A 55,462-nucleotide genomic window follows, 5' to 3' on the forward strand; every position below is an offset into this window, starting at 1 on the left:
CGGCAGCACGATGCTCACCGCAGGACGGGCACGGCTCGGCCGACCCGCACGGCACCCACCCAGGGGCGCGGGGAACTGCGCGACCAGCCCCCACCCGCCCGCAGCAGCGACCGGCAGCACGATGCTCACCGCAGGACGGGCACGGCTCGGCCGACCCGCACGGCACCCACCCAGGGGCGCGGGGAACTGCGCGACCAGCCCCCACCCACCCGCAGCCGCCCCACGACAGCCACCGGCAACCGGCAGCACGGTGTTCACTTCTCGCTGTCCAGCATGGCCATCTGTGGCGCCGCGTACCGGTCGCCCGCCGCCGCGTCCGCCGGTACGGCCTCCTCGATGGCGGCGAGGTCGGCGGGCTCCAGGGTCACGTCCAGCGCGCCCAGGGCCTCCCCGAGCCGCTCGCGGGTCCTCGCGCCGACCAGCGGCACGATGTCGTCGCCCCGGGAGGCGACCCAGGCGATGGCGATCTGGGCGACGGTGACGCCCTTCTCCCCGGCGATCCTGCGCAGGGACTCGACCAGCGCGAGGTTGTGCTGGAGGTTCTCCCCCTGGAAACGGGGCGAGTGCGCCCGGAAGTCGGTCGCGGCGAGGGGCCGGTCGGCCGTGAGGTGCCCGGAGATCAGTCCGCGCGAGAGCACTCCGTACGCGGTGACGGAGATGCCCAGCTCACGCAGGGTGGGCAGGATCTCCCGCTCGGGGCCCCGGGATATGAGCGCGTACTCGATCTGGAGGTCGGCGATCGGGGCGGTGGCGGCGGCCCGGCGGATGGTGTCGGCGCCGACCTCGCTGAGCCCGATGTGCCGGACCCAGCCCTTCTCGACCAGTTCGGAGATCGCGCCGACCGTCTCCTCGATCGGCACCCGGGGGTCGAGCCGGGAGGGACGGTAGACGTCGATGTGGTCGACGCCGAGGCGCTGGAGGGAGTACGCGGCGAAGTTCTTCACGGCGGCGGGCCGGCCGTCGAAGCCGGACCAGCCGCCGTCCGGGTCGCGCAGGGCGCCGAACTTCACGCTGAGCAGCGCCTTCTCGCGCAGGGCGGCCGGGGCGGTGCGCAGCGCCTCGCTGATCAGGAGTTCGTTGTGGCCCATGCCGTAGAAGTCGCCGGTGTCCAGCAGGGTGACGCCGGCCTCCAGGGCGGCGTGGATGGTGGCGATCGACTCGGCCCGGTCGGTCTCGCCGTACATGCCGGACATGCCCATGCAGCCGAGACCGAGTGCGGAGACCTGGGGGCCGGTGGTGCCGAGGGTTCGGGTTCGCATCGTCATGACACCCACCCTGCCATGACAACTGACAGATTTCAATATCTGTCAGTTGTCACCAGCTACCCGTCACCCGTCCGTCGTGGCCAGCTTCGCCCCCAGCAGGACGAAGGACCCCGCGAAGCTCCGCCGCAGCCAGGCCATCACCCGGGGCCGTGAGATCACATGGCTGCGTACCGAGGCCGCGAGCACCCCGTACCCGGCGAAGACCACGAAGGTCGCCAGCATGAAGACCCCGCTCAGCGCCAGCATGCGCGGCAGGGCGTGCGGCTCGGCCGGGTTCACGAACTGGGGCAGGAACGCGAGGAAGAAGATCGTCAGCTTCGGGTTGAGGAGGTTGATCAGCACACCCCGGGCGATCACATGGCCCGGTGACCGGGGCGCGTCGCCCTGGTCGACGTCGATCACCGTCCTGTCCCGCACGGTCGCCCAGGCCATGTACAGCAGGTAGGCGACCCCGGCGTACTTGACCGCCTGGAACGCCAGGGCGCTGGCGTTCAGCAGCGCGGCCAGCCCGGTGACGGTGGCCAGGACGTGCGGCACGATCCCGAGCGTGCAGGCGAACGCGGCGACCACGCTCGCGCGCCGGCCGCGGGAGAGTCCGGCGGCGAGCGTGTAGACGACTCCGGTGCCGGGGGTGGCGACCACGACGAGGGTGGTGAGGAGGAAGGCGAGGCTCATGGGCCCCAGCCTGGACAGCGAACGGCCCCCGACACAGGGCCAAAGCCGGGCCTGTATCGGGGGCCAATGACAGCCGGGAGAGCTAGCAGCCGATGAGCCGGCTCGCCAGGTAGCCCTCGATCTGGTCGAGGGAGACGCGCTCCTGCTTCATGGAGTCGCGCTCGCGGACCGTCACCGCGTTGTCGTCGAGGGTGTCGAAGTCGACCGTCACGCAGTACGGCGTGCCGATCTCGTCCTGGCGCCGGTAACGGCGGCCGATCGCGCCGGCGTCGTCGAACTCGATGTTCCAGTTCTGGCGCAGGGTCTGGGCGAGGCCCTTGGCCTTCGGGGACAGCTCGGCGTTGCGGGACAGCGGCAGGACCGCGACCTTCACCGGGGCGAGACGGTGGTCGAGGCGCAGCACCGTGCGCTTCTCCAGCTTGCCCTTGGCGTTGGGGGCCTCGTCCTCGACGTAGGCGTCGAGCAGGAACGCCAGCATCGCGCGGCCGACACCGGCCGCGGGCTCGATGACGTACGGCGTCCAGCGCTCGCCGGCCTCCTGGTCGTAGTAGAAGAGGTCCTGGCCGGAGGCCTTGGAGTGGGCGTTGAGGTCGTAGTCGGTGCGGTTGGCCACGCCCTCCAGCTCACCCCACTCGTTGCCGCCGAACTGGAAGCGGTACTCGATGTCGGCGGTGCGCTTGGAGTAGTGGGAGAGCTTCTCGGCCGGGTGGTCGTACCAGCGCATGTTCTCCTCGCGGAGACCGAGGCCGGTGTACCAGTTCCAGCGCTGCTCCATCCAGTACTCCTGCCACTTCTCGTCCTCGCCCGGCTTGACGAAGAACTCCATCTCCATCTGCTCGAACTCGCGGGTGCGGAAGATGAAGTTGCCAGGCGTGATCTCGTTGCGGAAGGACTTGCCCATCTGCGCGATGCCGAACGGCGGCTTCTTGCGCGAAGCGACCTGCACCTGGGCGAAGTTGGTGAAGATTCCCTGCGCGGTCTCGGGACGCAGGTACGCCACCGAGCCGGAGTCCTGGGTCGGGCCGAGGTGGGTGGAGAGCAGACCCGAGAACTGCTTGGGCTCGGTGAACTGGCCCTTGTTGCCGCAGTTGGGGCAGTTCACGTCGGCGAGGCCGTTCTCCGGGGCGTGCCCCTTCTTGGCCTCGTACGCCTCCTCCAGGTGGTCGGCGCGGAAGCGCCTGTGGCAGGAGGTGCACTCGGTGAGCGGGTCCGTGAAGGTGGCCACGTGACCGGACGCGACCCAGACCTCGGGGGCGAGGATCACGGACGAGTCGATACCGACCACGTCCTCACGGGACGTCACCATGTAACGCCACCACTGACGCTTCAGGTTCTCCTTGAGCTCGACACCCAGCGGTCCGTAGTCCCAGGCGGCGCGCTGACCGCCGTAGATCTCACTACTGGGGAAAACGAAGCCCCGGCGCTTGCTCAGGCTGACGATGGTGTCGATCTTGTCGGCGGCCACGGTGCTCTCTTCATGACGAATGGACGGCAGCGAATGCCTCAGGTTACCGGCGTGGCCACCCCCGGTATCAAATCGGTTCGCGACCGGGACTTTGTTGACAACGGTTTCCATATTTGATGAAAATGACTGTCATGAACGTACGACGACGCTCCATACCCGCGGTGGCCACCGCCGCGGCCGCCGCTCTCGGCCTGGCCACCCTCTCCGCCTGCTCCTCCGACAGCGCCGCCGCGGGCGACACCGGCAAGTTCGACGTCGTCGCGTCCTTCTACCCGATGGCCTTCCTCGCCGAGCAGATCGGCGGCGACCACGTGAGCGTCACCAGCCTGACCGAGCCCGGCCAGGAGCCGCACGACCTGGAGATCAGCGCCCAGCAGACCGCGCGGCTCCAGGAGTCCGACGCGGTGCTCTACCTGAAGAACCTCCAGCCCTCCGTCGACGACGCGGTGGCCCAGGCCGGGGTCGGGACCACGATCGACGCGGCCACCCTGACCTCCCTGGAGGAGCACGGCAACGAGGTCGGCGGCCACGCGGCCGAGCACGACGACGAACACGGCGAGGAAGCGGGCGGCAAGGACCCCCACATCTGGCTCGACCCGGTGAAGTACGCCGAGGTCGCCAAGGGCGTCGGCGCCGCCTTCGAGAAGGCCGACCCGGACCACGCGGCCGCCTACAGGACCAACACCGCGGCCCTCGTGAAGAAGCTCGACGCCCTGAACACGCAGTTCGCGGAAGGGCTGAAGAACACCGACAGCAAGGTCTTCATCACCACCCACGCCGCCTTCGGCTACCTCGCCGAGCGCTACGGCCTGACCGAGGAGGCCATCAACGGCCTCGACCCCGAGTCGGAGCCGAGTGCCAACCGCGTCAAGGACCTTGAGAAGATGGCGAAGGCCGACGGCGTCACCACCGTGTTCTACGAGACGCTCGTCAGCGACAGGACCGCGAAGACCATCGCCTCCGACGCCGGGCTGAAGACGGACGTCCTCGACCCGATCGAGGGCATCACCGAGAAGTCGCGCGGCAAGGACTACTTCGCCGTCCAGGAAGCGAACCTCAAGGCGCTGCAGACGGCCCTGGGAGCGAAATGACATCGGAGGACGGCATGACCGAGCCCGTCGTATCCCTGCGCGGGGTCCGCGCCGACCTGGGTTCGCGGCCCGTCCTGCGCGGCATCGACCTCACCGTGCACCGCGGTGAGGTCGTCGCGCTGCTCGGCGCCAACGGCTCCGGCAAGTCCACCGCGATCCGCACGATCATCGGCCAGGTCCCCGTGGCCGCGGGGGAGGTCGAGCTCTTCGGCACTGCGCGCGGGCGCTTCCGGGACTGGGCGCGGGTCGGGTACGTCCCGCAGCGCACCACCGCCGCGGGGGGCGTCCCGGCGACCGTCACCGAGATCGTCTCCTCGGGACGGCTGTCCCGGGCCCGCTTCGGCGTGCTGCGCAAGGCGGACCACGCGGCCGTGCGCCGGGCTCTGGAGCTGGTCGGCATGGCGGACCGGGCGAAGGACTCGGTGAACGCCCTGTCCGGCGGCCAGCACCAGCGGGTGCTGATCGCCCGCGCCCTCGCCGCCGAACCCGAACTGCTGATCATGGACGAGCCGATGGCCGGCGTGGACCTGGCGAGCCAGGAGGTGCTGGCCCGGACGCTGCGGGACCAGGTCGCCGAGGGCACCACGGTCCTGCTCGTGCTGCACGAACTCGGGCCCCTGGAGCCGTTGATCGACCGGGCGGTCGTCCTGCGCGACGGCTGTGTGCAGCACGACGGTCCACCGCCGCGCGCGGTCGGCCAGCACGCCCTGCCCGGCCACGACCACGTCCACCCCCACGACCACGACCACGAGCCGATCCGTACGGGACTGCTGAGCTGATGGACTTCCTCGACTACGCCTTCATGCAGCGGGCCCTGCTCGCCGCCGTCCTGGTCGGCATCACGGCCCCCGCCGTCGGCATCTACCTCGTCCAGCGCCGCCAGGCCCTCATGGGCGACGGTATCGGCCATGTCGCGATGACCGGTGTCGGCCTCGGCTTCCTGCTCTCCTGGTCGCCGGTGTGGATGGCCACCCTGGTCTCGGTGCTCGGCGCGGTCCTCATGGAGCTGATCCGCTGGTACGGCAGGACCCGGGGCGACATCGCCCTCGCGATGCTCTTCTACGGCGGCATGGCCGGCGGCGTGATGTTCATCAACCTCGCGCCCGGCGGCTCCAACGCCAACCTGACGTCGTACCTGTTCGGTTCGCTGTCCACGGTCTCCGCGTCGGACGTGACGGCGATCTGTGTGCTGGCCGCGTTCGTGGTGCTCGTCACCCTGGGGCTGCGCCGGCAGCTCTTCGCGGTCAGCCAGGACGAGGAGTTCGCGCGGGTCACCGGTCTTCCGGTGCGCGCGCTCAACCTGCTGACGGCGGTCACGGCCGCGGTGACGGTGACCGTCGCCATGCGGGTGGTCGGACTGCTGCTGGTGAGCGCGCTGATGGTGGTGCCGGTGGCGGCGGCGCAGCAGCTCAGCCGGAGCTTCGCGGCCACCTTCGCGATCGCGGTGGCGATCGGTGTGACGGTGACCCTCGGCGGCACCGTGACCTCGTACTACCAGGACGTGCCGCCCGGCGCGACGATCGTGCTGCTGACCATCGGGGCCTTCGTCCTGCTGACCGGGCTCGCCACTCCGCTGGCCAGGCGACGGGCCCGGGCGGCGGCCGCCGCGCAGCCCGCCCCGGATCCCGCGGAGTGTGTGATTCCGGCCAGTCGGGGGGCGGACGGCCCGGTCGGCGTCTGACCGGGCACAGGCCGGGCTGGCACAATGGCCCGGCAGGCGCCGAACGAAGGAGGAACCCGTGACGACCGCAGGACCGCCAGTGAAGGGCCGCGCCACCCGGCAGCGGGCCGCCGTGGCGGCGGCCCTCGACGAGGTCGACGAGTTCCGCAGCGCACAGGAACTGCACGACATGCTCAAGCACAAGGGCGACGCCGTCGGTCTGACCACGGTCTACCGCACGCTCCAGAACCTCGCCGACGCGGGCGAGGTGGACGTCCTGCGCACCTCCGACGGCGAGTCCGTCTACCGGCGCTGCTCCACCGGTGACCACCATCACCACCTCGTCTGCCGGGTCTGCGGCAAGGCCGTGGAGGTCGAGGGCCCGGCCGTCGAGAAGTGGGCCGACGCGATCGCCGCCGAGCACGGCTACGTCAACGTGGCGCACACCGTGGAGATCTTCGGCACCTGCGCGGACTGCGCGGCCGCCCAGGTCTGATCCACAAGCAACTCACAGCGGAGCCGAGGGATAACCCTTGGCTCCCACTCCTCTGCATGACATGACCCGGTCAACCGTGCCACGCTCCGTCCAGCTCTCACGCAGGTCCCGCACGGCACCCCACCCCGTCGTCGCAGTAGGAGTACGAGTGAGACCCTCCTCCCGAAGATCAGCCGTCGCCGCGTCCCTGGTGGCCGCCGCGTCCCTCCTCGCCGTAGGCGTCCAGACGGTGCCGGCCGCCGCCGGCCCCGCCGCCCCCCACCCCGGCCCGCTGCGCACCGGAGGGCTGGAGACCCAGCTCTCCCCGGCCCAGCGCACCGCACTGATCAAGAGCGCCTCCGGCAGGGCCGGGGCGACCGCCGACTCCCTGGGCCTCGGGGCCAAGGAGAAACTGGTCGTCAAGGACGTCGTCAAGGACAACGACGGCACCCTGCACACCCGCTACGAGCGCACCTACGACGGCCTGCCCGTCCTCGGCGGCGACCTGGTCGTGCACACGCCCCCGGCCTCCCTCGCCGCCGGGACCGTGAGCACCACCTTCAACAACAACCGCCGTACCGTCTCGGTCAGGTCGACGACCGCCACCTTCGGCAAGGCGGCCGCCGAGTCCAAGGCGCTGAAGGCGGCCAAGGCGCTCAAGGCGGAGGACCCCGCGACGCAGAGCGCCCGCAAGGTGATCTGGGCCGGTTCGGGTACGCCGAAGCTCGCCTGGGAGACGGTGGTCTCCGGCTTCCAGGACGACGGCACGCCCAGCAAGCTGCACGTCGTGACCGACGCCGGCACCGGCGCCGAGCTCTCCCGCTTCGAGGGCGTCGAGACCGGCACCGGCAACAGCCAGTACAGCGGCACGGTCACCCTGGGGACCACACTCTCCGGGTCGACCTACCAGCTCTACGACACCGGCCGCGGCGGCCACAAGACGTACAGCCTCAACAACGGCACCTCGGGCACCGGCACCCTGATGACCGACTCCGACGACGTGTGGGGCACCGGCTCCGGCTCCAACACCCAGACCGCCGGGGTGGACGCCCACTACGGCGCCCAGGAGACCTGGGACTTCTACAAGAACACCTTCGGCCGCAGCGGCATCAAGAACGACGGGGTCGCCGCCTACAGCCGCGTCCACTACAGCTCGGGGTACGTCAACGCCTTCTGGGACGACGACTGCTTCTGCATGACCTACGGCGACGGCTCGGGCAGCACCCACGCGCTGACCTCGCTGGACGTGGCCGGGCACGAGATGAGCCACGGCGTGACGTCCAACACGGCCGGGCTCAATTACACCGGTGAGTCGGGCGGCCTCAACGAGGCCACCTCCGACATCTTCGGCACCGGCGTGGAGTTCTACGCGGGCAACTCCTCCGACGTCGGCGACTACCTCATCGGCGAGAAGATCGACATCAACGGCGACGGCACGCCGCTGCGTTACATGGACAAGCCGAGCAAGGACGGCGGCTCGGCGGACAGTTGGTACTCGGGCGTCGGCAACCTCGACGTGCACTACTCGTCCGGGCCCGCGAACCACATGTTCTACCTGCTCTCCGAGGGCAGCGGCACCAAGACCATCAACGGCGTCACCTACACCAGCACGACCTCCGACGGGGTCGCCGTCGCCGGGATCGGCCGGGCCGCCGCCCTGCAGATCTGGTACAAGGCGCTGACCACGTACATGACGTCCAGCACCAACTACGCCGGGGCCCGCACCGCCGCCCTGAACGCGGCGGCCGCCCTGTACGGCACCAACTCCACGCAGTACGCCGGGGTCGGCAACGCCTTCGCGGGCATCAACGTCGGCAGCCACATCACCGTGCCGTCGACCGGCGTGACGGTGACCAACCCGGGCAGCCAGTCCAGCACGGTCGGCACGGCCGTGAGTCTCCAGATCGGTGCGAGCAGCACCAACGGCGGCTCACTGACCTACACGGCCTCCGGACTGCCCGCCGGCCTGTCGATCAGCGGCTCCACGGGGCTGGTCTCCGGCACCCCGACCACGGCCGGCAGCTACAGCACCACGGTCACGGCGACCGACAGCACGGGAGCCACCGGCACCGCGTCCTTCACCTGGACGGTGAGCTCGTCGGGCGGCGGTGGCTGCACCTCCGCGCAGCTCCTCGGCAACCAGGGCTTCGAGTCGGGCAACACGACCTGGACCGCCAGCAGCGGTGTGATCACCAACGACAGCGACCAGGCCGCCCGCACCGGCTCCTACAAGGCGTGGCTGGACGGCTACGGCTCCACCCACACCGACACGCTCTCCCAGTCGGTGACGATCCCCAGCGCCTGCACGGGGACGAAGCTCACCTTCTACCTGCACGTCGACACCGCGGAGACCACCACCAGCACGCAGTACGACAAGCTGACGGTGACCGCCGGATCGACGACCCTGGCCACGTACTCGAACCTGAACGCGGCCTCCGGGTACGTCCAGAAGTCCCTCAGCCTGTCGGCCTACGCGGGCCAGACGGTCGCCCTGAAGTTCACGGGCGTCGAGGACTCCTCGCTCCAGACCAGCTTCGTCGTCGACGACACCGCGGTGACGACCGGCTGATCCCCTGAGCGACACGGGGCGGGTCGGAGGTCAGTGCTCCGGCTCGCCCTTCATCGCTTCCTCCATGGCGAGCAGCTCCTCGTTCGGCACGGCCCCGCCGAAGCGGCGGTCCCGGGAGGCGAACTCCACGCACGCCCGCCACAGGTCGCGGCGGTCGAAGTCCGGCCACAGCACGTCCTGGAAGACCATCTCTGCGTACGCGCTCTGCCAGAGCAGGTAGTTGGAGGTGCGCTGCTCGCCGCTGGGCCGCAGGAAGAGGTCCACGTCGGGCATGTCCGGGTAGTACAGGTACTTCGCGAGGGTCTTCTCGGTGACCTTGGACGGGTCGAGGCGGCCGGCCTTCACGTCCTCGGCGAGGGCCTGCGCGGCATCGGCGATCTCGGCGCGGCCGCCGTAGTTCATGCAGAAGTACAGCGTGAGCTTGTCGTTGCCCTTGGTCTGCTCCTGGGCGACCTGGAGCTCCTTGGCGACGGACTTCCACAGCTTGGGCATCCGGCCCACCCAGCGCACCCGGATGCCGAGCTCGTCGAGCTGGTCGCGGGTCTTGCGGATGAAGTCGCGGTTGAAGTTCATCAGGAAGCGGACCTCGTCGGGCGAGCGCTTCCAGTTCTCGGTGGAGAAGGCGTAGAGCGAGATGTTCTTCACGCCGGCCTCGATCGCGCCCTGCAACACGTCGAGGACCCGCTCGGCGCCGACCTTGTGCCCCTCGGTGCGGGGCAGGCCGCGCTCCTTTGCCCACCGGCCGTTCCCGTCCATGACGATCGCCACATGCTCGGGGATCAGCTCACCGGGGAGCTTCGGCGCGCGGGCACCCGACGGGTGCGGCTCCGGCGCCCTGTACTCGCGCCGCCGGCGCCCCAGGATCCCGTTTACGACCATGGTGCTTCTCGTCTCCTCAGTGGTGCTCTACGACTGTGGTGCTCTACGACTTTTCCACGTACCGAAGTGAGCGCAGCCCGCGCTCCATGTGCCAGTGCAGGTAGGCGGACACCAGCCCGCTGCCCTCCCGGACGTACCGCGGCTCGCTCGCGTCCGCGGTCTCCCAGTCTCCCGTAAGCAGCGCGGCGAGGAGTTCCAGGGTCTGCGGCGACGGTACGACGCTGCCGGGCACCCGGCAGTCCACGCAGACCGAGCCGCCCGCGGCCACCGAGAAGAAGCGGTTCGGGCCGGTCATGCCGCAGCGCGCGCAGTCGCTGAAGCTCGGGGCGTAGCCGTTGACCGCGAGGGAGCGGAGCAGGAACGCGTCGAGGACGAGGTGGGGCGCGTGCTCGCCCCGGGCGAGGGTGCGCAGGGCCCCCACGAGCAGCAGGTACTGCTGGACGGCCGGCTCGCCCTCGTGATCGGTGAACCGCTCGGCGGTCTCCAGCATGGCCGTCCCGGCGGTGTACCGGGCGTAGTCGGAGACGATCCCGCCACCGTACGGCGCGATCGTCTCGCTCTGCGTGCACAGCGGCAGCCCGCGCCCGACCAGCTCGCTCCCCCGCGCGAAGAACTGCACGTCCACGTGGGAGAACGGCTCCAGCCGCGCCCCGAACTTCGACTTCGTCCGCCGCACGCCCCTGGCCACGGCCCGCACCCGGCCGTGCCCGCGCGTGAGCAGCGTGATGATCCGGTCCGCCTCGCCCAGCTTCTGCGTCCGCAGCACGACCCCGTCGTCCCGGAAGAGACTCATCGCACACCCCCGCGCCGGGTGCGCGGCGCGGTGCCCTCTTCGCGGAACAGACTCATGAGTCCATTCTCGCCTACCCGGGACCGTGCTCGCCGGTGTCCCCGGTTACGGCCGGCCCTCCTCGGCGGACCCGAACCCGCCGGTGATCTTCGGCTCCTCCGCCGGGGTGTCCTCCCGGACGGCCTCCGGTGCCGCGTCCCACTCCCGGCCGCCGCCGTGGGGTCTGAGTTGGACGTACGGCCCCTCGTGCCCCATCACCACGCCGGACCTCCCGGTACGGGTGTCCACGACGTACGAGCCCACGGGCAATTTCCTCACCGATTCCCTCCAGACGCCGATTCCCGTGAACTCCCCGCCTTTTTCCGGTTTCACTCTTCCCGTCTCCGCGGTGGCCTTCTTTCCCTACACTCGGCAGGAGTCTGTGCACTACAAGTGCAAAGCTGAACAAGGGGGTTGGCCATGGCCAATGGTTCACGGCAGGCGGCATGGGAGTTCTTCGGAACGGAACTGCGGCGACACCGGGAGGAGGTGGGGATGACCCAGGCCGAGCTGGGATCACGCGTCTTCGTCTCCGGCGCTTATATCGGGCAGTTCGAGCAGGCTTTTCGAAAGCCGCAACTGGATATCTCCCAGCGGATCGACGAAGTTCTACAAACCGACGGTATTTTCGAGCGCCTGTGCAGGAAGCTCATCGACGACAAGCGGTATGCGGATTACTTCGCGCAGGTGGTGGAGTTCGAACGCACGGCGACGAGGATCTGCGAGTTCGCGCCGACGGTGGTGCCGGGCCTGCTGCAAACGGCCGCTTATGCCGGAGCCGTGACGATCGCCGCGAATCCGTTCGTCACGGACGAGTACGTCGAGGAGAAGGTCGCCGCCCGCCTGGAACGGGCACGGATCCTCAAGGACGCGACCAGGCCCGAGTATTGGGTGGTCCTGCACGAGAGCGTGCTGCGCATCCCGGTCGGTGGGCCGCAGTCCATGGCCGAGCAACTGGACTACATCGCCCGGCTGATGCAGGACCGCAAGGTGTGGCTGACGGTGGTGCCGTTCGCGGCCGGGGCCTACGCCTCGATCGCCGGGATGCTACAGCTCATGGAGTTCGACGACGCACCTCCACTCGCCTATACAGAGACGGCGTTTTCGGGAACGCTCATCGACGATCCGGCCGTGGTGAAACGGGCGCAGCGCGCATACGATCTGCTCAGGGTCGCCGCGCTGTCGCCGGAGGCGTCCCTGGCCCTGGTCGAGTCGGCGGCGGAGGACTTCAGACGATGCGCGAGTACGACCTGAGCAACGCCCGCTGGCGCAAGAGCAGCTACAGCAACGGCGAGGGCGGTAGCTGCGTCGAGGTCACCGACGGAGTCCCCGGCGCCCTGCCGGTCCGCGACTCCAAACTCGGCACCGACAGCCCCGTCCTCGTCTTCCCCACCGACACCTGGACCCAGTTCCTCGGGCTGCTCAAGTAGTGACCGAGCGGCCGGTACGGGCGGCCCGCCCCGGCGATCTGACCGCGCTGCGCTCCCTGCTGGCCGATGTCTGTGAACCGCGGGACATCCCGTCACCGGCGCTCCTCGCCGAGGCCGTGGACCGGGACCTCGTGCGCGTGGCCGTGTCCGACGGGGAGTTGGTGGGGTGTGTCGCCGCGGAGACACCGTCCCCGGGGCACGCGCGGCTGACCGTCGTCGCCGTACGGGAGGAGTCGCGTCGGCAGGGAGTGGCCGCACGGCTCCTCGACGAGCTGCTGCACGCGCTGCTCCACCGGCCGGACGAGCCGCCGCTGGTCTCCGCGATGGCACGGACCGACCAACTGGCGCTCACGAGACTGCTGTTGGGGTGCGGGTTCATAGGGACCCGGGTGATGCGGCTGCCCGGCCGGCCCGTCCACTACCAGTACAAGTCCCGCGTGGAGTACATCGATCCGGAGGCCCGGCATCTCGTGCCCGTCTCCGCGCGCGAGCAGCTCGCCGAGTCGCTCGCGCCCGCCGACCACGCGGTGACGGCACTGGTGACCCTGGGCGGTGAACCCGCCTTCGAGATCGCCCGGTTCGAGCGCGACGACCCCGCCGCCCTGCAGTCCGGGGAGGCCGCTGCCGGTATCGCCTTCTCCGGTTCGATCCTCGCCGCCGTCACCTTCCTGCTGGGCTTCGCGTTCTCCTCGACCCGGTTCCCCGACGACGTACGGCTGCTGCTCATCGGGGCGACCTTCGCGACCGTGCTGTCGCTGATCGTCTACGCGAGCGCGTCCGGCGAGCTGGCCCGCATCCGCTCCAACTCCTTCGGCCGGATCATGAAATGGGGGAACGTCCTCTCCGAGTACGGCGGGGTCCTGCCCTTCGTGATCTCGCTGCCCGTCACCTACGCGCAGGCCAGCGGTGATCCCTGGACCACCATGGTCCTGGCCGTGGTCCTCAGTGCCGCGATCGGCTGGTACGAGCGCTCGGAGTTCTCCATCGCGCACCGGTTCCGCCGCAGCCGTACCGAACTGGCCCTCAAGGTGTTCACCGCCGCGTCCCCGACCGTCGGCGCGGCGCTGGTGGCGGCGGACGCGACGAGCTGGCCGTGGACCATCGCCCTGATGACGGTGCTGGTGGCGCGGACCTGGCTGTATCTGTTCCGTCGGGGCGCGGAGGCGGACATCGCCGAGCGCCGGCAGTGGCGGATCAGGGCGTAGTGCCCAGGGCGGCCCGGACCCGGTCCACGACCTCCCGGGCGCAGCCCCAGGACAGGGTCACACCCGCTCCGCCGTGGCCGTAGTTGTGCACGAGGAGGCGGTCGCCGTGTCTCTCGTCGGTGAGCCGGACGCCGGTGCGGACCGGGCGCAGGCCCACCCGCTGCCCGATCACCCGGGCGCCGGCGAGCTTCGGTTCGACCGCCGTGCAACGCCGTACGATCTCCCGGGCCGCGTCCTCGTCGGGCCGCAGGTCCCAGGCGCCGGGCTCGGCGGTGCCGCCCAGGACCACCGCGTCGGCGTGGGGGTAGATGTAGGTGAGATCCTCGGCGCCGGGGGTGTCGTCGCAGAAGAAGGTGTCGATGCCCGGGTTCTCGACCACGACGAGCCGGCCCCGCACCGCGTCCACCGCCGGGTCGTCGGCGAGGAACCGGGCTTGCGCGCCGGTGCAGTTGACGACCACCGGGGCCTCGCGGAGGGCCTCGCCGAGGGTGTGGTGGCGGCGCCTGCGAACGATTCCGCCGGCCCGCTCCAGCCGTCGTTGCAGATGGTCGAGGTAGCGGGGCATGTCGACGAGCGGGGCCCGGTAGCGCCAGCCGGTGACATAGCCGTCCCGGAGGTCGTCGGGCGGGCACGGGAGCGCGCCGACCACCGTGCCCCAGGACGGCATGTCGCAGGGGATCGTGGACTCGTGGGTGCCCTCCCGCAGCCGGACGCCGGTGTCCGGGTCCGTGCTCAGCGCGGTCAGCTCCGCCAGGGTCCGGCGGCTCCAGCGGTCGACCAGGTCACGCGGCTCGACGAGGTACGGGTCCCACATCGCGCCAGCGGCGGCCGAGGTCGAGGCACCGGGCAGCCGGTCGGTGTCCACCCGGACGTCCAGGCCCGCCTCCGCGAGACACACCGCCGTGGTGAGGCCCGAGACCCCGGCGCCGATCACCACCACACTGGCCGCCACCACTGCCTCGCCTCCGTCATCGGGGCCTTCGAGACTAACCGAACCGGCACAAACACCCCCACCGACACTTCGGCCATTCACGGGGGCACCCCGAGACGGGGAACCCCCGACCCCTGAGGGGGTAAACCCCCCTGTTGATCGGGCAGTTGACCGGATGGGGCGACGGCGGCCGATCCGCGAGGCTCCTCGCATGAAGCAGACGACCAAGAGCCTCGCCCTGATCGCCGCCGCCTCCGGTGCCGTCCTCGGTGTCCTGACCCCGCTGTCCGCCTCCGCCGACTCCGGCACCCCGGCACTGAAGTGGACCAGGTGCGAGGGCAGCGGCCTCGATCCGCGCCAGCAGTGCACGACCGTCTCGGTGCCCATGGACTACGCGGACCCGGGCGGCCCGAGCATCGAGATCGCCGTCTCCCGCATCCCCGGCGAGAACCCGCGCGCCCGGCGCGGTGCCCTGCTGCTGATCCCCGGCGGACCCGGCGGCGACAGCATGAACGACCCGTCCGGGAAAGGGCAGAGACTGCCGAAGAAGGTGCGGGACGCCTACGACCTGATCGGCTTCGCACCGCGCGGGATGGCCCCGTCGACGGCCGTCGACTGCGGCCTCGAACACCGGGACCTGGCCCGCACGACCCTGCTGCCCTGGCCGTCCCCGGACGGCTCCGTCGACGCGACCATGGCCGCCGGCAAGCGCATCTCCGAGGCCTGCGAACGCAACGGCGGCGAACTGATCCGGCACATCAGCACCCTCAACGAGGCCCGTGACCTCGACCGCGTGCGGGCCGCGCTCGGCGAGCGCAAGGTGTCCGCGTGGGGCGTGTCCTACGGCACCTATGTCGCCGACGCCTACCTCCAGTTGTTCCCCCGGCGCACCGACCGTGTCGTCCTGGACAGCAACGACCACGCGGACCCCGTCCTCGGGGAGCGCGCCTGGCTCAACGCCTTCGAGCAGGGCGTTGAGGACAACTTCCCGGAGTTCGCCGCATGGGCCTCCGCACCCGGCAACCCGGACCGCCTGGCCGACACCGCCGCCGAGGTGCGCCCGCTGTTCCTCCGCCTCGCCGCCCGCCTCGACCGCGAGCCGATCCCCTGGCCGGGCAACAACCCCGAGGAGCTGAACGGCAACGTCCTGCGCCAGGCGATGCTCGACTCCTTCTACGACCCGGAGGGCTACCCGGACCTCGCCAGGCTGATCCTCGCCGCCCGGAAGGGCACGGTGCCGGCCGCCCCGGCGGGCCCGCCCGAGGCCGTCCTGCAGAACTACACCGCGGTCGGCGCCGCCACCATCTGCAACGACGTCGACTGGCCGGACGACCCGGAGGCGTACCGCGCGGCCGTGGCCGAGAGCCGCTCCCGGTACCCGCTGACCGGGGGCATGCCGAGGAACGCGATGCCGTGCGCCGCCTGGCCGTGGGAGCCGAGGGAGGCGCCGGTGCACATCACCGACCGCGGCCCGTCCAACATCCTCATGGTGCAGAACGCGCGGGACGTGGCCACCCCGCTCAGCGGCGCCCTCAAGCTGCGCGAGGCGCTCGGCCGACGGGCCGTCATGGTCGTCAACGACTCCACCGGCCATGACGCCTACCTGGACAACGGCACCGCGTGCGGCGACGCGGCCGTGTCCCGCTTCCTGGCCACCGGCCAGCGGCCCGCCGAGGACCTCTCCTGCCCGCGTGACGCAACCAAGGGATGAGCCCTCGGCGTCGATCATCCAAGAGACCGGTAACCGTCACCGAGCAAAGGAGAGCACGATCTCAGGCTCCGGAAAACTGTCCCGACGCACCCTGCTGGCCGGTACGACCGCCGCCGCCACGCTCCTGACCGGCACCGGCGCTCACGCGGCCGACGGCGTCACCGCCCGGCTCCGCGCGCTGGAGGAGCGCTACGGCGCCCGGCTCGGCGTCTTCGCCCACCGCCCCTCGACCGGACGGTCCGTGCGGTACCGCGCCGACGAGCGCTTCCCGATGTGCTCGGTGTTCAAGACCCTCGCCGCCGCGGCCGTCCTGCGCGACCTGGACCGGCACGGCGAGGTGCTGGACCGCCGCATCCACTACACCGAGGACGACCTGGTGATCCCGGGCTCCGACCAGACCGCGGCACATCTGGCGGAGGGCATGACGATCGCCGGGCTCGCCGAGGTGGCCATCACCTACAGCGACAACACGGCCGGCAACCTCCTCCTGCGCGAGATCGGCGGCCCCACCGCGATCACCCGCTTCGCCCGCTCCCTCGGCGACCGGGTGACCCGCCTGGACCGCTGGGAGCCCGAGCTGAACACCGCCGAGCCGTGGCGGCGCACGGACACGACAAGCCCGTACGCCGTCGGCCGCACCTACGGCAGGCTGGTCCTCGGCGACGCGCTGAACCGGCGGGACCGGGAGCTGCTCACGCACTGGCTGCTGCACAACACGACCAGCGTGAACCGCTTCCACGCGGGCCTGCCGAAGACGTGGACGATCGCCGACAAGACCGGCAGCGGCTCCTACGGCACCGCCAACGACGTGGGTGTCGTCTGGACCGGGGACGGCGACCCGATCGTCCTGTCGGTGCTGTCGACCATGCCCGCGCAGGACGCCGTACGGGACGACGCCCTGGTCGCCGACGCGGCCGCGGTGGTCGCCGGCGTCCTCGGCTGACCGGTCAGAACCGGCGGACGTACCGCCGCTGCCAGGGGGTCTCCACCGCTCGCCGGTGGTAGTGCGTGCGCACGTACGCGACCGCCTCCCGCGGCGGTACGCCGTCCAGGACCGCCAGGCAGGCCAGGGCCGTCCCGGTGCGGCCCCGGCCGCCCCCGCAGGCGATCTCGACCCGTTCCGCGGCCGCGCGTTCCCAGGCGTCCACCAGGACGTCACGGGCCTCCCCGTGGTCCGCGGGCAGCCGGAAGTCCGGCCAGCGGACCCAGCGGGAGGCCCAGGGAACCTCCGGCGGGCCGTCCCCGAGCAGATAGATGCCGTACGCCGGTGGCGGCGCGGCCGGATCCAGCGGGTACCGCAGACCGCGGCCCCGCACCAGACGCCCGGACGGCAGCCGCACAATGCCTTGCCCGTGTTCGTCCCACCCCTCCATGCCCCCATTCGAACCCGTCATCGACGAGCGGGCAACCGAATCCGCTCCCCCGGTGGTCTGGTGGGCGAGGGAGGGTGCCAGATGCAGGCCGAACTAGAGGACCGGTTCCAGGAATTCGTCAGAGCCAGGTGGTCGCACCTCGTGCGGACCGCCTACCTGCTCACCGGCGACGCCCATCACGCCGAGGACCTGACGCAGACCGCGCTGGCGAAGGCGTACCGCTCCTGGCGGCGTGTGTCGGGCAGCGACAACCCGGAGGCGTACATCCGGCGGATGCTGGTCACCTGCAACAGCGACCGCTTCCGCAAGCGGCGCGTGAAGGAGTCGCTGACCGACGCGCCGCCCGAGCGCGCGGGCCGCGACGAGGCCGTGGCCCGGGTCGACGAACGCGGTGTGCTGATGGCCGCGCTGGCCCAACTCCCGCCCAGGCAGCGGGCCGTGGTCGTGATGCGCTACTGGGAGGACCTGTCGGAGGCGGAGGCCGCCGAGGTGCTCGGCTGCTCGCAGGGCACGGTCAAGAGCCAGGCGTCCAAGGGACTGGCGAAGTTGCGTACGTATCCGGGGCTCGCGCAGGTCATGGACCGCGCCCCGCAGGGAGGCACGAGATGAGTGAGGAAGCGGAGCGGGACTTCGAGGAGCAACTGCGGGAGCTGCTCGCCGAGGACGCGTACACGATCCGGCCCGCGCCGGTGCCGTACCCGCAGATCCGCCGCCAGGGCGTCGCCGAGCGGCGCCGGCGGGTGGCGGTCGCGGGAGCGGTCCTGGTGACCCTGGCCGCGGTGCCGGTGGGGGCGTTCGCGGTGGGCGGCGGCGGGACGGGGACGGCCGACACGGCCACGACCCCCACGGCTTCGGCGAGCGCCCGGCCGACCACCGCCCCCTCCCCCACGCCCACCGGGCCCGCGGGGCCGGCCACGGCGGGGCAGCTCCGGGACGGGATCACGCTGGAGCAGGCGGCGGACGGGCTCGACAAGTGCCTCGCCTACGACCGGGACCGCGTGACCCACGGCGGCCTGCCCTCCGCCGACCTCGGCGCGGCCGACGAGTACCGGATCATCCTGGCGCTGGAGAGCACCGGTGACTCCAACTCGCCCGGCGACGGCATGTTCGTGGTCGCCGTGAAGGAGAAGCCGAGGCAGACCCGGCTGATCTGCAACGTGAAGAACGGCGAGGCGTCGGGGCTGAACACCAGTGTGGGCAGCGACCGGCAGCCGGACTCCCCGCCCGTGCTGGCCGACGTCAACGCCAACAAGCTCTACCAGCAGTCGTTCCTGGACAAGGGCAAGTGGCGGCTGCCGTTCGGCTGGGGCTTCATCGGCACGGTCGAACCGGGCGTGGCCGAGGTGACCGTCTCCTACGGCGGCGCCGCCACCGAGGCGGTCCTCGACCACGGCTGGTTCGTCGCCTCCGGCACCCTGAACGCCCAGGTCACCAGGAGCCCGCACGTCAAGGGCTACGACCGGGGCGGCCGACTGGTCTACGACTCCGACGAGGACAAGACGTACCAGCGGGACCTGCCGTAGCGGGACACCGGGATCGGGGGCGCCGTACAGGGGTCGGCGCCCCCGCACCCCGTACGGGAGGACCGGCGCGCGCTACGGGGTGCCCGGGGTCACCATGCCCGACTCGTAGGCCACGATGACCAGTTGGGCCCGGTCCCGGGCCCCCAGCTTTCCCATGATCCGGCTGACGTGGGTCTTGGCGGTGAGCGGGCTCAGGCCCAGCGCCTCCGCGATCTCGGTGTTGTTCAGGCCCCGCGCGACCAGCGCCAGCACCTCGCGCTCCCGGTCGGACAGGCATTCGGGGCCGCCGCCCGTTACCGGTACCGAGGGACTGCGCAGGAACCGCTCGATCAGCCGTCCGGTCGGCCCCGGGGACAGCAGCGCCTCGCCGGCCGCCACCGTGCGGATGGCGTCCAGGAGTTCGGCCGGCCGGGTGTCCTTCACCAGGAAGCCGGAGGCGCCCGCGCGCAGTGCCTCCACGATGTTCTCGTCGGTGTCGTAGGTGGTCAGCACCAGGACCCGCACTCCGGCGAGGTCCTCGTCGGCGGCGATGAGCCTGGTCGCCTCGATGCCGTCGAGGTCGGGCATGCGGATGTCCATCACCACCAGGTCGGGCCGCACCGCGCGGGCCACGGCCACGGCCTCCCGCCCGCCCGCCGCCTCTCCCACGACCTCCATGTCCCGCGCCGACTCGACGAGCATGGCGAACGCGGCCCGCACCAGGGTCTGGTCGTCGGCGAGCAGCACACGGATGGTCATACGGTTCCCTCCCCCACGGCGAGCGGCAGCGCCGCCGTCACCTCGAACCCGCCGTCCGGGCGTGGTCCGGCGTCGAGTGTGCCACCGACGCTGCGGGCCCGCTCCCGCATGCCGACCAGCCCGAAGCCGGGGGTACCGCCGGGGAGGGGGCCGGTGCCGTCGTCGGTCACCGAGACCCGCAGGGCGCCCGGTTCGTCGTACAGCCTCAGGCGGACGGCGGGTGCGGGGCCCGCGTGCCGGACCGCGTTGGTGAGCGCCTCCTGGACGATCCGGTAGGCGGCGGCACCCACGGCGGGCGGCGGGTCGGTGCGCACGCGCAGGTCCTGCTCGACGCGGGCGCCCGCGAGCCGCGCGGCCGCGACGAGGTCGGGCAGTCCGTCGAGGCCGGGCAGCGGGCCGCGGGTGTCCTGGGGGCCGTGTTCGCGCAGCACCTCCAGCGTCGTACGGAGTTCGCCGCGCGCGGTGCGGCAGGTCTCGGCGATGTCGTCGAGGGCCCCCGCGACCGCTCCCCGGTCCAGCCGCTCGGGGTCGGCGGCCAGGACGTGCGCGGCGACCGAGGTCTGCACGCCGATGAGGGTGATGCTGTGGGCGAGCAGGTCGTGCAGGTCGCGGGCGATGCGCAGGCGCTCCTCGGCGACCCGGCGGCGGGCCTCCTCCTCGCGGGTCCGTTCGGCGCGGACCGCGCGCTCGACGATGGAGGAGACGTACTGGCGGTAGTAGCGGACGTCGATGCCGCAGAACAGGACGGCGATGATCCAGCCGGAGGTCTGCAGCAGTTCGAGGGCCCGGTGGGCGTTGACGGTGAGCATCACGGTCAGCGAGACACTCAGCACGGCGGCACCCGTCAGGACCGTCCGCAGGGGACGGCCGGTGACGGCGACCGTGTAGAGGGCGACGTAGGTGACGAGGGTGGGGGCCGCGTGGTTGTTGTCGAGGGCGTGGTACGGCGCGATCAGCACCACCATCGCGGCCAGCACGAGCAGTGGGCGGCGGCGGCGCCACACGAGCGGCACGTGGGCGGCGAGCAGCAGCGTCCAGCCGAGGGCGTCCGGGCGGCGGCCGTCGTCGACGAACAGGCCGCCGCAGACGGCGGCCGCCGCCAGCACGACGGCGAGCAGCGCGTCGTTGCGGGTGCCGTGCGGGGCGGTCCGCGGGTCGCGGTTGACCGCCGCCATGATCCGCTCGCCCAGCCGGGGTCTCGTGGTCTCCTGCACGGTGCCATCCTCGGGCCGGAGGGCGCCCTTCCGGGAGGGAAGAGCGCCCTGGAGCGATTTCGTCACACCGATTCCGGCTGGCGCTCGGCCGGTACGGGCGGCTCGGGCGCCCGGGACAGCGCCCCCGGCCACCACACCTTGCGCCGCAGCGCGACGGCCGCACTGGTGACCAGGTAGGTCCGCACGAGGAAGGTGTCGAGCAGCACGCCCACCGCGATCACGAACCCCAGCTCGACGAGCTGCACCAGCGGCATGTTGACGAGCACCGCGAAGGTGGCCGCGAGGACGAGTCCGGCCGAGGCGATGACCCCGCCCGTGGTCCGGAGCGCGGTGAGGGCCGCGGTGACCGGTTCGGCGCCGGCGAGGGACTCCTCGCGCATGCGGTGCATCAGGAAGATGCCGTAGTCCACGCCGAGGGCGACCAGGAACACGAAGGACAGCAGCCCGAGCCCGGGATCGGTGCCCTCGAAGCCGAACACCGGCCCGAAGACCAGCCCGCCGATGCCGAGGGCCGCGGCCCACACGGCGACCACGGCGGCCACCAGGAGCAGCGGCGCGACCAGGGACCGCAGCAGGGCGACGAGGATGAGCAGCACGGAGACGAGGACGATCGGCACGACGATCATCCGGTCGCGGCTGTTGGTGTCCTTCAGGTCGAGCTGCTCGGCGCTGGGCCCGCCGACGTAGGAACCGTCGAGTTCGGCGCGCAGGGCCTTGATGGTCGCGGTCTCCCCGGCGGACTCGGGGGCGTCCTTCGCGGTGACGGAGATCTCTGTCCAGCCGTCCCCGGTACGGCCCTTGGCGGCGCTGTCGACGCCCTCGGTGCCGCGGACCGCGGTGAGGGTGGCGTCGGCGCGGTCGGCCGGGGTGATGACGGTGATGGGCTGGGTGCCCCGGTCCGGATAGGCCGCGGCGAGCGTGCCCATGGCGGCGACCGCGTCGGGCTTGCTGGTGAAGGAGTCCTCCTGCTTGAGGCTGCCGGGCAGGTTCAGCACGCCGAGCGCGAGCGCCCCGAGCAGCACCGCCCCGCCCGCGAGCACGGTGAGCGGGCGCCGCCCGGCCGAGCTGCCCATGGCGGCGAACAGGGACCGGCGGACCTTGGGGGTGCTGCCGTAGCGGGGCACGAGGGGCCAGAACACCCGGCGGCCGAGCAGGACCAGGACCGCGGGCAGCAGCGTCAGCATCGCGACCAGCGCGACCAGCACCCCGACCGTGCCCAGCGGGCCCATGCCGCGGCTGCTGTTGAGGTCGGCGGCGAGCAGGCAGAGCAGTCCCGCGGCCACGGTCCCGGAGGAGGCGAGCACGGCCGGCCCGCAGCCCCTCAGCGCGGCCGCCATGGCGTCGTAGGGCCGCTCGGTCCGCCGCAGCTCCTCCCGGTAGCGGGAGACGAGCAGCAGGGCGTAGTCGGTGCCGGCGCCGAACACCAGGATCGTCATGATGCCCCCGCTCTGACCGGTGACCGAGGTCCCGAAGCCCTGGTTGAGGCCGTAGGCGACGGCCCGGGCCAGGAACTCCGACATGCCCGCGACGCCGAGCGGCACCAGCCACAGCAGCGGGCTGCGGTAGATGAGGATCAGCAGCAGGGCGACGACCCCGGCGGTGGTGTAGAGCAGCGGCCCGCCGAGCGAGTCGTAGACCTCGCCGGCGTCGGTGGCGAGGGCTCCTTCCCCGCCGACGTCGACGCCGAGGCCGTTCCCGCCGCGGGCGACGTCCCGCACGGCGTTGACGAGCCGGTCGCGGGCCTTCTCGTCGGTGCCCGGCTCGGTGCTGGCGACCGGGTACATCAGGGTGGTGCCGTCCGCGGACGGCACGCCCCGCGGCTCGGCGGTCAGCGCGTGCTCGTCCGCGATCCGCCCGATCTGGTCGGCCGCGGTCGCCCGGTCGGCCGCCGTCAGCCCGCCGTCCCGGTGGTAGACGACGACCATCTCGGTGGCCTCGCCCCCGGGCAGCCGGTCCTGGACCCTCGCGACCTGCGTCGAGTCCGCGCTCGCCGGCAGATAGTCCACGGCCCGGTCGTGCTGCACGTCCCCGAGCTTCGACGCGAACGGCGACACCGCGGCCAGCACCACGATCCACAGCCCCAGCACGAGCCAGGGCACGGCCCGTCGTCGCCGTGCGCTCATCTTTGCGGCCCTCATCGACGGGCCTCCCTCCGGTCGGACGTCTGGGTTCGGTTCCAGACTTCCGGCGCGAGGGCCGTGGTTCGTCGGGCCTGAGGGCGAGTCGGGGGTTACTGCCGCGGGTGTCCCGGGCCGCCGACTACTCCCCGGGGAGTATCAGGACGGGGTCCGGGCCGCCGCCAGGAGCCGGCTGACGTCGTCCGCGCAGATCGTCAGGGCCGCGCCCACCGTGGTGAGGGCGTCCCGCTCGGCCGGGGTGTACGGGCCGTCCGCGAGGGCGATACGGGCCCCCTGGAGGAGGATCGACTCACGGCCCGCCGGGGCGAGGTGGGGGGCGAGCGGGTCGAGGGCCTCGTGGAGCTCTATGGCGAGGCCGGCTCCGCAGGGGCGGTCGTGGACCCGGCCGGTGTCCTCGGCGAGGGCCTCGACCAGGGTTTCTAGCTGCTCCTCCGTGCAGTCGTCGAAGCCCGCCGCGCGGACCGCGGCGGCCGCGGTCTCCAGGGAGGTGCGCGAGCAGGTGCCGCCCGCCGCCAGGACCGCGAGCGCGACCGTGTGGACGGCGTCGCGGAGCATCGCCGAGAAGCGGGTCGTGGTGGGGTGGTCGAGGACGTCCGTGCCGAAGTGGCGTCGGCAGGCCGCGCATTCCACCACCGGGCCGGTGTCGCCGCGCGGCAGGACCGGGACGCCCAGGAAGACCACGCGCCGACGGCCGGTCAGCCGCTGGAAGTTGCGGTCGCCCCCGCATCCGGGGCAGAAGAACTCGCCGTCGCCGACGGTGGTCCAGGCGACGCGGGTGCCCAGGAGGCGCGCAGGCCCGGCAGCACGGCTGTTTCGTCCCCGTCCTGGCAGCACGTCGCACCTCCACGTGACTGCGCGGCAACATCGCCGCGCTTGCGTGATGTTAGCCACATCAGTGAGGCGGAGTCAGCACCCCCGACGAGACCTGCTCGTGACCTCCACGTACCGATGGCCGATAAACGACGGGGCCTTGATCGCCGTATACAGCGACCAAGGCCCCGAAACCGCCGGTCAGAGGGATTATCGAGCGGCTCGGTTGACGGCGGAGACGACCGCCTTCAGCGACGCACGCGTCGTGTTCGCGTCGATGCCGATTCCCCACAGAACCTTGCCGTCGATCGCGCACTCGATGTAGGAGGCGGCCTGCGCGGAGGCGCCCTCGCTCATCGTGTGCTCCTGGTAGTCCAGCAGCCGGGCGTCGATGTCGACCTTCGCCAGCGCGTCGAAGAACGCGGAGATCGGGCCGTTGCCGGAGCCGGTCAGGATGGTGTCGACGCCGTCCACCGTGGCCTCCACCTTCAGCGTGTCCACGCCGTCGGTGTCCGTGGTCGACTGGCCGTTCTTGACCTGGATGCGGCCCCACGGGTTCCCGGGGTTCGGCAGGTACTCGTCCTGGAAGGTCGCCCAGATGTCGGAGCCGGTGACCTCGCCGCCCTCGGCGTCCGTCTTCGCCTGGATGATCTTCGAGAACTCGATCTGCATCCGGCGGGGCAGGTCCAGCTTGTGGTCGTTCTTCAGGACGTACGCGATGCCGCCCTTGCCGGACTGCGAGTTGACCCGGATCACGGCCTCGTAGGAGCGGCCGACGTCCTTGGGGTCGATCGGCAGGTACGGGACCGCCCACTCGATGTCGTCGACGGTGACGCCCTTCGCGGCCGCGTCGGCCTCCATGGCGTCGAAGCCCTTCTTGATGGCGTCCTGGTGGGAGCCGGAGAAGGACGTGTAGACCAGGTCGCCCACGTACGGGTGGCGCGGGTGGACCTCCATCTGGTTGCAGTACTCCCACGTACGACGGATCTCGTCGATGTCGGAGAAGTCGATCTGCGGGTCGACGCCCTGCGAGAACAGGTTCATGCCCAGGGTGACCAGGTCGACGTTGCCGGTGCGCTCGCCCTGCCCGAACAGACAGCCCTCGACGCGGTCGGCGCCGGCCATCAGCGCCAGCTCGGCGGCGGCGACGGCGGTGCCGCGGTCGTTGTGCGGGTGGATCGAGATGCAGACGTACTCGCGGCGGGACAGGTTGCGGTGCATCCACTCGAAGCGGTCGGCGTGCGTCGAGGGGGTCGAACGCTCCACCGTGGCGGGCAGGTTGAGGATGATCTCGCGGCCCGGACCGGGCTGGTAGACGTCCATCACCGCCTCGCAGACCTCCAGCGCGAAGTCCAGCTCGGTGTCGGTGAAGATCTCCGGCGAGTACTGGTAGCCGAACTCCGTCTCCGGGCCCAGCAGCTTCTCGGCGTACTCCATCACCAGGCGGGTGCCGTCGACGGCGATCTGCTTGATGTCGTCCTTGGAGCCCCGGAAGACCACGCGGCGGAAGACGGGCGCGGTGGCGTTGTACAGGTGCACGGTGGCGCGCTTGGCGCCCTTCAGCGACTCCACGGTCCGCTCGATCAGGTCCTCGCGGGCCTGGGTCAGTACGGAGATCGTCACGTCGTCCGGGATCGCGCCCGGCTCCTCGATGATCGACCGTACGAAATCGAAGTCCGTCTGGCCGGACGCCGGGAACCCGACCTCGATCTCCTTGTAGCCCATCTTGACGAGCTGGTCGAACATCCGGCGCTTGCGCTCGGGCGACATCGGGTCGATCAGGGCCTGGTTGCCGTCGCGCAGGTCGGTGGAGAGCCAGCGGGGAGCGACGGTGATCCGCTTGTCCGGCCAGGTGCGGTCCGGGATGTCGACCTGGTCGTACTGGCCGTACTTGTGGATCGGCATGGTGCTGGGCTGCTGGCGGTTCGCCATGATTGCGGGGCTCCTCAGGATGTCCGGGAAGGACGGCCGACACGCAACGCGAAGCTCCGCGGGGAGGGAGTCGACCTGGACTACAGGCCCTCGCCGCGGCAGCTAAGAAGAAGCAGCCCGAAACGCATGATGCGAGTCACTGTAGCCGAGCCCATCCGGATGGGCGGTTCCGTATCAGTATGCGGGACCGATGGCCACCCGGTAGCACAGAGCAACCGGCGACGGGTCTCCGTATCCCTACATTTCACCAATCATGGTGGCACCTAGTGACAAGCCCATCACGCAGTGCAAGGGTGCCGGGCATGACGACACACGGGGGCTTCGAGCCCGTCTTCTGCACGGTCGTACCACCACACGTCCTCGACAAGCTCGCCCGCAACGAGGACCCCGCACTCTCCCGTCCCGCCCAGCGCACTCTGGTCCGCGACAGCGAACTGCGCGGCAAACGGCGGGTGACGGCGGAGTTCTCCCTCGCCGCCGCGCCGCAGGCGAAGGCACCCTCGGACCAGCCGCTGCGCACCGTCTACGACGCCGGGCACCGGACCGACCTGCCCGGCACCAAGGTCCGCGCCGAGGGCTCCGAGCCCGGCCAGGACGCCACCGTCAACCGCGCCTACGCCGGTCTCGGCGCCACCTTCGACCTCTACCTGAAGGCGTACACCCGGCACTCCATCGACGGCGACGGCCTCCCGCTCGACGCCACCGTGCACTTCGACGAGGGCTACAACAACGCCTTCTGGAACGGCGAGCAGATGGTGTTCGGCGACGGTGACGGCGAGATCTTCCTCGACTTCACCATCCCGATCGACGTCATCGGCCACGAACTCACCCACGGCGTCACCCAGTACACGGCGAACCTCACCTACTACGGCCAGCCGGGCGCCCTCAACGAGTCGATGTCCGACGTCTTCGGCTCGCTCATCAAGCAGTACACGCTCGGCCAGACCGCCGCCGAGGCCGACTGGCTGATCGGCGCGGGCCTGCTCGCGCCCGGCGTCTCCGGCAAGGCGCTGCGCTCGATGAAGGAGCCCGGCAGCGCCTACGACGACGACGTGCTCGGCAAGGACCCGCAGCCGGCGACCATGGACGACTACGTCCGCACCGGCCGTGACAACGGCGGCGTGCACATCAACTCCGGCATCCCCAACCACGCGTTCTACCTGGCCGCGACCGCCCTCGGCGGCCACGCCTGGGAGCGCGCGGGCCAGATCTGGTACGACGTGCTGACCGGCGGCGAGCTGGGCGACCGCGCCCTGTTCAACGACTTCGCGGGGCTCACCGTGAAGGCGGCCCGTGCGCGCTTCGGCGACGGCAGCGAGGAGTTGCAGGCCGTGTCGAAGGCCTGGGAGCAGGTCGGGGTGCGGATTCTGTGAGTCCGTACTAGACAGGGACCCATGCGTATTCAGGTGCGGCGCACGGGCGGGTTCGCGGGCATCGAGCGGCACAAGGAGGTCGACACCTCCGGGCGGCCCGATGCCCCCGCGTGGCAGGCCCTGGCCGAGAAGGCGGTCGCCGCCGGCCGGGGCACCCCGCCGATCGGCGTCCCGGACGGTTTCAGCTACGAGATCACCGTGGACGGCCGGACGGTCTACGCGGCCGACCCCCGGCTGACGGACGAACAGCGCGAGCTGATCTCGAAGGTCCTCAAAGAGGGCGCGTAACTGGTTGTTCCCGCTTGCCCGTTGACTTTGCTACCCGCCGGTACCGATGATCCGGCGCATGGCGACTGAAGAGCGTGCGGTTCCCCGGTTCCCGGCCGGCTTCCTGTGGGGCGTCTCGACCTCGGCCCATCAGATCGAGGGCGCGGCGGACAAGCGCGAGCGGTCCGTGTGGGACACCTTCACGGCCCGGCCGGGGCGGGTGAAGGACGGCTCGACGGCCGAGGTGGCCTGCGACCACTACCACCGCTACCGCGAGGACGTGGCCCTGCTGGCCGGCCTGGGCGTGGACGCGTACCGCTTCTCGGTCTCCTGGCCCCGGGTGCGCTCCGAGAAGGGCCTCGACTTCTACGACCGTCTCGTGGACGAACTGGTCGCGGCGGGCGTCCGTCCGGTCCCGACGCTCTTCCACTGGGACCTGCCGGTGGCACACCAGGACGAGGGCGGCTGGCTGGAGCGGGACACCGCTTCCCGGTTCGCCGAGCACGTGGGCGTGGTCGCCGACCGTCTCGGCGACCGCGTCGACAAGTGGATCACCCTCAACGAACCTGCCGAGCACACCCTGTTCGGCCACGCGCTCGGCGCCCACGCGCCGGGCCAGCAGCTCATGTTCGACGCGCTGCCCGCCGCCCACCACCAGCTCCTGGGCCACGGTCTGGCCGTACAGGCCCTGCGCGCGGCCGGTGCCACGGACATCGGGATCGCCAACTCCCACGGCCCCACCTGGCCCGCCTCCCAGGAGCAACCGGACCTGGAGGCGGCCGACTTCTACGACCTGCTCCTGAACCGGCTGTTCGCGGACCCGCTGCTGCTCGGCGCCTACCCCGCGGGGCTGGGCGAGCTGATGCCGGGCGATGTGGCGGCCGACCTGAAGGTCATCTCCGAACCGCTCGACTTCTACGGCGTCAACTACTACGCCCCGACCCGCGTGGGCGCCCCGCAGGGCGCGGACATCGAGTTCGGGGGCCTCACGATCCCCGCCGAACTCCCCTTCTCCGTCAGGGAGATCGAGGACGTCCCGGTGACGGACTTCGGCTGGCCGGTGGTCCCGGAGGGCCTGACCGAACTCCTCACCGGCATGCGCGAGCGCTACGGCGACCGGCTCCCGCCCGTCGTCGTCACCGAGAACGGCTGCTCCTACGAGGGCGTCGACGACCAGGACCGGATCGCCTACCTGGACGGCCACGTCCGCGCCCTGCACCGAGCGGTCGAGGCGGGAGTGGACGTGCGCGGGTACTTCGTGTGGTCGCTGATGGACAACTTCGAGTGGGCGGAGGGGTACGCCCGCAGGTTCGGGCTGGTGCACGTCGACTTCGACACCCTGGCCAGGACCCCGAAGGCGTCGTACGCCTGGTACCGGGAGCTGCTCAGTGCCCAGAGGTGAGCACCGCTCCGGCTGGACGGCGTCCCCAGGGGCGCGGGGAACTGCGCGACCAGCCCCCACCGGCCCGCAGCCGACCACCGTCCTGCTTTTCAGAGCGCCCCCGCCTCCCGAGCCGCATAAACAGACGGATACACCGGCCGATACCCCAGCTCCCTACGAATCCGCTCCGTGGACATGATCACCAGCCACGGATCGGGATCCACCCGCTCGTACAGCTCCTCCGGGATCTCGGCCCCGTTGAGCTGGTGCAACTCCACCGCGGTCACCGGGGCGTCGTCGGCGATGTTGTAGACCCGCCCCGCGATCCCCGGCGCGTGCAGGATCCGCAGCAGCCCCTGGGCCACGTCCGCGTGGTGCCCGACGTGCAGCCGCTGGGCCGACGCCCAGTTCTTCGCCCACATCAGCGACTGCGCGAGATGCGGGTCTCCCTCGCCGTAGACGAAGGGAAGCCGTCCGATGCGCAGGTCGAGCCCGTCCAGTGCCGCGAGCTCCCGCTCGGCCGCCGCCTTCGACTCCGGGTAGGCGCCCCACATGCCCCCGCCCGGCCGGGACTCGTCGTCCTCGGTGAGCGGGCGGCCGCGTCCGGTGCCGTACACGAGGCCGGTGCTGACCTGCACGAACCGCCGGACGCCGGAGGCCGCCGCGGCCCGGCCGAGCTCCACCGCCGCGTCCCGGTTGACGGCCCGCGCCTCCTCGTCCGGTACTCCGCGGAAGGCTGCGGCGACGTTCACGACCGCGTCCGCCCCGGCGACGGCCTTGCCGAGCGCCTCGGTGTCCCGCAGATCTCCCACGACGACCTCGGCGCCGAGCGCCGCGAAGGGTTCGCCGCGCGCGGCGTCCCGCACCAGGACCCGCACCCGCTCGCCCGGCCGGGACTGCGCCAGCAGCCTCGGCACGAAGCGGCGGCCGACCTGCCCCGTCACACCTGTCACCAGTGTCAGCATGTTCTGCTCCTCTCGTCCGTCACGTCCGGACCAGCGTGGAACGGCCGGGCACGTGCCGGGAGAGACCTCTTGATCAGGGGATCGACAGTCCCTGGATAAGCCGGCCGGGGTGCCGCACGCTGGAGGGGTGAACCGAGCCGAACTCGCCGACTTCCTGCGCCGCGGCCGCGCCCGGCTGAACCCGTCCGACGTGGGCCTGACACCGGGTCCGCGGCGCCGCACGCCCGGCCTGCGCCGCGAGGAGGTGGCCCAGCTCGCGGGGATGTCCGTGGACTACTACACCCGGCTGGAGCAGTCCCGGGGTCCGCGCCCGTCCCGTCAGATGCTGACCTCGCTGGCCCGGGCGCTGCGTCTGACGGACGTGGAGCAGGACCATCTGTTCCACCTGGTGGGCGAGGAGCCCCCGCGCCGCGAGACGGCGTCCGCGCACGTCCGCCCGGGGCTGCTGCTGATCCTCGACCGGCTGCACGACACCCCGGCGCAGGTGGTCAACGACTACGGCGAGGTGCTGGCGCAGAACGCGATGGCCAAGGCGCTGGTCGGCGACGCGATGTCGCGTCCGCGGGCGGAGCGCAACCTGACCCGCCGCTTCTTCCTGGACCCGACCGCGCGCACGCTGTTCCCCGAGGAGGACCTCGCGGACCACGCGCGCACCCAGGTGGCCACCCTGCGCGCGGTGACCGCGGCCCGCCCCGACGATCCGGAACCGAACGCACTGGTCGCCGAACTACGGGCGGCCAGCGAGGAGTTCGCGCGCCTGTGGGACGAACACGAGGTGTCCCAGCGCGACAAGGCGACCAAGCGCTTCGTCCACCCCGTGGTAGGCCTGCTGGAACTCGACTGCGAGGTCATGGTCAGCCACGAGCACCACCACCTCCTGGTCGTGCACACGGCCCGCCCGGGGACGGACGCGTACGAACGACTGCAACTGCTCAGAGTGGTGGGCCTCCAGGACCTGACCCCCCGGAAGGCGACCCCCTGGACCCCTTCGGCCCCCTAGAACCCCAGCTTGCGCAACTGCCGGGGGTCCCGCTGCCAGTCCTTGGCCACCTTGACGTGCAGGTCCAGGAAGACCGGTGTGCCGAGCAGGGCCTCGATCTGCTTGCGGCTCTTGATGCCGACCTCCTTCAGGCGCTTGCCCTTGGGGCCGATGATGATGCCCTTCTGGCTGGGGCGCTCGATGTAGACGAAGGCGTGGATGTCGAGGAGGGGCTTGTCGGCGGGGCGGTCCTCGCGGGGCAGCATCTCCTCGACGACCACCGCGATGGAGTGCGGGAGCTCGTCGCGGACGCCTTCGAGGGCGGCCTCGCGGATCAGCTCGGCGATCATGACCTGCTCGGGCTCGTCCGTGAGATCGCCCTCGGGGTAGAGCGGCGGGCCCTCCGGAAGCATCGGGATCAGCAGGTCCGCCAGCAGGTCCACCTGCTTGTTCGCGGTCGCCGACACCGGGACGATCTCCGCCCACTCGATGCCCAGCTCCTTGCCGAGCTGGTCGACGGCGATCAACTGCTCGGCGAGCGTCTTGGAGTCGACCAGGTCCGTCTTGGTGATGATCGCGACCTTCGGGGACTTCTTGATCCCCGCGAGCTCCTTGGCGATGAAACGGTCACCGGGGCCCAGCTTCTCGTTCGCCGGGAGGCAGAACCCGATCACGTCGACCTCGGCCCACGTGGTGCGCACCACGTCGTTCAGCCGCTCCCCCAGCAGGGTGCGCGGCTTGTGGAGGCCGGGGGTGTCGACCAGGATGAGCTGGGCGTCCGGCCGGTGCACGATTCCCCGCACCGTGTGCCGCGTGGTCTGCGGCTGGTTGGCGGTGATCGCCACCTTCTGGCCGACCAGAGCGTTCGTGAGGGTGGACTTGCCCGCGTTGGGGCGGCCCACGAAGCAGGCGAAGCCGGCGCGGTGGGGGGCCTCCGACGATGCCGACGGCTCGGATGACTGACTGCGAACGCTCATGCGCCCCATTCTCCCTGATCCACGGAGCCCCGCCGCACAGGCGCCCGAGTGCCCGCGTTCCGGTGAGATCCCGGAAACCTCCACGCAACGAAACATCGCGGAAACACCGGTGTACTCGGCCGGAAACGCGGGCCGGTGAACCTCTGACGAGCCCCGACACCGTTGGAGACGACCGTGACCCTCGCCGCCGCACACGCCGCTGAGATCGACACCGGTGACACCGCCTGGCTGCTCGCCGCCACCGCCCTCGTCCTGCTGATGACCCCGGGGCTCGCCCTGTTCTACGGCGGCATGGTCCGCACGAAGAGCGTCCTCAACATGCTGATGATGAGCTTCGTCTCGATCGCCCTGGTCACGGTCGTGTGGCTGGCGGCCGGCTACTCCCTCGCCTTCGGCGACGACATCGGCGGCGGACTGATCGGCGGCCTCGACCACGCCGGCATGGCCGGACTCCGCCCCGACAGCGTCCAGGGCACCGTCCCCACCCTCCTGTTCGCCACCTTCCAGCTCACCTTCGCGATCGTCACGGCGGCGCTGATCAGCGGCGCGATCGCGGACCGGGCGAAATTCGCGGCCTGGCTGGTGTTCGTGCCGGTCTGGGCGCTGCTCGTATACGTTCCCGTCGCCCACTGGGTGTGGGGCCCGGGCGGCTGGGTCCTGGACAAGCTCGGCGCGCTCGACTTCGCGGGCGGTCTGCCCGTCGAGATCACCTCCGGCGCCTCCGGCCTGGCGCTCGCGCTGGTCCTCGGCCCGCGTCTGGGCTTCAAGAAGGACGCCATGCGCCCGCACAACCTGCCGATGGTCGTCCTGGGCGCGGGGCTGCTCTGGTTCGGCTGGTTCGGCTTCAACGCGGGCTCGGCCCTCGGCGCCAACGGCCTCGCGGCGGCCGCCTTCCTCAACACGCTGGCCGCCGGCTGCACCGGACTGCTCGGCTGGCTCTTCGTCGAGCAGCGGCGCGACGGCCACCCGACCACGCTCGGCGCCGCGTCCGGCGCGGTCGCGGGCCTGGTCGCGATCACCCCGTCCTGCGGCTCGGTCTCCCTGCTCGGCGCGCTCGTCGTCGGCCTCGCCGCGGGTGTCGTCTGCTCCTACGCGGTGGGCTGGAAGTTCAGGCTGAACTACGACGACTCCCTGGACGTCGTCGGTGTGCACCTGGTCGGCGGGGTCATCGGCACGCTCCTGATCGGCGTGTTCGCGGTGAAGGAGATGACCGGCGGCACGGAGGGCCTGGTGTACGGCGGCGGGCTCGCCCAGCTCGGGAAGCAACTGGTGGCCGTGGCGGCCGTGGGGGCGTACGCCTTCCTGGTCACGTACGGCCTCGGGAAGCTGATCGACAAGGTGATGGGCTTCCGGGCCGACGAGGAGCACGAGCACACCGGCCTGGACCTTACGGTGCACGCCGAGACGGCATACGATCACGGCGTCCTGGGCCACGGTGCCCCGGTCAGCGCGTCCGTCGTCCCCTCCGCCCAGAAGGTCAAGACCCAGGCATGAAGCTCATCACCGCGATCGTCAAGCCGTACCGCCTCGACGAGGTCAAGACCGCGCTCCAGGAGATCGGCGTGCACGGCCTGACCGTGACCGAGGCCAGCGGCTACGGCCGGCAGCGCGGCCACACCGAGGTGTACCGGGGCGCCGAGTACCAGGTCGACCTGGTGCCCAAGGTCCGCATCGAGGTCGTCGTGGACGACGCCGACGCGGACACGGTCATCGACGCGATCGTCAAGGCCGCCCACACCGGCAAGATCGGCGACGGCAAGGTGTGGGCCCTGCCGGTGGAGACGGTCGTACGGGTGCGGACGGGCGAGCGCGGCACCGACGCACTGTAGGGCGGCACGAGGAGGGCCCCGTCAGGGGCGCGGGGCTGTGTTCAATGTGCGGCTCCGCCGCGCGGGCGCGGCCGGCCCCCACCGGTCCGCTGCCGCGCGCGAACCCACACTCCCCCTCCCACACCACCCGCCACGAACAGCACCACCGCGACCAGCCACGGCAACGCGAAGAACCCCGCACTCGACGACTCCCGCGTGCCCTTCGCGCTCGCCGTCAACGTCACCTTCCCCCAGTCGAGTTGGGGCGAGCCGTGCCACGGCTCGGTCAGGCGGACCCGCTGACCCGGCAGCAACTCCCCAGGAATCCGCGCGAGTTGACGGGCCAGCAGGGTCCGGCCGAACAGTCCTGTCGCCCGTAGCTCCACCTTCGGGTCCAGGGTGACGTTGCCGGTGTTGCGCAGGGTGTACGAGATCGTCGCCCCGCTGTCCCCCAGCCCCGGCACCAGCGGCTGGTGATGGCCGACCCGGACGTCCTCGACGGCGATCGCCGGCACGGTGGGTCCCCCCACCCGCAGATAGATCCTCGCGGCGACGGCCCGCTGCACGCCGAGCGCCACCGCCCCCTCCCCCTTGTCGACCCGTTCGTCCAGCGCCACCAGCGCACCGGCATGGTCGCCCGGTTCGGCCCCCTCGGGCACCGACAGGGTGAACGGCACGGTGACCCTGCCGTGCGGCGGGACGGTCACCCGGGACTTCGCGAGCGACGTCCAGGCCCCCACCCCGCGCTGCCGCTCGGCGACCGTGCGCACCGCGAAACCGCCGTCGCGGGCGGTGTTGTAGGCGTCGGCGGCGTAGAGCCGGAAGGTCAGCGGCCGGCTGGCCTTGTTGCTGACGACCACCTTGTCGTCGATGGTCCGCCCGGGGTCGGCGGACAGGTAGAAGTAGGGCCGCGCGGCGATCCGGGAGGCGGCCGGATACACGGACCAGGTGCCGTTGTCGGCGCCGTACGCGGGCGCGGCGGCCGTGACCAGGAACAGGCTCAGGACAAGGACGTACAGCTTGCGCATGGGTGCGGCCCCCCACGGGTGCGAGAAGGACGGGACGGGCGGGTGCGGGCGCCCGTACGGTCAGCTAAGCGTGAGGGTGAGGACGCCGGAGTACGTGCCGACCGGCGTGAACGCCGGCACGTTCAGCGAGAGTCCCGCGTCCACGGTGAACTCACCGCCGGTGAGCGCGGAGTCGGGGGTGGACGCGAGGGTCGCGCCCGCGGCTCCGACCGTGCCGGCGGAACCGGCCTGGCAGGCGCTCGGGCTGCCCGCCTTGGTGGCGCAGGTCGGGCTCCAGCTCAGCGCGCCCGCGTCGATCTTGGCGCCGGGTCCGGTGAAGTCGGTGACCTTGCCGGTGAGGGACCAGCCGGCGGGTCCGCCGCGGAAGTCCTGCACGGTCACCTTGTTGAGGTCGCCGGTCGAGGCGCCGCCCTTGCCGTAGTCCACCGCCGAGAGGCTGACGGCGTCCCCGGCCTGGGACATGGACAGCGTGCCGGCCCGCACGGTGGTGGTGACCTTCTGGCTGCCCGCGGGTACGGGCGTGTCGTCGATGACGACGTACGCCCTCGGCCCCGCTCCCTTGGCGTCGCTCCACGCGCCGCCCTCGTACGCGACGACTCCGGTGGTGGTCTTGTCGTTGACGACGAGCGCCCCGCTGAAGGCGCCGGCGGAGTCGGCGGTGACGGTCGCGGTGTCCGCGGTCTGGGTGTCGCCGGACCGTCCGGCCAGGGTGACGCTCGCGCCCGGGGTGAACTTGCTGCCGGTGACGGTGACGCTGTCGCCGGGCTTCCCGGAGGCCGAACCCAGCGCGATGTCCCGCTCGTTGACGGGGTTGGCGTCCGTCGCGGTGACCGTCTCGGAGACCGGGGCGGGCGGGGTGATCACGGTGCAGGGCGTGTCCAGTTCGAGGATGTAGCTGGTGTGGATGTTGTAGTCGCCGGGCGAGAGCGTGATCGCGCCGGGGGCGGTGACCTTGAAGGTGCCGGTCATGGAGAACGACGGGAAGGCGCCGTTGCCGGGCACCGGGTCGTTCTTCTTGGGGCCCGCGACCGTGACGGCACCGGTCTGGGCGCCGCCCAGGGACACCTTGCCGGTGGGCGTCATGATGTCGGCCGGCAGGGCGATGGCCGTGGGGTTGCTGGCGGCGGGCTTGACCACCGTGTACGTCACGGTGACGGTGTCGCCCACCTTGGGACTGGCGTTGTCCACGGCGACCCGGGCCGTCGTGGTGCCGTCGATCGGCGGGATGCCCGCGACCGCGGGCGGGATGCAGTGCGTGGCGAAGTCCACGTCGGTGGCGGCACCGGCCGGGCAGGCCAGTGCGCCGCCCGCGGTGACCGCGAGCGCGGTCGCCCCGAGGAAGGACACCAGACGGCGTCTTCGAGTCGTCGAACCCATGGATGTGCCCCCTCCGAAAGCTCCTGAAGTCCTGTGCCGACAGGGGGCATTGATGTGTGGATCGCGTGAGAAGTCAATGGAGTTGCCGCAGAAACCTGACGGCATGTCAGTTTCTGCGGCAACCAGAGGACCTGCTCGGCCGTACCGGTCCGGGAGCTCAGTCGAAGACGAACGGACCCGGAGCCTGCGGGCCGGTCGCCGTGCAGGTCACGGTGATCCCGAAGACGACGATCTGGAGCGAACCGCCGTACGACTCCAGGCTGTCGCCGGACGCCACCGTGCCGCTCAGCGGACCGACCGTGACCGGGTCGCCGGCCGCGATGGCGGGGTTCTCCGTGCCGGTGAAGGTGGTCGTGCCGCCGTTCGCGTCGACGAGGGTGAGGGTCGAGGTGATCGAGTCCTCGCTCAGGGCGAGCGGGGCGTTGATCGCCGAGGTGACGGTGAGGGTGGCGGCGGTGCCGTCCTGGGTGGCGGTGAGCGTGGCCTGGCCGCTGCCGTAGATGCCGCAGTCCGCGTCGATGGTCGCCGTGTCCGGGGTGACGGCCAGGGCGGCGGGCGCGAACGCGAGCCCGACGGCCGCGAGCGTGCCGACCGCCAGTGCCGCACCGGTGCCTGTGCGCTTGCCTTTCATGGAATCCGGTTCCCTTCCCGTGGTGGGGGCTGCCATGTGGGGATGGACGGGGGGTGCGTCCCGACGGACGGCCGGCCTTCACGGGACGTGGTGCGGGACGCCGCGCGAGCTGGGATCTGACGGTCCGTCGGAACTTCCGGTTCCATTGATGCGGGTGGGACGGGGAAGGGCAAGCCGGAATTCCGGCCAAGTGTTACCGGGGGTATCAGCCGGCGATCACAGTGGCGCGCACGCTGCCGTCGACGCCTGCAACCAGCACCGGCGTCCCCGGCCCGCCGAGATCCCGCACGGCCGCCCGGTCCGCCTCGGAGGCCGATTCCGCTTCCGTCACCACGGCCGCCGCCTCCAGGGACTTCGCCCCGGACGCCACCGCCATGGCCACCGCCGTCTGCAACGCGCTCAGCTTCAGGGACGCCAGCTCCACGGTCCCCGCCACATAGGTCCGCCCGGTCTCGTCCCGTACGGCCGCCCCCTCGGGCACGCCGTTGCGGGCCCGCGCCGAACGGGCCAGCGTGACGATCTTGCGGTCCTCGGGGTCAAGCGCACTGTTGTCGGTCATGACAGGAGCATACGAAGTGCGCCCCGTCAGCCGGGGCCGGGGAGGCGCTCAGGGGCGGTCGAGCCTGAGCCGTTCCGCGCGCGGCAGACCGGCCACCACCAGGTCGTACGAGTCCTCGACGAGCTCCCTGACCATGCGGTCCGGGAGGTCGCCGTCGACGGTGACGGTGTTCCAGTGGCGCTTGTTCATGTGGTACCCGGGGACGATCAGCCCGGGATGGTCGGCGCGCAGCCGGATCGCGTCCTCCGGGTCGCACTTGAGGTTGACGGTCAGGGGCCGCGCGTCCAGGTTCGTCAGGGCGAAGAGCTTGCCGAGCACCTTGAAGACCGAGGTCTCGGGGTTGAACGGGAAGTCCTCCACCACCGCGTTGAACGACAGACAGAGGGCGCGCAGCTCCTGGGGGGTCACTCGGACTCCTTCTCCTCCACGGCGGGTTCGAGGACGCCCACCGGCTCCACCAGAACCGTCACGATCTTGTTCCGGCGTCCGGCGGCGGCCTCCGCGGTCAGCCGCAGCCCGCGCCCGTCCGGGAGCTCGACGACCGCCGACGCCCCGGCGATGGGCACCCGGCCCAGCGCCTTCGCCAGCAGTCCTCCGACGGTCTCCACATCCTCGTCGTCGTACTCGTCGAGTCCGTACAGCTCGCCCAGGTCGGTGATGTCGAGACGGGCCGTGACCCGGTGGCGGTCCTCGCCGAGGTCCTCCACCGGCGGCAGCTCCCGGTCGTACTCGTCGGTGATCTCGCCGACGATCTCCTCCAGGATGTCCTCGATGGTGACGATGCCCGCCGTGCCGCCGTACTCGTCGATGGCCACGGCGACGTGGTTGCGGTCCTGCTGCATCTCGCGCAGCAGGTCGCCGGCGTTCTTGGTGTCGGGCACGAAGACGGCCGGCCGCATGGCCGTGGACACCAGCTCGCTCTCCGCGTCCCGGCTGATGTGCGTCTTGCGGACCAGGTCCTTCAGATACACGATCCCCACGATGTCGTCCTCGCTCTCCCCGGACACGGGGATGCGCGAGAAGCCCGAGCGCAGGGCGAGCGTCAGCGCCTGCCGGATCGTCTTGTAGCGCTCGATGACGACGAGGTCGGTGCGCGGCACCATGACCTCCCGCACCAGCGTGTCGCCCAGTTCGAAGACCGAGTGCACCATGCGGCGCTCCTCGTCCTCGATCAGCGACTCCTTCTCCGCGAGGTCGACCAGCGCGCGCAGCTCCGCCTCGGAGGCGAACGGGCCCCTGCGGAAGCCCTTGCCCGGCGTGAGGGCGTTGCCGATGAGGATCAGCAACGACGGGATCGGGCCCATGATCCGGGCCAGCGGCAGCAGGACGTACGCCGCCGCGGTCGCCGTGTTGAGCGGGTGCTGGCGTCCGATGGTGCGCGGGGAGACGCCGACGGCGACGTACGACACGAGCACCATGACCCCGATCGCGACCAGCAGGGCGCGGGTGGTGCCGGGGAACTCCTGGAGGCAGGCGTAGGTGACCAGGGCGGCCGCCGCCATCTCGCAGGCCACGCGCACCAGCAGCGCCACGTTGAGATAGCGGGTCGGGTCGGCGGCGATCTGCGCGAGCTTGGCGCTGCCCCGCCGGCCGGTGCGGACGGCTTCCTCGGCGCGGAAGCTGGAGACGCGCGCGAGGCCCGCCTCCGCGCAGGCGGCGAGCCAGGCGACGACGACCAGGGCGATGGCGCCGGAGACGAGGGGCAGGCTCATGAGACGGTCGGCGCGGGGGACGGACCGGTGAGCCCCTTCTCCTGCCGCCATCCGTCCACGATGGCCGCCTGGAGGCCGAACATCTCGGCCTTCTCGTCCGGCTCCTCGTGGTCGTAGCCGAGCAGGTGCAGCACGCCGTGGACGGTGAGGAGCTGGAGCTCCTCGTCCATGGAGTGCTGCGTCTCGGCCTCCTCGCCCTGCTTCTTGGCGACCTCGGGACAGAGCACGATGTCGCCGAGGAGGCCCTGCGGGGGCTCGTCGTCGTCCTTGCTGGGCGGCCTGAGCTCGTCCATCGGGAACGACATGACGTCGGTGGGCCCCGGCAGGTCCATCCACTGGATGTGCAACTGCTCCATGGCGTCCGCGTCCACGACGATCACCGAGAGCTCGGAGAGCGGGTGGATGCGCATCCGCGCGAGCGCGTAGCGGGCGATGTCGAGGATCGCCTGCTCGTCGACCTCGGTTCCGGACTCGTTGTTGACGTCGATCGACATGGTGCTGGCTTGTCTACTTCCGCTTGTTCCGGCCGCCCTTGTGGGTGCCGTTCTCCGTACCGTTCTCGGTGTCGTACTTCTCGTACGCGTCGACGATACGGCCGACCAGCTTGTGCCGTACGACGTCCTGGGACGACAGGCGGGAGAAGTGCACGTCCTCCACGCCCTCCAGGATGTCCTGCACCTGCCGCAGCCCGGACTTGGTGCCGTTGGGCAGGTCGACCTGCGTCACGTCACCGGTGATCACGATCTTCGAGTCGAAGCCGAGCCGGGTGAGGAACATCTTCATCTGCTCGGGGGAGGTGTTCTGGGCCTCGTCGAGAATGATGAAGGCGTCGTTCAGGGTACGACCGCGCATGTACGCCAGCGGCGCGACCTCGATCGTCCCGGCCGCCATCAGCCGCGGGATCGAGTCCGGGTCCAGCATGTCGTGCAGGGCGTCGTACAGCGGGCGCAGGTAGGGGTCGATCTTCTCGTAGAGCGTGCCCGGGAGGAAGCCGAGCCGCTCCCCCGCCTCCACCGCGGGGCGGGTCAGGATGATGCGGTTGACCTGCTTGGACTGCAGGGCCTGCACCGCCTTGGCCATGGCGAGGTAGGTCTTGCCGGTACCGGCGGGGCCGATGCCGAAGACGATCGTGTGCTTGTCGATCGCGTCGACGTACCGCTTCTGGTTGAGGGTCTTGGGGCGGATGGTGCGGCCGCGCGAGGACAGGATGTTCTGCGTGAGCACCTCGGCCGGGGTCTCCTGGCCGTCGCTCGTCCCGTTCTCGCTCGCTCGCAGCATGGCGATCGAGCGTTCCACTGCGTCCTCCGTCATCGGCTGTCCGGTGCGGAGCACCAGCATCATCTCGTCGAACAGGCGCTGGACGAGCGCGACGTCCGCCGCCGCGCCGGTCGCGCTGATCTCGTTGCCCCGGACATGGATGTCGGCCGCCGGGAAGGCCTTCTCGATCACGCGCAGGAGCGAGTCGCCGGACCCCAGTACCGAGACCATGGGGTGCTGGGCGGGGACGGTGAACTGTGCTCTCGCCTGCCCCTGCGCGGGGCTGTGACCTGTGGGTGTCTGAGTCATGGGCCGGCGCTTAAGGCCTGCGGTTCCTCCTCGTCACGGCCGCACCTGTGGAGGCGGCCTCGCGGATTCAAGGGTACGACGGTGCACCGACAACGCCGTAGGGCTTTTCGATGACCGGGGCGCCCTCGATGCAGCGGTGAGCCCTGCATGCTCCCCCCGCACGCCGGGGAGAATGCGCTCGCTGCCACGTGTGTTCGACAACCTCGACGACGGTGGCGGCCCCCGGAGTCCGTACGGAGAAAGCGGGAAGCCCGTGCTGTTGCGTCTGCCCACCTCCCTGCCCGAGGCACAGGAGTGCCTGTCCGACGGGGCGATACCCGTCGGCGGCGCCACGCTCGTGTGGGCCGCGTGGCAACGCGACGGCTTCCCCGAGCAGGCGGTGTCACTGCGCGAGGTGCCGGAGGCGAACGTCCTCGGGGCCGGGGAGGTCGGGGCGGCGGTCCTGCTGCACCGGATCGACGACCGCGTGCCGGAGGTGCTGCGCCGGGCCGCGGCGGGCGTCGGCACCGGGGCCGTGCGCCGCACCGCCACCGTCGGCGGGAACGTCGTCGGCAGCACCCTGCGCTGTCTGCTGCCCGCGGCCCTCGTCCTGGGCGCCCGCGCGCGGGTGCTGGCCGCGGAGGGGCCGTTCGAGACCGACCTCGCCGAGCTGCTCGCCAAGAAGCCGCTGCTGCTGAGCCTGCACTGGGAGGACCCGCTGGTCAGCGGCTACCGCAAGGTGGCCGAGGCCCCGGGCGGCCCGCCGCCCCTGGTCGTCGCCACCGCCGTGCACGCCGGCGAGCGCCCCGTGCTGCGCGTCGCCGTCCGCGACGGCTACGACTTCCTGACCGGGAGCGTGCCCTGCGACACGGGCGCGGAGGATGTGCTCGACGCCCTGCGCGGCACGGCACTCGGGGCGCTGCCCGCCGAGGCCGGCGAAGTGGTGCGGGAACAGGTGCTGTCGATCCTGGAGCGGGCCGCGGACCGCTGAGTCAGCCCGACCTGCCGAAGCCGATCGTCGGCACCGCCCGCCGCAGCGGCCAGCCGGGGGCCGTCTCCTCCGGGACCAGGTCCGCCAGGAAGGCGTACCGGCGCAGTGCGGTCGGGTCCTGCGAGGCGACCGAGTGGACCGTGCGCCACCAGGCGCCGATCTCGGACCAGCCCGGCGCGGACAGCGAGCCGCCGAACTCCTGGACGGAGAGGGCGGCGGTCAGGCCGGCGAAGGCCAGCCGGTCCGCCAGCGGCCAGCCCGCGAGGGTGCCGGTGACGAAGCCGGCCACGAAGACGTCCCCGGCGCCGGTCGGGTCGAGCGCCTCGACCTCGATCGCGGGGACCTCGGCGGCCTCCCCGGTGCGCCGGTCCACGGCGTACGCGCCCTCCGCGCCGAGGGTGACCACGGCGAGCGGCACGTGCTCGGTGAGGGCGTGGGCGGCCTCGCGGGGGCAGGAGGCGCCGGTGTAGCGCATCGCCTCCTGCGCGTTCGGCAGGAAGGCCTCGCAGTGTTCGAGGTCGGCGAGGCCCGCCAGGTCCCAGGCGCCGGTCTCGTCCCAGCCGACGTCGGCGAAGACGCGGGTGCCCTTGCGGGCCGCCTGGGCGATCCAGGGGGCGCGCCGGCCCGGCTCCAGCGAGGCCACCGCCGCACGCGCGCGTGGGGGGCAGTCCGGGGCGGGCTCCTCGGGGGGCGGTTCGTGACCGTGGGAGACCATGGTGCGCTCGCCCTCGTAGGCCATCGACACGGTGACCGGGGAGTGCCAGCCGGGGACCCGGCGGGACGGGGAGAGGTCGATGCCCTCGCCCTGCTCCAGGGCGTCCCAGCAGTACTCGCCGTAGTGGTCGTCGCCGAAGGCCGCGGCCAGCGAGGTGCGCATCCCGAGCCGGGCCAGGGCGGTCGCCATGTTCGCCACCCCGCCGGGGCTCGACCCCATCCCGCGTGCCCAGGACTCGGTGCCGCGCACCGGGGCGGAGCCGAGCCCGGTGAAGACGATGTCGAGGAAGACGGTGCCGGTGAGGTAGACGTCCCAGGGCGGGTCGCCGGGTGCGCGCAGGGCGGCCAGGGGGTCGACCTGGGCCTGGCACTGCCCCGCTTTTACGAGGTACGACGGTCCCTTTCCGTTGGACGCGATCACGGTGAGCTCCCTGCACGTGGTGCCGATCAGGCCAGTCTGCACCACACCGCCGACATCGGGTCGGCGCTCACCCGCGACCCGCCCGGCACGTCAGGCCGTCGCGATCGGGCACCGCCGCCCGCGGGAACACCGCCTACCAGCGGGGCACGGCCGGTGTGACCCAGTCCGGCTCGGCGACCCGCATGGCCGCGGCGTCGTCCCGTTCCCGCAGCGCGCCGTCGTCTTCCAGCCACCGCCGATGCAGGAACGCCAGCCTGTCCCGGTCGAGTTCGACCCCGAGCCCGGGTGCGTCCGAGACCCGCACGGCCCCGCCCTCGAAGACGAGCCGCTCGGTGAGCACGTCCTCCGACTGCCACGGGTAGTGCGAGTCGCAGGCGTGGTGGAGGTTCGGCACGGTGGCCGCCACCTGTGTCATCGCGGCCAGTGAGATCCCGAGGTGGGTGTTGGAGTGCATGGACACGCCCACCCCGAAGGTCCGGCAGGTCGCGGCGAGTTGCTGGGTGTTGCGCAGGCCGCCCCAGTAGTGGTGGTCCGAGAGCACCACCTGCACGGCGTCCCGGGCGAACGCCTCCCTGATCTCCGCGAAGGTCGTCACGCACATGTTGGTGGCCAGCGGGACATCGGTCCCGGCGGACACCTCCGCCATGGCCGCGGTCCCCAGCGCGGGATCCTCCAGGTACTCCAGAACGTCCCCGAGCCGCCGGGCCACCTCCAGCGAAGTGGCCACGCTCCAGGCCCCGTTGGGGTCGAGCCGCAGCGGGTGTCCGGGGAACGCCTCGGCGAGGGCCCGGACCGCCGCGATCTCCTCGTCCGGCGGGAAGACCCCGCCCTTGAGCTTGAAGGACGTGAAGCCGTACCGCTCCGTGAACAGCCGGGCCTGCGCGACCACCCCGGCGGGGTCGAGGGCCGCACCCCAGTCGTCCTTCTCGCTGTCGACGCCCTCGGGGTGGTCGGCCCACTTGTAGAACAGGTACGCGCTGTACTCGACCGCGTCCCGCACCTTGCCCCCGAGCAGCGCGTGCACCGGCAGCCCGAGCGCCCTGCCCAGCGCGTCGAGGCAGGCCACCTCGAACCCGGAGACGACGGAAAGCCGCAGCTTGTCGGCGGTCTGCACGCCCCGCAGCCCGCCGACGTCGACCTGTCCGGAGACCCGGGAGGAGTCGACCGCGACCTGATCGGCGACGGTGAACAGCCCGTTGAGGTCCGAGACCTGCCGCCCGACCAGTTGTGCGGCGAACGGCCGGGCCAGTTCCAGGTACTTGGTGTCCCCGTAGGTCTCCCCGACCCCGACGACCCCGTCGGCGGTCTCGACCTCGACGATCAGCCGGGGCGTGTACGGCTGGTGCACGCCCTGGGTGTTCAGCAGCGGCGGGTCGGCGACCAGGATCGGCGTCAACCGCACATCGGTGATCGTGAGGTTCACAGCGTGGCTCCTACGAGGTCGAGACCGGTGGTCAGCAGCAGGCGGAGGTCCGCGAGGTCGGCGTCGGACGGATCGGTGAGCGGCGCCCGCACGGGCCCGACGGGGTGCCCCCGCAGCCGTGCCGCCGCCTTCACCAGGGACACGGCGTACCCGGGCACCCGGTCGCGGAGCTCGACGAACGGGACGTAGAAGTCGCGCAGCAGTTTCTCGACCGTGCCGTCGCCCTCGTCGCCGGCGCGCAGGGCGTCGAAGAAGGCGTCGGCGATCTCGGGGGCGAAGGCGTGGACGGCCGAGGAGTAGGCCGGGACGCCGACGGTGGCGTAGGCGCGGGCCTGGATCTCGGCGGTGGAGGCGCCGTTGAAGAACAGGAAGCCCTCGGGGGCGGCGAGGGTCAGGCGCTGGAGCCGGTCGAGGTCGCTGTGCCCGTCCTTGAGCCCGATGACGCCGGGGATCCCGGCGATCCGCCGGAACGCGTCGACGCCGAGCGCGACCTGACCGCGCTGGTAGGCGATGAGCGGCAGCCGGGTGCGGGCGGCGATCTGCTCGATCTGGGCGACCAGGCCGTCCTGCGGGGCGGCGACCAGGTAGTGCGGCAGGACCAGCAGCGCGTCGGCCCCCGCCTCCTCGGCGATCCGGGCGAAGCGCACGGCCTGCGCCCAGCCGTAACCGGTCCCGGCGACGACGGGCACGCGGCCGCCGGCCTCCTCGACCGCGAGGGTGACGACCTGCCGGTACTCGTCCTCGTCCAGGGAGAAGAACTCGCCGGTCCCGCAGGCCGGGAAGAGCGCGCCCGGCTCCCGTGCGAGCTGTGCGGCCAGGTGCGCGCGGGAGCCGTCCGGGTCGAGGGTGCCGTCGTCGTGGAAGCTCGTGAGCGGGAAGGACAGCACGCCGCGTGCCATGCCGTCCCGCAGTCGTCGGGCCGTGTCCGGGTCGGGGCTCACCCTCGTCATCTCCCTATGTAGACGTTATCCACGTATGCAGATGGAGATTAGGTAGGCGCACCCCGTCCGTCAATGGGGCGGACCCGGGTTCGCCGGGCCGTTTACGATCGGCGCATGTCAGAGACAGGGGCCGGGCGCCCGGAGCCCGGCGGTGTCCGCGAGGTCAAGTCGGCGGCCCGCACGGTCGAGCTCCTCGAACTGCTGGCCGAGCGCGGCGACCGCCCGGCCCGCCTCCAGGAGCTCGCGGACGCACTGGACGTGCCCCGCAGTTCGATGTACGCGCTGCTCCAGACCCTGATCTCGCGCGGCTGGGTCCGCACCGACATCACGGGCTCGCTCTACGGCATCGGCATCCACGCCCTGCTCACCGGCACCAGCTATCTGGACTCCGACCCGCGCGTGCGGGTCGTCCGGCCGTATCTCGACGAGGCCTCCCAGGCGCTGGGCGAGACCATCCACATGGGGCGGCTCGACGGCCGGGACGTGGCCTACCTGGCGACGCGCGAGTCGCACGAGTACCTGCGGACCATCAGCCGGGTGGGCCGCCGACTGCCCGCGCACGTCGGCGCGCTGGGCAAGGCGCTGCTGGCCGAGTGGCCCGACGACCGGCTCCCCGAGGGTCCGTACGAGGCCCTCACCCCCAACTCCCACACCACGCGCGACTCCCTGCTGGCCGACCTCGCCGAGGTCCGCGCCCGCGGCTACTCGGTCGACCGCGAGGAGGGCGTCCTCGGGATCGTCGGCTTCGGCTTCGCCCTGCGCTACGACTCCCCCGCGCAGGACGCCGTCAGTTGCTCGGTCCCGGTCGCCCGGCTGACGCCGGACCACGAACAGCAGATCGTCGCGGTCATGCGGGAGATCAGGGGCAAGATCGAGGCGACGGCACCGGGGGCGGGCGGCGCCCCCAGTTGGCGTTAGTGGGCCACGCTTCTACCCGGGTTGCCTCACCCCAAACAGAACGTGAGCCACATCACGCAGCCCGCTCTTCTTCCGCAACCGCGTGCTTGATACAAATTCCTCGCGCGTTCCTGTCCGTCGACGGCTTGCGCCCAACCCCCTTTTCGAGCCGCTTCTTTCGCATGCCCTGGGAACGCCCGTGTCCGCCCCTCGCACCACCCTGCCCTGGCCCCTGGTCGCCCTTTTCACGGCCGGGTACCTCGCCCCCTACCTCCTGCCGACCACCGTCGGCCGCCTCGACTCGGGGCTCGCGCTCACCGCCACCGAGGCCGGTGCCGTCGGCAGCGCGCTGCTGCTGAGTTCGGCGGCGGCGGGCTTCCTGCTCGCCTCCCGCGTCGACCGCGTCGGCCCCCGCGTCCTGGCCCGCCTCGGCCTCACCCTCGCCGTCCTCGGCTACGGCGGCGCCGCCCTCGCCCACCCCGTCCCGGCCGTCGTCGCGGGCGCCCTGATCGGCGGCTTCGGATCCGGTACGTCGACGGCGGTGGCCGCCACCGGCATCGCCGCCCAGCCCGACCCGCACCGTGTCACCACGGTCGGCCTGCTCGGCGTCTCCGCACTCGCCGGCGCGGTCTACCTGACCGTCCCCCACCTGGGCCCCGGCCACGGCCAGCCGCTCGCCGCGATCGCCCTGACCGCACTGGCCGTATGGCCCCTGACGAGCCGTCTCCCGCTGCGCACCGCCCCCGCCCGGGACCGGGAGCCCCGTGCCCCGCTCCCCCACCTGCGTGCCGGGCTGCTGCTGGCCGCGACCCTCCCCTGCTGGTCCCTCGCCCAGAACGCCCTCTGGGGCGTCAGCGGCCGCATCGGCCTCGGCCAGGCCCACCTGTCGGAGGCGACGGTCGGCGCGGTCTTCGCGATCGCGCTCGGCGCGGGCCTGCTGGGCGTGGTCGGCGCGGGCGCCCTCGGCCCCCGGCTGGGCCGCGCGCTCCCCATCGGCGGCGGCACGGTCCTCATCGCCGCCTGCATCGCCCTCAGCGCCTCGGCGACCGACCTGAGGTCCTTCGCGGCCGGCGAGATCGCCTGGAACACGCTCTACCCGATCGTCCTGTCGTACGTCATCGGCCTGGCCGCCTCCCTCGACCCCCGCGGCCGCTGGGCGGTCCTGGTCGGCTCGGCGTCGTCCCTGGGCACGGCGGCGGGCCCCCTGACCGGCAGCCTCCTCGCCTCCCAGGCGGGCTTCCCGGCCATGGGCACGGTCCTGGCAGCGGGCCTGCTGCTGATCGCCGTACCGATGACAGCGGTCGCACTGGGCGCGGGCAGGCGCACCCTCCCGGTGGTGGAGATCCAGGTGGAGACCCAGGCATACGACAAAGCGACGGCCGCGTGAGGGCGTTCAGGGGCGCGGGGAACTGCGCGACCAGCCCCCACCGGCCCGCACCCGACCACGCACCTCAGAACTCGTAAGCGTCGACTTCCGCGAGATACCGAGCTCGCAGCTCCTCGTCATGCTCCAGGAAGGAGGCAAGGAATGAGTTGCGGGCAAGCTCCCGCAACCGCTCCTCACCCAGCCCGAGAGCCTGCTGGACGGCCGCGAAGTTGTCCCCCGCATACCCCCCGAAGTAAGCCGGGTCGTCGGAGTTCACCGTGCACATCAACCCGGCGTCCATCATCGCGCTCAGGGGGTGGTCGCCCAGCACGTCGACCGTCCGGAGCCGCACGTTGGACAGGGGACACAGAGTCAGCGGAACCCGGTCCCGCACCAGACGTGCCACCAGCTCCGGCGACTCCACGCACCGCAACCCGTGGTCGATCCGCTCCACCCCGAGCACATCCAGCGCCTCGGTGATGTACTCCGGCGGCCCCTCCTCACCGGCGTGCGCCACCCGCCGCAGCCCCATGGCGGCGGCGGCCTCGTACACCTCGCGGAACTTCACCGGCGGATGCCCCACCTCGGCGGAGTCGAGCCCGACCCCGACGATCCGGTCGAGGTACGGCTTCGCGGCCTCCAGCGTCTCCAGCGCCGACTCGGCGGACTCGTCCCGCAGGAAGCACATGATCAGGTGCGTGGAGACGCCGTGCACGGACTCGCTGCGCCCCAGCGCCCGCCACAGCCCCTCGACGACGGTCCCCATCCCCACGCCCCGCGCGAGGTGCGCCTGCGGGTCGAAGAAGATCTCCGCGTGCCGCACCCCCTGCGCGGCGGCCCGGGCGAGGTAGGCGTTGGCCAGGTCCTCGAAGTCCCGCTCGGTGCGCAGGACGGCCATGAGCTCGTAGTACAGGTTCAGGAAGGACTGGAGGTCCTCGAACTCGTACGCCTTGCGGAGCTCGTCCGTGGCGGCGTACGGCAGCTCGACGCCGTTGCGCGCGGCCAGCTCGAAGGCCAGCTCCGGCTCCAGGGTGCCTTCGATGTGCAGGTGCAGTTCAGCTTTGGGGAGGGACATCAAAGCATCGTACGACCGGTTTACCGCCGTTTCGGAACCGGTACCCGCAGCAGGTCGTGGGCCACGGTCAGCTCGCCCTCGTACCCGGCCGCCCGTGCCTGCCGTTCGAACTCTCCCCCAGACTCCGTCCGGGAGGTGCCCCCAGGTTCGGAGTAGCGCTGGCTGAAGTGCGTGAGCACGAGATGCCGTACGCCGGCGTCGCGGGCCACGGCCGCGGCCTGACCGGCGGTCAGGTGGCCGTGCTCCACGGCGAGCTGTTCGTCCTCGTCGAGGAAGGTGGACTCGATGACGAGCAGGTCGCAGCCGTCCGCGAGGGCGTGGACGCCGTCGCAGAGGCGGGTGTCCATGACGAACGCGAACCGCTGGCCCCGGCGGACCTCGCTCACGTCGTCCAGGGAGACGCCGTTCACCGAGCCCTGTCTCTGGAGCAGTCCGACGTCGGGGCCCTTGATGCCGTGGGCGGCGAGGCGGTCCGGGAGCATGCGGCGGCCGTCGGGTTCGGTGAGGCGGTAGCCGTAGGACTCGACGGGGTGCGACAGCTTGCGGGCCTCCAGGGTGTAGCCGCCGGTCCGCGCGAGCACCCCGTCCGCCGCGACCGGCGCCTCGGTGAGCTGCACCGTCTCCCGGTACGCCGTCGCGTACCGCAGCCGGTCGAAGAAGCGCTGCCCCGACTTCGGGTAGTGGGCGCTCACCTCGTGCGGGACCCGGTCGAGGTTGATGCGCTGGATCACGCCCGCGAGGCCGAGGGAGTGGTCGCCGTGGAAGTGGGTGACACAGATCCGGTGGAGGTCGTGGGCGGCGACCCCGGCGCGCAGCATCTGGCGCTGGGTGCCCTCGCCGGGGTCGAAGAGGATGCCCTCGCCGTCCCAGCGCAGCAGGTAGCCGTTGTGGTTGCGGTGCCTGGTGGGGACCTGGCTCGCGGTGCCGAGGACGACCAGTTCACGTACGGACACGGGCGGTTACCCGGGGGGCCACTGGAGGCCGCGGCCGCCGATCACATGGGCGTGGGCGTGCCAGACCGTCTGTCCGGCGCCGGAGCCCGTGTTGAAGACGGTGCGGTAGCTCTCCAGCTTCTCCTGCTCCGCGACGGCCTGGGTGGCCTGGAGGACGTCCGCGGCCAGGTGCGGTGCGGCGGCGGCGAGGGCGGCGGCGTTCTCGTGGTGCGCCTTGGGGATCACGAGGACGTGCGTGGGGGCCTGGGGGTTGATGTCCCGGAAGGCGAGGGTCGTCTCCGTCTCCCGGACGATCGTCGCCGGGATCCGGCCCGCCACGATCTTGCAGAACAGGCAGTCGTCCTGGGGTTCCCCTGGCATGGTCGTCCCTTCGCGTTGGGTTTCGGGGGCATCGTATCGTCGGCGGTGCGGGTCGGTCGTGGCTGGTCGCGCAGTTCCCCGCGCCCCTAGGTGGGCAGCCCCGGCGGTGTTTTCGCCGGGCTGCTCTCCAGGGTCTCCAGGGCGATCCGCACCGCCTCGTCCAACTGGGCGTCCCGGCCGGCCGCGTGGTCCTGGGGCCGTTGCAGCACCTCCACGTCCGGGTCGACGCCGTGGTTCTCCACGCCCCACTCGTAGCCCTCCAGCCAGAAGGCGTACTTCGGCTGGGTGATCAGCGTGCCGTCGACCAGCCGGTAGCGGCTGTCGATGCCGATGACCCCGCCCCAGGTGCGGGTGCCGACGACCGGGCCGATGCCCAGCGCCTTGATCGCCGCGTTGACGATGTCACCGTCCGAGCCGGAGAACTCGTTGGCCACGGCGACGACGGGACCGCGCGGCGCGTCCCTCGGGTAGCTGTAGGCGCGCATACCGCGCGGCAGCGCCCAGCCGACGATCCGGCGGGCCAGCTTCTCCACGACGAGCTGGGAGGTGTGGCCGCCGCGGTTCTCGCGCACGTCGACCACCAGGCCCTCGCGGGCCACCTCGACGCGCAGGTCGCGGTGGATCTGGGCCCAGCCGGGGGCCTGCATGTCGGGGACGTGCAGGTATCCGAGCCGGCCGCCGGACTTCTCGTGGACGTAGGCGCGGCGGTCGGCGACCCAGGCGTGGTAGCGCAGGGGCTCCTCGTCGGAGACGGGCACGACCACCGCGTGGCGCAGGTCGCCGCCGCCGGACGGGGAGACGGTGAGCTCGACCGGTTTGCCCGCGGTGCCGACGAGGAGCGGGCCGGGACCGGTGACCGGGTCGACCGGCCGGCCGCCGACCGCCACGATCGCGTCGCCGGCGCGGACCGCCACGCCCGGTGCGGCGAGCGGGGAGCGGGCGGCGGGGTCGGAGGTCTCGGTCGGCAGGATGCGGTCGATACGCCAACTGCCGTCCTCGTGGCGGGAGATGTCCGCGCCGAGCAGCCCCTGGCGGGGCCCGTGGCCGTGACCGCCGCGCGGGGTGACGTAGGCGTGCGAGGTGCCGAGTTCGCCGTGCACCTCCCAGAGGAGGTCGACGAGGTCGTCGTGGGTGGCCAGCCGGTCCAGGACCGGGCGGTAGCGGTCGAGGACGCCCGGCCAGTCGACGCCGCTCATGTCGGGCCGCCAGAAGTGGTCCCGCATGATGCGGCCGGTCTCCTCGTACATCTGCCGCCACTCGGCCGACGGGTCGACGGTCTGCCGGATGCGGCCGAGGTCGACGGAGATGTTCGTGTCGCTGTCGTCGTCGCCCGAGGCACGGCGGTCGCTCGGTACGACCTTCAGACGGCCGTCGGTCCACAGCAGGACCCGCTTGCCGTCACCGCTGACGGCGAAGTGGTCGGCGTCGGCGGCGAGGTGTTCGAGGCGCTGCTGGGCGAGGTCGTAGCGCTGGAGGTCGGTCTTGGGGTCGGGGTCGTCCGGGGTGGCCCGGGAGGAGCCGAGGACGCCCTGGACGGGGTGGCGCAGCCACAGCACGCCGTCCTTGGCCGCGCGCAGGTTGGAGTAGCGGCCGGCCTCCACCGGGAAGGGCACGATCCGGTCGGCGAGGCCGTCGAGGTCGACACGGGTGGTCGGGGTGCCCTCGCTGTCGGGTACCTCGTCCTTGTCCGGGGCCTCGAACGGGCGGCCGTGCCGCTGCGGGCCGAAAGGGGACGGGGTGGTGGCCGCCAGGGTGATCAGGTGCGGGCGGTCGCCGACCACGAACGCCAGGTCGAAGACGTGCTCGTCGTAGACCGGGTCGAAGGACCGGTTGGACAGGAACGCCAGGTGCTTGCCGTCGAGGGTGAAGGCGGGGGCGTAGTCCTGGAAGCGCAGCGGGGTCGCCTCGGTGACCGACAGGTCGGTGGTGTTGGCGAGGCGGAGCTGGCAGAGCGGCTCGGGGCCGGGGTGCGACCAGGCGAGCCAGGCCGAGTCCGGCGAGAAGGTCAGTCCCCGTACGTCGCCGTCCTCGCTGCGGTCCACCTCGCGGACCTCGCCGGTCTCCCGCTCCACGAGCAGGACCCGGCCGTCGTGCGCGGCGACCGCGGCCCTGCTGCCGTCGGGGGCCATCGCGAGACCCAGGACCCGGCCGAGCTGTCCGGCGGCGAGGCGGCGCGGGGTGGCACCGGGGGCGAGGCCGGTGGCGGGCGCGAACTCCAGGGCGTCGTCGCCCTCCGCGTCCGTCACCCACACCACCCACTCCTCGCCCTCCGCGCGGAAGGTGCGCGGCAGCCGGGCGCGGACGCCGGGCTCGGCGGCGAGCGCGCGGGCCGGGCCCGAGCGGTGGGTGACCCAGTGGACGGCTCCGCGCACGGCGACCGCGCTGCCGCGCCCGGTGTGGTCGGGGGCGGCCGAGCCGAACCAGCGGGAGGCGTCCACCGGGAACGGCTGCCGGTCGGCGCGCTGTCCGCCCAGCCGCACCTCCAGGCGGCGCGGTTCGGCGCCGTCGAGGTCGTCGAGGATCCACAGCTCACCGGCTGACGTGTAGACGACGCGGGTGCCGTCGCCGGAGGCGTGGCGGGCGTAGTAGCCGTCGAGAGGGGTGTGCCGGCGCAGGTCGGAGCCGTCGGCGAGGGAGGAGTACACGGCCCCGGTGCCCTCGTGGTCGGAGAGGAAGGCGATCCGGTCCTCCGCCCACACGGGGTATTCCAGGTTTCCGTCCAGCTCCTCATGCAGTCGTACGAACTCGCCGTCGCCGTCGCGGTCGATCCACAGCTTGCCCGCGGTGCCGCCGCGGTACCGCTTCCACCAGGCGGCCTCCCGGCCCATGGGCGCGGACAGGAGCACGGTCGCCGGGCCGTGGGCGACATCGCCGACGGGGCCGTACGGCAGGGTGGTGCCGGGTCCGCCGTCGAGCGGGACGGTGCGGGCCCAACTGCGGCGCAGGCTCGCCTGGCCGTGGGTGGTGATCGCGAGGACCTCACCGTCCGGGGTCCAGCCGCGCACCTGGGTGCGGGCGCTGCCCCAGTGGGTCAGCCTTCTGGACGGTCCGCCGTCGACCGGGGCGATGTGCACCTCGGGGGCGCCGTCGCGGGCGGAGGTCCAGGCGACGGTGGTGCCGTCGGGTGAGATCCGGGGGTGGGTGACCGGCACGTTGTCCGCGCTGACCCGCCAGGCGCGCCCGCCGTCGAGCGGCGCGAGCCACACGTCGTCCTCGGCGGTGAAGGCCACCAACTCGCCCTGCAGATGCGGAAACCGGAGATATGCAGACGTCGCAGGCTGTGTCACCCGATCACCCTATGCACGGCCGGTCCCCCTGCACAGACGTTTCGATCACTTGCCGTCGGGCCAGCACTGCGGGTCGTTCTGGCACCAGATCGTCCTGGTGACGGTCACGGTGACGGTCGGGCCGTTCCGCCCGGGGTTGTTGACCGGGGGCGTGGGCGTGGCGGTGCAGTCGCCGAGGCCCTCGACGTGGAACCACTGCCTGCCGCCCACGGTGGCGGTGAGGTCCCCGCGCACACACGCGCCGCTGACGGTCCGGGTCACCTTGCCCTTGACGGTGATGTCCTTGCCGTCCCGCGTCTTTCCGTCGCAGTCGACGGTGGCGACCGTGTTGACACTGGCGCTCGGTGTCCGGCCGCTGTCGTCGTAGGAGGCCGTGCAGGTCAGCCAACTCACGTCGGCCTTCTGCCGGTTCAGCTCCTTGGTGGCCAACTGGTCGGTGGTGTAGGAGACGGTCGCGGAGCTGACCGCCCCGGCCGGGTCACAGGCGGCGACCCCGCCCACGGCCAGCACGACACCCCCGACCGCACCCGCCACTCGCACCCCGCGCGGCCGACGCCCTTCCCGCCTCAACGCCACCATGAAGGGCAGCCTGCCACCGCGTGCCGTCCGGCGGTAGGGCGCATACGGTCATCGAGCGCGCCGGTTGCGAGTGACCCGGCGTCGACGCGACCGCCGCCGGACGCCGGCCGGGCTGCTGCGAAACCCGCGTCGAGAAGTACCGTCAACCGCGCAGCAGCAGCCACTCCTGGAGTTCCACCAGGTTGCCCTCCGGGTCCTTGAGGTGGGCTGTGCGCATGCGGTCCGTCATGGGGGCGGGGCCCCGCAGCAGGGTGGCGCCGCGGGCGGTGATCTGCTCGCAGTAGGTGTCCAGGGCGTCGACGCGCAGGACCACCAGGGAGCGGTGACCGGTGGCCGTGTCGCCCAGTTCGCCGAGGACCTCCGCCATCATCGAGCGGTCCTGGAGCGCGATGCCCGCCGACCCGGTGGCGGGGCTGAACTTCTCGTACGGTCCCTGCGCCGCCCCCGACTGGGGCTTGAGGCCGAGGACCTCGGCGTAGAAGCGGTAGCAGGCGGCGAAGTCGGTGACCAGCAGGCGCACTTGGGCGAGTTCCACGGACGGTCTCCCAGGGGTCAGGACCAGCGGCCGGTGCGGCCGAGGAGCAGGGCGGTGGCCGCGGTCCCGGCGGTCGAGGTCCGCAGCACGGTCGGTCCGAGGACGTAGGGGCGCGCGCCCGCCTCCTCGAAGAGCGCCAACTCGTCCTTGGCGACGCCTCCTTCGGGGCCGACGACCAGCACGATCTCGCCCCGGTCGGGGAGTTGGGCGGTGGCCAGCGGCGCGCTGCCGCGTTCGAAGTCGGAGTGGAGGACGGCGGCGAAGTCGGCTTTGGCGAGAAGTGCGGCAACCTGCTTGGTGCTCGCCGCGTCCGCGACCTCCGGGAAGCGGACCCGGCGGGACTGCTTGCCGGCCTCGCGGGCGGTGGCCCGCCACTTGCCGAGCGCCTTCAGACCCCGGTCGCCCTTCCACTGGGTGATGCAGCGGGCCGCCTGCCAGGGCACGACGGCGTCGACGCCGACCTCCGTCATGGTCTCGACGGCGAGTTCACCCCGGTCGCCCTTGGGGAGCGCCTGGACGACGGTGATGCGGGGCTGCGCGAGCGGTTCCTCGCTCACCGAGCCGAGCCGGACGACCAGTCGGTCCTTGCCCTCGGCGGCGAGCACCTCGCAGTCGGCCCAGCGTCCGGCGCCGTCGGTGAGGATGACGTCCTCGCCTTGCTGGAGCCGCTTCACGGAGACGGCGTGGCGGCCTTCGGGGCCGTCGAGGACGTACCGTCCGCCGTCACCGGCGTCGAAGTGCTCGACCACGAACACCGGTGCGGTCATCGCAGGTCCCCCTTGCCCGACAACGCTGTCCTGGCGGCGTCGAGTTCGGCCGCGAGTATCTCCACGAGCTGCCCGGCGGGCGCTTCGCGTGCCAGCCGGTGACCCTGGCCCGCCCACAGCGCCATGCCCTGGGCGTCACCGGCCTTGGCGGCGGCCTTGCGGAGCGGGGCGGTCAGGTGGTGCACCTCGGGGTAGGCGGCGGGGGCGTACGGGCCGTGCTCGCGCAGGAATCGGTTGACCAGGCCACGGGCCGGTCTGCCGGAGAAGGCGCGGGTCAGCTCGGTACGGACGTAGAGGGGGTTGGTCAGCGCCTGCTTGTGCACCTCGTGGGCGCCGGACTCGTGCGCGGCGAGGAAGGCGGTGCCGAGCTGGGCCGCGCTCGCGCCGGCGGCGAGGACGGCGGCGATCTGGCTGCCGCGCATGATGCCGCCGGCGGCGACGACCGGAACGGTCACCGTCTCGCGGATCTGGGCGACCAGGGAGAGCAGTCCCAGACCGGAGTTGTCCTGCTCGGGCAGGTCGCGGTGGGTGCCCTGGTGTCCGCCGGCCTCGACGCCCTGCGCGATGACCCCGTCGGCGCCCGCGTACTGCACGGCGAGGGCCTCTTCGGGGGTGGTCGCGGTGACGAGGGTGAAGGT

55 protein-coding genes (1 of these 55 cut by a window edge) are annotated in these 55,462 nt (G+C 71.8%); 21 read left to right on the forward strand and 34 right to left on the reverse strand.

Annotated features, from left to right (window positions below):
• Positions 1-254: 254 nt before the first annotated feature.
• From ACZ66S_RS01790 to ACZ66S_RS01800, 3 genes are all read right to left on the reverse strand, one after another.
• Complete coding sequence (locus ACZ66S_RS01790; protein ID WP_469898938.1) at positions 255-1,265, reverse strand: aldo/keto reductase; 1,011 nt, start codon at positions 1,263-1,265, stop codon at positions 255-257.
• 63 nt (positions 1,266-1,328) lie between these two features.
• Positions 1,329-1,940 carry a LysE family translocator gene (locus ACZ66S_RS01795; protein WP_469898940.1) on the reverse strand — a complete coding sequence of 204 codons (612 nt, stop codon included), beginning with the start codon at positions 1,938-1,940 and terminating at the stop codon, positions 1,329-1,331.
• 82 nt (positions 1,941-2,022) lie between these two features.
• Positions 2,023-3,405: a glycine--tRNA ligase gene (locus ACZ66S_RS01800; RefSeq protein ID WP_469898941.1), complete on the reverse strand. Its 1,383-nt coding sequence runs from the start codon at positions 3,403-3,405 to the stop codon at positions 2,023-2,025.
• A 131-nt stretch (positions 3,406-3,536) separates the two neighbouring features.
• On the opposite strand from ACZ66S_RS01800, the gene ACZ66S_RS01805 reads away from it, so the two are divergent.
• The 5 genes from ACZ66S_RS01805 (at position 3,537) to ACZ66S_RS01825 (ending at position 9,200) form a co-directional block, all read left to right on the forward strand.
• Complete coding sequence (locus tag ACZ66S_RS01805) at positions 3,537-4,496, forward strand: metal ABC transporter substrate-binding protein (RefSeq protein WP_469898943.1); 960 nt, start codon at positions 3,537-3,539, stop codon at positions 4,494-4,496.
• On the forward strand, positions 4,493-5,275 hold the full coding sequence (locus ACZ66S_RS01810) for a metal ABC transporter ATP-binding protein (protein WP_469898945.1): 783 nt from the start codon (positions 4,493-4,495) through the stop codon (positions 5,273-5,275). The genes ACZ66S_RS01805 and ACZ66S_RS01810 overlap by 4 nt, the downstream gene beginning before the upstream one ends.
• Positions 5,275-6,177 carry a metal ABC transporter permease gene (locus ACZ66S_RS01815; protein WP_469898946.1) on the forward strand — a complete coding sequence of 301 codons (903 nt, stop codon included), beginning with the start codon at positions 5,275-5,277 and terminating at the stop codon, positions 6,175-6,177. The genes ACZ66S_RS01810 and ACZ66S_RS01815 overlap by 1 nt, the downstream gene beginning before the upstream one ends.
• A 58-nt stretch (positions 6,178-6,235) precedes the next feature.
• Positions 6,236-6,652: a Fur family transcriptional regulator gene (locus ACZ66S_RS01820; protein ID WP_469898947.1), complete on the forward strand. Its 417-nt coding sequence runs from the start codon at positions 6,236-6,238 to the stop codon at positions 6,650-6,652.
• Positions 6,653-6,800: 148 nt separating this feature from the next.
• Complete coding sequence (locus ACZ66S_RS01825; RefSeq protein ID WP_469898948.1) at positions 6,801-9,200, forward strand: M4 family metallopeptidase; 2,400 nt, start codon at positions 6,801-6,803, stop codon at positions 9,198-9,200.
• A 30-nt stretch (positions 9,201-9,230) separates the two neighbouring features.
• On the opposite strand, the gene ACZ66S_RS01830 is transcribed toward ACZ66S_RS01825, so the two are convergent.
• The 3 genes from ACZ66S_RS01830 to ACZ66S_RS01840 all read right to left on the reverse strand — a co-directional run bounded on the left by ACZ66S_RS01830 (position 9,231) and on the right by ACZ66S_RS01840 (position 11,172).
• Positions 9,231-10,079: an isoprenyl transferase gene (locus ACZ66S_RS01830; protein ID WP_469898950.1), complete on the reverse strand. Its 849-nt coding sequence runs from the start codon at positions 10,077-10,079 to the stop codon at positions 9,231-9,233.
• 43 nt (positions 10,080-10,122) lie between these two features.
• Positions 10,123-10,872 (reverse strand): DNA repair protein RecO, encoded by a 750-nt coding sequence (gene recO / locus ACZ66S_RS01835; RefSeq protein ID WP_053851441.1) that lies wholly within the window; start codon positions 10,870-10,872, stop codon positions 10,123-10,125.
• A 102-nt stretch (positions 10,873-10,974) separates the two neighbouring features.
• Positions 10,975-11,172 carry a hypothetical protein gene (locus tag ACZ66S_RS01840; RefSeq protein WP_469899693.1) on the reverse strand — a complete coding sequence of 66 codons (198 nt, stop codon included), beginning with the start codon at positions 11,170-11,172 and terminating at the stop codon, positions 10,975-10,977.
• 156 nt (positions 11,173-11,328) lie between these two features.
• Between ACZ66S_RS01840 and ACZ66S_RS01845 the strand changes: the two genes are divergently transcribed.
• Genes ACZ66S_RS01845 through ACZ66S_RS01855 form a run of 3 tightly spaced genes read left to right on the forward strand, consistent with a single transcriptional unit; the run spans position 11,329 to position 13,543 of the window.
• Positions 11,329-12,162 carry a helix-turn-helix domain-containing protein gene (locus ACZ66S_RS01845; RefSeq protein ID WP_469898951.1) on the forward strand — a complete coding sequence of 278 codons (834 nt, stop codon included), beginning with the start codon at positions 11,329-11,331 and terminating at the stop codon, positions 12,160-12,162.
• On the forward strand, positions 12,144-12,338 hold the full coding sequence (locus ACZ66S_RS01850; RefSeq protein ID WP_469898952.1) for a DUF397 domain-containing protein: 195 nt from the start codon (positions 12,144-12,146) through the stop codon (positions 12,336-12,338). The genes ACZ66S_RS01845 and ACZ66S_RS01850 overlap by 19 nt, the downstream gene beginning before the upstream one ends.
• Positions 12,338-13,543 carry a GNAT family N-acetyltransferase gene (locus ACZ66S_RS01855; protein ID WP_469898953.1) on the forward strand — a complete coding sequence of 402 codons (1,206 nt, stop codon included), beginning with the start codon at positions 12,338-12,340 and terminating at the stop codon, positions 13,541-13,543. The genes ACZ66S_RS01850 and ACZ66S_RS01855 overlap by 1 nt, the downstream gene beginning before the upstream one ends.
• Here ACZ66S_RS01855 and ACZ66S_RS01860 read toward each other — a convergent pair.
• Positions 13,533-14,495 carry an FAD-dependent oxidoreductase gene (locus tag ACZ66S_RS01860; protein WP_469898954.1) on the reverse strand — a complete coding sequence of 321 codons (963 nt, stop codon included), beginning with the start codon at positions 14,493-14,495 and terminating at the stop codon, positions 13,533-13,535. The genes ACZ66S_RS01855 and ACZ66S_RS01860 overlap by 11 nt on opposite strands.
• Positions 14,496-14,685: 190 nt before the next feature.
• Here ACZ66S_RS01860 and ACZ66S_RS01865 point away from each other — a divergent pair, with 190 nt between their 5' ends.
• Both ACZ66S_RS01865 and bla read left to right on the forward strand, forming a co-directional pair.
• Positions 14,686-16,185 (forward strand): alpha/beta hydrolase, encoded by a 1,500-nt coding sequence (locus ACZ66S_RS01865; protein ID WP_469898955.1) that lies wholly within the window; start codon positions 14,686-14,688, stop codon positions 16,183-16,185.
• Positions 16,186-16,243: 58 nt separating this feature from the next.
• Entirely contained in the window at positions 16,244-17,128 is an 885-nt protein-coding gene (bla, locus tag ACZ66S_RS01870; protein ID WP_469899660.1) for a class A beta-lactamase, read from the forward strand.
• A 4-nt stretch (positions 17,129-17,132) separates the two neighbouring features.
• Here the strand turns inward: bla and ACZ66S_RS01875 are convergent, their stop codons facing one another.
• Positions 17,133-17,558: a protein-tyrosine phosphatase family protein gene (locus tag ACZ66S_RS01875; RefSeq protein WP_469898956.1), complete on the reverse strand. Its 426-nt coding sequence runs from the start codon at positions 17,556-17,558 to the stop codon at positions 17,133-17,135.
• A gap of 81 nt (positions 17,559-17,639) precedes the next feature.
• Between ACZ66S_RS01875 and ACZ66S_RS01880 the strand changes: the two genes are divergently transcribed.
• Together ACZ66S_RS01880 and ACZ66S_RS01885 are read left to right on the forward strand one after the other, a co-directional pair.
• Positions 17,640-18,167 carry a SigE family RNA polymerase sigma factor gene (locus ACZ66S_RS01880; RefSeq protein WP_469898957.1) on the forward strand — a complete coding sequence of 176 codons (528 nt, stop codon included), beginning with the start codon at positions 17,640-17,642 and terminating at the stop codon, positions 18,165-18,167.
• Positions 18,164-19,081, forward strand: coding sequence for a hypothetical protein (locus ACZ66S_RS01885; protein WP_469898958.1), 918 nt, complete (start codon positions 18,164-18,166; stop codon positions 19,079-19,081). The genes ACZ66S_RS01880 and ACZ66S_RS01885 overlap by 4 nt, the downstream gene beginning before the upstream one ends.
• 72 nt (positions 19,082-19,153) lie before the next feature.
• Here ACZ66S_RS01885 and ACZ66S_RS01890 read toward each other — a convergent pair whose 3' ends face one another.
• The 5 genes from ACZ66S_RS01890 to leuA form a co-directional block, all read right to left on the reverse strand.
• Positions 19,154-19,819, reverse strand: coding sequence for a response regulator transcription factor (locus ACZ66S_RS01890; protein WP_469898960.1), 666 nt, complete (start codon positions 19,817-19,819; stop codon positions 19,154-19,156).
• Entirely contained in the window at positions 19,816-21,099 is a 1,284-nt protein-coding gene (locus ACZ66S_RS01895; RefSeq protein ID WP_469898961.1) for a sensor histidine kinase, read from the reverse strand. Before ACZ66S_RS01895 ends, ACZ66S_RS01890 begins: the two co-directional genes overlap by 4 nt.
• Positions 21,096-23,171, reverse strand: a complete 2,076-nt coding sequence (locus ACZ66S_RS01900; protein WP_469898962.1) for an MMPL family transporter — start codon at positions 23,169-23,171, stop codon at positions 21,096-21,098. Before ACZ66S_RS01900 ends, ACZ66S_RS01895 begins: the two co-directional genes overlap by 4 nt.
• Positions 23,172-23,309: 138 nt before the next feature.
• Positions 23,310-24,005 (reverse strand): TerB family tellurite resistance protein, encoded by a 696-nt coding sequence (locus tag ACZ66S_RS01905; RefSeq protein WP_469898963.1) that lies wholly within the window; start codon positions 24,003-24,005, stop codon positions 23,310-23,312.
• 186 nt (positions 24,006-24,191) lie between these two features.
• Positions 24,192-25,913, reverse strand: a complete 1,722-nt coding sequence (leuA, locus tag ACZ66S_RS01910) for a 2-isopropylmalate synthase (protein WP_469898965.1) — start codon at positions 25,911-25,913, stop codon at positions 24,192-24,194.
• Between the two features lie 302 nt (positions 25,914-26,215).
• On the opposite strand from leuA, the gene ACZ66S_RS01915 reads away from it, so the two are divergent.
• From ACZ66S_RS01915 to ACZ66S_RS01925, 3 genes are read left to right on the forward strand one after another with little or no spacing between them, the layout of a single operon-like run.
• Positions 26,216-27,286, forward strand: coding sequence for a M4 family metallopeptidase (locus ACZ66S_RS01915; RefSeq protein WP_469898966.1), 1,071 nt, complete (start codon positions 26,216-26,218; stop codon positions 27,284-27,286).
• 21 nt (positions 27,287-27,307) lie between these two features.
• Positions 27,308-27,574: a protealysin inhibitor emfourin gene (locus ACZ66S_RS01920; RefSeq protein ID WP_469898967.1), complete on the forward strand. Its 267-nt coding sequence runs from the start codon at positions 27,308-27,310 to the stop codon at positions 27,572-27,574.
• Positions 27,575-27,620: 46 nt separating this feature from the next.
• A complete protein-coding gene (locus ACZ66S_RS01925) occupies positions 27,621-28,955 on the forward strand; it encodes a GH1 family beta-glucosidase (RefSeq protein WP_469898968.1) in 1,335 nt (444 codons plus the stop codon).
• A gap of 89 nt (positions 28,956-29,044) precedes the next feature.
• On the opposite strand, the gene ACZ66S_RS01930 is transcribed toward ACZ66S_RS01925, so the two are convergent.
• Complete coding sequence (locus tag ACZ66S_RS01930) at positions 29,045-29,899, reverse strand: NAD-dependent epimerase/dehydratase family protein (protein WP_469898969.1); 855 nt, start codon at positions 29,897-29,899, stop codon at positions 29,045-29,047.
• Positions 29,900-30,026: 127 nt separating this feature from the next.
• Between ACZ66S_RS01930 and ACZ66S_RS01935 the strand changes: the two genes are divergently transcribed.
• A complete protein-coding gene (locus tag ACZ66S_RS01935) occupies positions 30,027-30,899 on the forward strand; it encodes a helix-turn-helix transcriptional regulator (RefSeq protein WP_469898971.1) in 873 nt (290 codons plus the stop codon).
• Here ACZ66S_RS01935 and era read toward each other — a convergent pair.
• Positions 30,896-31,864: a GTPase Era gene (gene era / locus ACZ66S_RS01940; RefSeq protein ID WP_469898972.1), complete on the reverse strand. Its 969-nt coding sequence runs from the start codon at positions 31,862-31,864 to the stop codon at positions 30,896-30,898. The two genes, ACZ66S_RS01935 and era, sit on opposite strands and share 4 nt — an antisense overlap.
• A gap of 165 nt (positions 31,865-32,029) precedes the next feature.
• On the opposite strand from era, the gene ACZ66S_RS01945 reads away from it, so the two are divergent.
• Complete coding sequence (locus ACZ66S_RS01945) at positions 32,030-33,349, forward strand: ammonium transporter (RefSeq protein WP_469898974.1); 1,320 nt, start codon at positions 32,030-32,032, stop codon at positions 33,347-33,349.
• Positions 33,346-33,684: a P-II family nitrogen regulator gene (locus ACZ66S_RS01950; RefSeq protein WP_469898975.1), complete on the forward strand. Its 339-nt coding sequence runs from the start codon at positions 33,346-33,348 to the stop codon at positions 33,682-33,684. Before ACZ66S_RS01945 ends, ACZ66S_RS01950 begins: the two co-directional genes overlap by 4 nt.
• Before the next feature lie 41 nt (positions 33,685-33,725).
• Here the strand turns inward: ACZ66S_RS01950 and ACZ66S_RS01955 are convergent, their stop codons facing one another.
• The 8 genes from ACZ66S_RS01955 to ACZ66S_RS01990 all read right to left on the reverse strand — a co-directional run bounded on the left by ACZ66S_RS01955 (position 33,726) and on the right by ACZ66S_RS01990 (position 40,536).
• Complete coding sequence (locus ACZ66S_RS01955; RefSeq protein ID WP_469898977.1) at positions 33,726-34,691, reverse strand: DUF916 domain-containing protein; 966 nt, start codon at positions 34,689-34,691, stop codon at positions 33,726-33,728.
• Between the two features lie 60 nt (positions 34,692-34,751).
• The gene (locus tag ACZ66S_RS01960) at positions 34,752-36,068 is read right to left on the reverse strand and encodes a WxL domain-containing protein (protein WP_469898978.1); all 1,317 of its coding nucleotides are present in this window, start codon (positions 36,066-36,068) and stop codon (positions 34,752-34,754) included.
• A 157-nt stretch (positions 36,069-36,225) separates the two neighbouring features.
• Entirely contained in the window at positions 36,226-36,699 is a 474-nt protein-coding gene (locus ACZ66S_RS01965) for a hypothetical protein (RefSeq protein ID WP_469898979.1), read from the reverse strand.
• A gap of 205 nt (positions 36,700-36,904) precedes the next feature.
• Positions 36,905-37,258, reverse strand: a complete 354-nt coding sequence (locus ACZ66S_RS01970; protein WP_469898980.1) for a cytidine deaminase — start codon at positions 37,256-37,258, stop codon at positions 36,905-36,907.
• Positions 37,259-37,306: 48 nt separating this feature from the next.
• Positions 37,307-37,666: an MmcQ/YjbR family DNA-binding protein gene (locus ACZ66S_RS01975; RefSeq protein WP_469898981.1), complete on the reverse strand. Its 360-nt coding sequence runs from the start codon at positions 37,664-37,666 to the stop codon at positions 37,307-37,309.
• Positions 37,663-38,970 (reverse strand): hemolysin family protein, encoded by a 1,308-nt coding sequence (locus ACZ66S_RS01980; RefSeq protein ID WP_469898983.1) that lies wholly within the window; start codon positions 38,968-38,970, stop codon positions 37,663-37,665. Before ACZ66S_RS01980 ends, ACZ66S_RS01975 begins: the two co-directional genes overlap by 4 nt.
• Positions 38,967-39,464, reverse strand: a complete 498-nt coding sequence (gene ybeY / locus ACZ66S_RS01985; RefSeq protein ID WP_053849756.1) for an rRNA maturation RNase YbeY — start codon at positions 39,462-39,464, stop codon at positions 38,967-38,969. The genes ACZ66S_RS01980 and ybeY overlap by 4 nt, the downstream gene beginning before the upstream one ends.
• 13 nt (positions 39,465-39,477) lie before the next feature.
• The gene (locus tag ACZ66S_RS01990) at positions 39,478-40,536 is read right to left on the reverse strand and encodes a PhoH family protein (RefSeq protein ID WP_078959977.1); all 1,059 of its coding nucleotides are present in this window, start codon (positions 40,534-40,536) and stop codon (positions 39,478-39,480) included.
• A 253-nt stretch (positions 40,537-40,789) separates the two neighbouring features.
• On the opposite strand from ACZ66S_RS01990, the gene ACZ66S_RS01995 reads away from it, so the two are divergent.
• On the forward strand, positions 40,790-41,506 hold the full coding sequence (locus ACZ66S_RS01995) for an FAD binding domain-containing protein (protein ID WP_469898984.1): 717 nt from the start codon (positions 40,790-40,792) through the stop codon (positions 41,504-41,506).
• A gap of 1 nt (position 41,507) precedes the next feature.
• Here the strand turns inward: ACZ66S_RS01995 and ACZ66S_RS02000 are convergent, their stop codons facing one another.
• The 3 genes from ACZ66S_RS02000 to ACZ66S_RS02010 all read right to left on the reverse strand — a co-directional run bounded on the left by ACZ66S_RS02000 (position 41,508) and on the right by ACZ66S_RS02010 (position 45,014).
• Positions 41,508-42,641 (reverse strand): carbohydrate kinase family protein, encoded by a 1,134-nt coding sequence (locus ACZ66S_RS02000; protein WP_469898985.1) that lies wholly within the window; start codon positions 42,639-42,641, stop codon positions 41,508-41,510.
• Between the two features lie 133 nt (positions 42,642-42,774).
• Positions 42,775-44,064: a glucarate dehydratase family protein gene (locus ACZ66S_RS02005; protein WP_469898986.1), complete on the reverse strand. Its 1,290-nt coding sequence runs from the start codon at positions 44,062-44,064 to the stop codon at positions 42,775-42,777.
• Entirely contained in the window at positions 44,061-45,014 is a 954-nt protein-coding gene (locus tag ACZ66S_RS02010) for a 5-dehydro-4-deoxyglucarate dehydratase (protein WP_469898987.1), read from the reverse strand. The genes ACZ66S_RS02005 and ACZ66S_RS02010 overlap by 4 nt, the downstream gene beginning before the upstream one ends.
• 105 nt (positions 45,015-45,119) lie before the next feature.
• On the opposite strand from ACZ66S_RS02010, the gene ACZ66S_RS02015 reads away from it, so the two are divergent.
• Together ACZ66S_RS02015 and ACZ66S_RS02020 are read left to right on the forward strand one after the other, a co-directional pair.
• On the forward strand, positions 45,120-45,923 hold the full coding sequence (locus ACZ66S_RS02015; protein ID WP_469898989.1) for an IclR family transcriptional regulator: 804 nt from the start codon (positions 45,120-45,122) through the stop codon (positions 45,921-45,923).
• A gap of 178 nt (positions 45,924-46,101) precedes the next feature.
• Positions 46,102-47,289, forward strand: coding sequence for an MFS transporter (locus ACZ66S_RS02020; RefSeq protein WP_469898990.1), 1,188 nt, complete (start codon positions 46,102-46,104; stop codon positions 47,287-47,289).
• A 64-nt stretch (positions 47,290-47,353) separates the two neighbouring features.
• On the opposite strand, the gene ACZ66S_RS02025 is transcribed toward ACZ66S_RS02020, so the two are convergent.
• The 8 genes from ACZ66S_RS02025 to ACZ66S_RS02060 all read right to left on the reverse strand — a co-directional run.
• Entirely contained in the window at positions 47,354-48,343 is a 990-nt protein-coding gene (locus tag ACZ66S_RS02025; protein ID WP_469898991.1) for an adenosine deaminase, read from the reverse strand.
• 20 nt (positions 48,344-48,363) lie between these two features.
• On the reverse strand, positions 48,364-49,296 hold the full coding sequence (locus ACZ66S_RS02030) for a ribonuclease Z (protein ID WP_469898992.1): 933 nt from the start codon (positions 49,294-49,296) through the stop codon (positions 48,364-48,366).
• A gap of 6 nt (positions 49,297-49,302) precedes the next feature.
• Entirely contained in the window at positions 49,303-49,656 is a 354-nt protein-coding gene (locus tag ACZ66S_RS02035; protein WP_469898993.1) for an HIT domain-containing protein, read from the reverse strand.
• Positions 49,657-49,742: 86 nt separating this feature from the next.
• Positions 49,743-52,943: a S41 family peptidase gene (locus ACZ66S_RS02040; protein ID WP_469898994.1), complete on the reverse strand. Its 3,201-nt coding sequence runs from the start codon at positions 52,941-52,943 to the stop codon at positions 49,743-49,745.
• Between the two features lie 45 nt (positions 52,944-52,988).
• Positions 52,989-53,522: a hypothetical protein gene (locus ACZ66S_RS02045; protein ID WP_469898995.1), complete on the reverse strand. Its 534-nt coding sequence runs from the start codon at positions 53,520-53,522 to the stop codon at positions 52,989-52,991.
• A 142-nt stretch (positions 53,523-53,664) separates the two neighbouring features.
• A complete protein-coding gene (locus ACZ66S_RS02050; RefSeq protein ID WP_469898996.1) occupies positions 53,665-54,057 on the reverse strand; it encodes a VOC family protein in 393 nt (130 codons plus the stop codon).
• Positions 54,058-54,074: 17 nt separating this feature from the next.
• Positions 54,075-54,824: a 16S rRNA (uracil(1498)-N(3))-methyltransferase gene (locus tag ACZ66S_RS02055; protein ID WP_469898997.1), complete on the reverse strand. Its 750-nt coding sequence runs from the start codon at positions 54,822-54,824 to the stop codon at positions 54,075-54,077.
• A protein-coding gene (locus ACZ66S_RS02060; RefSeq protein ID WP_469898998.1) for a nitronate monooxygenase crosses the window boundary here: on the reverse strand, positions 54,821-55,462 show its 3' portion. Its footprint extends 480 nt past the window's final position; only the last 642 of its 1,122 coding nucleotides appear in the window; its start codon lies off the right edge, out of view — the gene reads right to left on this strand; its stop codon occupies positions 54,821-54,823. The genes ACZ66S_RS02055 and ACZ66S_RS02060 overlap by 4 nt, the downstream gene beginning before the upstream one ends.

This window comes from Streptomyces sp. NPDC107471 (genome assembly GCF_055582845.1).

What these genes read in the sequence shown, in the direction of transcription:
- ACZ66S_RS01790 (WP_469898938.1), bottom strand. Translation starts at nt 1,265, where the DNA reads ATGACGATGCGAACCCGAACCCTCGGCACCACCGGCCCCCAGGTCTCC.
- ACZ66S_RS01795 (WP_469898940.1), bottom strand. Translation starts at nt 1,940, where the DNA reads ATGAGCCTCGCCTTCCTCCTCACCACCCTCGTCGTGGTCGCCACCCCC.
- ACZ66S_RS01805 (WP_469898943.1), top strand. Translation starts at nt 3,537, where the DNA reads ATGAACGTACGACGACGCTCCATACCCGCGGTGGCCACCGCCGCGGCC.
- ACZ66S_RS01810 (WP_469898945.1), top strand. Translation starts at nt 4,493, where the DNA reads ATGACATCGGAGGACGGCATGACCGAGCCCGTCGTATCCCTGCGCGGG.
- ACZ66S_RS01815 (WP_469898946.1), top strand. Translation starts at nt 5,275, where the DNA reads ATGGACTTCCTCGACTACGCCTTCATGCAGCGGGCCCTGCTCGCCGCC.
- ACZ66S_RS01830 (WP_469898950.1), bottom strand. Translation starts at nt 10,079, where the DNA reads ATGGTCGTAAACGGGATCCTGGGGCGCCGGCGGCGCGAGTACAGGGCG.
- recO (WP_053851441.1), bottom strand. Translation starts at nt 10,872, where the DNA reads ATGAGTCTCTTCCGGGACGACGGGGTCGTGCTGCGGACGCAGAAGCTG.
- ACZ66S_RS01845 (WP_469898951.1), top strand. Translation starts at nt 11,329, where the DNA reads ATGGCCAATGGTTCACGGCAGGCGGCATGGGAGTTCTTCGGAACGGAA.
- ACZ66S_RS01850 (WP_469898952.1), top strand. Translation starts at nt 12,144, where the DNA reads ATGCGCGAGTACGACCTGAGCAACGCCCGCTGGCGCAAGAGCAGCTAC.
- ACZ66S_RS01865 (WP_469898955.1), top strand. Translation starts at nt 14,686, where the DNA reads ATGAAGCAGACGACCAAGAGCCTCGCCCTGATCGCCGCCGCCTCCGGT.
- ACZ66S_RS01875 (WP_469898956.1), bottom strand. Translation starts at nt 17,558, where the DNA reads ATGGAGGGGTGGGACGAACACGGGCAAGGCATTGTGCGGCTGCCGTCC.
- ACZ66S_RS01880 (WP_469898957.1), top strand. Translation starts at nt 17,640, where the DNA reads ATGCAGGCCGAACTAGAGGACCGGTTCCAGGAATTCGTCAGAGCCAGG.
- ACZ66S_RS01885 (WP_469898958.1), top strand. Translation starts at nt 18,164, where the DNA reads ATGAGTGAGGAAGCGGAGCGGGACTTCGAGGAGCAACTGCGGGAGCTG.
- ACZ66S_RS01890 (WP_469898960.1), bottom strand. Translation starts at nt 19,819, where the DNA reads ATGACCATCCGTGTGCTGCTCGCCGACGACCAGACCCTGGTGCGGGCC.
- ACZ66S_RS01900 (WP_469898962.1), bottom strand. Translation starts at nt 23,171, where the DNA reads ATGAGGGCCGCAAAGATGAGCGCACGGCGACGACGGGCCGTGCCCTGG.
- leuA (WP_469898965.1), bottom strand. Translation starts at nt 25,913, where the DNA reads ATGGCGAACCGCCAGCAGCCCAGCACCATGCCGATCCACAAGTACGGC.
- ACZ66S_RS01915 (WP_469898966.1), top strand. Translation starts at nt 26,216, where the DNA reads ATGACGACACACGGGGGCTTCGAGCCCGTCTTCTGCACGGTCGTACCA.
- ACZ66S_RS01920 (WP_469898967.1), top strand. Translation starts at nt 27,308, where the DNA reads ATGCGTATTCAGGTGCGGCGCACGGGCGGGTTCGCGGGCATCGAGCGG.
- ACZ66S_RS01925 (WP_469898968.1), top strand. Translation starts at nt 27,621, where the DNA reads ATGATCCGGCGCATGGCGACTGAAGAGCGTGCGGTTCCCCGGTTCCCG.
- ACZ66S_RS01930 (WP_469898969.1), bottom strand. Translation starts at nt 29,899, where the DNA reads ATGCTGACACTGGTGACAGGTGTGACGGGGCAGGTCGGCCGCCGCTTC.
- era (WP_469898972.1), bottom strand. Translation starts at nt 31,864, where the DNA reads ATGGGGCGCATGAGCGTTCGCAGTCAGTCATCCGAGCCGTCGGCATCG.
- ACZ66S_RS01950 (WP_469898975.1), top strand. Translation starts at nt 33,346, where the DNA reads ATGAAGCTCATCACCGCGATCGTCAAGCCGTACCGCCTCGACGAGGTC.
- ACZ66S_RS01955 (WP_469898977.1), bottom strand. Translation starts at nt 34,691, where the DNA reads ATGCGCAAGCTGTACGTCCTTGTCCTGAGCCTGTTCCTGGTCACGGCC.
- ACZ66S_RS01960 (WP_469898978.1), bottom strand. Translation starts at nt 36,068, where the DNA reads ATGGGTTCGACGACTCGAAGACGCCGTCTGGTGTCCTTCCTCGGGGCG.
- ACZ66S_RS01965 (WP_469898979.1), bottom strand. Translation starts at nt 36,699, where the DNA reads ATGAAAGGCAAGCGCACAGGCACCGGTGCGGCACTGGCGGTCGGCACG.
- ACZ66S_RS01970 (WP_469898980.1), bottom strand. Translation starts at nt 37,258, where the DNA reads ATGACCGACAACAGTGCGCTTGACCCCGAGGACCGCAAGATCGTCACG.
- ACZ66S_RS01980 (WP_469898983.1), bottom strand. Translation starts at nt 38,970, where the DNA reads ATGAGCCTGCCCCTCGTCTCCGGCGCCATCGCCCTGGTCGTCGTCGCC.
- ybeY (WP_053849756.1), bottom strand. Translation starts at nt 39,464, where the DNA reads ATGTCGATCGACGTCAACAACGAGTCCGGAACCGAGGTCGACGAGCAG.
- ACZ66S_RS01990 (WP_078959977.1), bottom strand. Translation starts at nt 40,536, where the DNA reads ATGACTCAGACACCCACAGGTCACAGCCCCGCGCAGGGGCAGGCGAGA.
- ACZ66S_RS02010 (WP_469898987.1), bottom strand. Translation starts at nt 45,014, where the DNA reads ATGACGAGGGTGAGCCCCGACCCGGACACGGCCCGACGACTGCGGGAC.
- ACZ66S_RS02015 (WP_469898989.1), top strand. Translation starts at nt 45,120, where the DNA reads ATGTCAGAGACAGGGGCCGGGCGCCCGGAGCCCGGCGGTGTCCGCGAG.
- ACZ66S_RS02025 (WP_469898991.1), bottom strand. Translation starts at nt 48,343, where the DNA reads ATGTCCCTCCCCAAAGCTGAACTGCACCTGCACATCGAAGGCACCCTG.
- ACZ66S_RS02035 (WP_469898993.1), bottom strand. Translation starts at nt 49,656, where the DNA reads ATGCCAGGGGAACCCCAGGACGACTGCCTGTTCTGCAAGATCGTGGCG.
- ACZ66S_RS02045 (WP_469898995.1), bottom strand. Translation starts at nt 53,522, where the DNA reads ATGGTGGCGTTGAGGCGGGAAGGGCGTCGGCCGCGCGGGGTGCGAGTG.
- ACZ66S_RS02055 (WP_469898997.1), bottom strand. Translation starts at nt 54,824, where the DNA reads ATGACCGCACCGGTGTTCGTGGTCGAGCACTTCGACGCCGGTGACGGC.